The sequence below is a fragment of the Paenirhizobium cremeum genome (genome assembly GCF_047553425.1).
In the GTDB taxonomy this organism is placed as follows: domain Bacteria; phylum Pseudomonadota; class Alphaproteobacteria; order Rhizobiales; family Rhizobiaceae; genus Allorhizobium; species Allorhizobium cremeum.
In genome coordinates, this window is the sequence record NZ_CP180217.1 from 2854057 (window position 1) to 2910710 (window position 56654).

Sequence of the window (56654 nt, forward strand, 5' to 3'; positions counted from 1 at the left end):
TCACTGTCCCCACGGCACGAAAGAGGCCCTTCTCCAAGAGCTGGCCGCGCGTGGGCTGCGCCGCCGCCCAGACCGTCATCGCCGCCCACTGCGGATGCTCAAGCCCGAGCAGCCATGCGATGAACAATGCCAGGCACGCCGCAACCGCGGTCCTGAACGCGAAATTCAACCGCGGCAGATCGAAACCGAGCCTCCCCATGCGCTGCCCCGGCGTCATCGTTCGGTGTCCCCGGTCTCATGCGCGGCCCGGATGCGGGCCTCGATCTTCTCGAAGGCGCCGAGCAGCACGGCAATCTCGGCATCGGAAAGATCCCGCAGCATTTCGTCTTCCAGGGGCAGCAGGCGCTCCAGAATGGCCGAGACGCGCTGCGTGCCCGAAGGCGTGAGGTAAAGACGCCTGGCCCTGCGGTCCTCCGCTTCCGTGCGGCGCTCCACCAGCCCCTGCCGCTCGAGAATGTCGAGAAGACGCACGAGGCTCGATCCGTCGAGGCCGATGTGCGCAGCAAGCTCCTTCTGCGTCAGACCGTCGCCGATCCTGTGCAGATGGAAGAGCGGCGACCATGTCGCATCGCTCAGCCCGACGGCGGCCACACCCTCGTCCACGTGCTGACGCCAGCGGCGCGACAGTCCGACGAGACGAAATCCGAATTCCCTGCGCAATTTTGTATCCATGCATATTGATTTGCATCAAATCTATTTTGATCGCAAGCATTTTTGCTGCGTCGCAGCAACTCTCGAGGAACATCGTCGACCCAGAGCCCGCGCAAAAAGGGTGGCGTTTACCTTCACCGTGGATAATCCGGCAGTAAGATCGCCGCTGTATTATCGTCCGCCGCAATCAACGGAGTTCCGCGATGCGCCGCGCCATGTCCCTCTTCTTCGCAACCGTCCTTCTGACAGTTGCCGCCGCCCTGCTCCCGCAAACGCTCAGCGCAGAAGAACCTCGGGTTATCCCGGCGCCGAACCTCTACTCCAACCCGTCTGACGATGCCTCCTACTGGCACGTCATGGGCCTGCGCCCCGGCGATACGCTGAACGTGCGCTCCGGCCCAGGACCCGCGTTCCGCATCATCGGCGTGCTGGAGGAAGGAACGCCGATCCGCAATCTCGGTTGCCGGGAACGCGAAGGCGGCTACTGGTGCCGGATCGCCACCTACGACCGGCCGCGCCTGAGCGGCTGGGTCAATGGCCGCTATGTGAGCGATGAAGATGAATATGTGGAACCCGACGGCGCCTATCGGCCCTACCCCGCCGATCCGTCATGGCCGGGTGCGAACGGTTACGAACGGACCGGCGCCTTCAACTGCCGCTTCGGCCGCGATCCACGGCTCTTCCGTTGCCTCTTCGGGCTGCAGCGTCGTGGCACCAGCGCCGAAATCGCCATCGAAACGCCGGATGGTGTCGTCCGCTCGCTGATCTATCGCGCCGGACGCTTTACCAGCGAGGATGGCGCGGAGGTTCGCTCCCGCAAGGAAGGCGCAAATGCAGTGGTGACGATCGAGGGAGTGGAAACCTACTTCATCCCCGACAATGTCGTGATGAACTGGTGAGCAACACCTCCCCGCCGGACAGACAGGGAGGTGAAACGGCGACCATCAGGCGGCAAGGGCCTTGGCAACCTGGCTGCGCAGCGTGCCGAGATCCTTGGCGAATGCGCGGATGCCCTCGGCAAGCTTTTCGGTCGCCATGGCGTCTTCGTTGAGCGCCCAGCGGAAGGCCTTCTCGTCGAGCGTAACGAGCGGGTCCGCCGTGACCTTGTCGGCCGACAGAACCTGGGCGAGCGGGCCTGTATCCTTGTCGAGTTCGTCGAGCAGCGCCGGGCTGATCGTCAGGCGGTCGCAACCGGCCAACGCCTCGATCTCTCCGGCATTGCGGAAGGAGGCGCCCATCACGATCGTCTTGATGCCGTTGACCTTGTAGTAATTGTAGATCGCCCGGACCGAGAGCACGCCCGGATCGGTTTCCGAAGTGTAGTTTTCGCCCGTCGACTTCTTGTACCAGTCGAGAATGCGACCGACGAAGGGCGAGATCAGGAACACATTCGCCTCGGCGCAGGCAATCGCCTGGGCCTTGGAGAAGAGAAGCGTCAGGTTGCAGTCGATACCTTCCTTCTGCAGCACTTCCGCAGCGCGGATGCCTTCCCAGGTGGAAGCGAGCTTGATGAGGATGCGGTCACGCTCGATGCCGCGTTCCTTGTAGCCGGCGATGATTTCATGCGCCTTTGCAATCGACCCCTTGGTGTCGAAGGAAAGATCGGCGTCGACTTCGGTCGAGACACGGCCCGGAACCAGTCCGGCAAGCGCGGCACCGACGGAAATCGCCAGACGGTCGGCAACCGCAGCGGTGACGGCTTCGCTCGAACCGCCCTTGGCCTTGCCCCAGGCGATCGCCTCCTTGAAGGCGTCGGCAAAGGCATCCGTTCCCAGTGCTTTGAGAACGATGGTCGGGTTGGTGGTGCAATCCACCGGCTTCAGCCGGGCAACGGCCTCGATGTCGCCGGTATCCGCGACAACCGTCGTCATGGAGCGAAGCTGTTCGAGTTTGGAAGTCATGATCGTCATCCTTGAGTTGGACCGGCCCGGCCGGAACGTGCCCGACTATCACCAGCCGAAGACGGCAAAGTCAAGAACGCTTGGGATAACGTTTCAATCGATTTATGGGTCCGGGGTTTTCCGCTCAATTTCCGAGCTGGCCGGCTTCCCAGCCCAGCATGGCGCGCTTGCGTGTCAGGCCCCAGTGATATCCGGTGAGCGCGCCGCTCTTGCCGAGCGCCCGGTGGCAGGGAACCACGAAGGAAACAGGATTGCGGCCGACAGCCGCACCTACAGCACGGCTCGCCGTCGGCTGGCCGATTCTCGCGGCAATGTCGGAATAAGTGACCGCCTTGCCGAGCGGGATCAGCAGCAGGCTTTCCCACACCCGGACCTGAAAGTCGGTACCGATCAAAACCACCCTCAGCGGCTGGTCGTCGCACCAGCGCGCGGGATCGAAAATACGGCCGGCATAGGGTTCCGTTGCCGAGTTGTCGGCAATGAAATTCGCATTCGGCCAACGCTTCGCCATATCCTCGAAACAGGCGGTCTCCTCGCCCGGATCGGCAAAGGCAAGGCCCGCAAGCCCCCTGTCCGTCACCATCACCAGAGCCTGACCGAAGGGTGACGAATGAAAACCGTAGCGGATCGTCAGCCCGCCGCCCTTCGCTTTCCATTCGCCGGGGCTCATCGCCTCATGCGTGACGAAGAGATCGTGCAGGCGGCCTGGACCGGAAAGCCCGAGCTCGATGGACGTTTCGAGAAGCGGCATGCCTTCCTGGCCGAGCAGCCGCTTGGCGTGATCGAGGGTCACGGCCTGCAGGAAAGCCTTCGGGGAAAGCCCCGCCCAGCGGGTAAAGGTCTTCTGCAACTGCGTCGGCGACTGGCCGAGCCTTGCCGCGATGGTCTCCAGCGACGGCTGGTCCTGATAATCGAGCGACAGCATCTCGATCACCTTGCGCACCGTCTCGTAATCCGAGCCCGCCGGGGTGATGTCGCTGATTTTCGAAAGGTCGATCTGCTGGGCAAGTGTCATGGCATAATCCTCATCTTGAGGAGAATTTCACCACGGGCGGAGGTCGGATACCACCCGTTTCTTGCGCGGCCATAAGGTCTTGCGCATCAGATGCGCCGCTTCACCGTCGCGAGCGCCCCCTTGAAGGCCCGCGCGAAACTCTCCCGGTCGTCGGGATTGAGGAAGGAACCGATGTCGGTACGTCGTCCCTCGCCCACCACATGCATGGAAACGATGCCGATCTCGTCATGCCGGCGCACGAAGAAACGCGCCCAGAACGGATTGAACCGATGTTCGGTCACGCGGCCTGACGGCGTGTACTTGCGGATCGACAGGCTGGTGCGCGAAACCGTGACTTCCTCGCGCGCGCGGGCCGCGCGGTAGTTAAGCCAGAAGGCGCCGTAGAGCAGCAGAAAATCCAGCCCGAAGAAGAAGGCGATCGGCCAGGCGCCGGTCACGGTGAAAAAGACCGCATGAATGCAGCAGGCCGCCCCGGTCAGAACCAGCAGGATGCGAAACCCCTTCCGGCCGAGCGAGCGATAGGGGATGAGTTCGGCAGCAAATATCGGCTGCTCGGCGGTGCTGTTCACATTGCCTTCGGTCATTCCACCTGACTATAGATTGTCCATGACGAGTCCGATCAAGAAATCCAGCACCCAAACTTTGAAAAAGTCAAATCCGGCAGTCGCGGGACGCAAGGCGCCCACGGCCCGCAGCGCCTATAGCCGCGCCGAACTGGAGGAGATTTTCCGTCGCTTTTCCGTTCAAAGGCCGGAGCCGAAGGGGGAGCTTGAACACGTCAATCCCTTCACGCTCGTCGTCGCGGTTGCCCTTTCCGCGCAGGCGACGGATGCCGGCGTCAACAAGGCGACGCGCGCCCTCTTCAAGGTGGCCGATACGCCACAGAAGATGCTCGATCTCGGCGAGGAAAGGGTCCGCGACTACATCAAGACCATTGGCCTCTACCGCAACAAGGCCAAGAACGTCATCGCCCTCTCGCGGCGGCTGGTCGACGTCTATGGCGGCGAAGTGCCGAAAACCCGCGAGGAACTGGTCACCCTGCCCGGCGTCGGCCGCAAGACCGCCAATGTCGTGATGTCAATGGCCTTCGGCATTCCGACGATCGCCGTCGACACCCATATCTTCCGCATCGCCAACCGCATCCGCCTGGCGCCGGGCAAGACCCCGGACGAGGTGGAAGATAAGCTCACCAAGGTCATCCCGAAGCACTATCTCTATCACGCCCACCACTGGCTGATCCTGCACGGGCGTTACTGTTGCAAGGCGCGGCGTCCGGAATGCGAGCGCTGCGTCATCGCCGATCTCTGCAAATCGGCGGAGAAGACATGCGACGTGCCGGCACCGCTGGCGGAACTGCCGCCACAGACAATCGGGGCGGTGGAATGACCCCGCCGGAAATCCCCGTCACAGGCGGAAACCGGCATCCTTGCGGCTCAGCATCTTGTGGAGATGCACCATCATCGAGGCGGCAAAGAGCGGCGTCAGCAGGTTGACGATGGGGATGGCGAGAAAGCCTGCAATCACCAGTCCGCCGACGAAGACGGTTGAGGCATTCTTCGCCCGGAAGAGCCGCGCCTCCTGCGGCGAGCGGAAGCGCATGGCGGCGAACTCGAAGAACTCCCGGCCGAGCAGATAGCCATTCACCAGGAAGAAGGCGACGACGTTTACGCCCGGAACGAAGAGCAGGATCAGCGCCACGATATTGCCGAGCACCACCACGCCGAAGAATTTCAGCGACGACAGGATGGCGTCGCTCAAGGGCGTGGCGATACCGGGCGGATCGGCGGGATAGTGCTGCTTCTCGATCACTTCGGCGACATCGTCGAGGAAGAGGCCGGCAATGATCGCAGTCACGGAAGAGAGAAGCAGGGCAAGCGCCAGCGCAAGCCCGATGCTCGCAAAAATGCCGAACACGAAGCCGAGCCATCCGGCCCAGCCCGGCATGCCGGGCAGAAAGCCTTCTATCCATGGCATGACATAGGCGATGAAACTCTCGCGCACCGCCACCCACAGGCCGACGAGGACGAGGACGGTAAGCCCCATCACCTTCCAGAAGACCTTGCGTGTTTCGGGAGCGAAGAGATTGTTAATGGCCAGCCGGGCCGCTTCGATAATCATGGACATCTCCGTGAAGCCACTGCCGATGTAGGAAGCAGAAAGGCAGGCCACAAGTCTGCCTCGGCACCCCACTCCGAAAATCGGATGGACATTCCGCGCATCCGGCGGAAACTGCGGTGCCTCGCTTTTACAGTCGGTAGAGTTCGGACCGCCGCTCCGCCAGATACGGATTCTGCTCGCGGCATTCGTCATAGGCCGATGGCTCGACCTCGGCGACCAGCAGGGCCTCGCGTGCGCCGGCGCGCGCAAGCACATCGCCGTCGGGGCCGACGATCACCGAGCGGCCGCAATATTCCGCTGAATTCTCCGAACCGCAGAGATCGGAATAGACGAGGAAGACGCCGTTCTCGAAAGCGCGGGCCGGTACGACGGTATCCGCCACGCGGCGGCTGATGACACCGGCCGGAAGCGCGGTCGGCACCAGCACCAGTTCGGCGCCTGCGAGCGCCACGCTGCGCACATATTCGGGAAATTCCACGTCATAGCAGATCAGCATGGAGGTCTTCATGCCGCAAAGGTCGAAGACATGCGGGACATCGTTTCCGGGGGTGAACGCGGCCCGTTCCGCATCCCCGTATAGATGTCCCTTGCGATAGAATTCGCGCGTGCCGTCGGGCCTGACCAAGACCGCGGAATTATAGACCGCGTCGTCCTCGCGCTCCGGAAAGCCGGCGCAGATCGCAAGTCCGAACGTTTCGGCGATATCGGCAAGCGCATCGATCAGCGCGCCGTCCCGTGGTTCCGCGATTTCGGCGAACAGCGCCCCCAGCGCATAGCCGCTGGTCGAAAGCTCGGGCGTCACCAGAAGCTCGGCTCCCATGTCGGAAGCCGCTTCGGCCGCCCTTGCGATCTTGACGAGATTTTCGGCGATGTCGCCGGAGACGGGTTGCATCTGGAAAAGCGAGATCAGCATGAAAGGCCCCTGAAGCGGCATTGCGACGGACGGAAGATAGGCCGGCCTGTGACGCTTTGCAAAGCGTCAGAACCGTTGCCGACAGCTTTCCCATTTCAAAACAGCGTCGTCGTCAGCAGCAGGATCAGCCCCTTGACGAGAGCAAACAGCACCCCGGCCACCACCGTCAGCGAGAAGACGAACATCGCCATGCCGAGCAGCACGCAGATACCGTCTCGTTCGAGGATGCCGAAGGAAAACAGACAGATCGCAATCGCCGGAAAGATGTTTCCAAGCGGTATGGGCAGGATGAGGATGATCGACAGGATCAGGCACAGCAAGCCCGTCAGATATTCCGCCGGCGGATAGACGAGGAAGCCGAGCCGCGGCCTCAGCATCCGCTCGCCGCGGGCAAGCCAGGGCGAAACCCGGCTGGCGATGGCGGAAAAATCCGACTGCGCGACGGATCTGTTGGCAATCAATTTCGGCAGCCAGGGCGACTGGCCGAGCATCAGCTGCGCCGACAGAAAGACCAGCGGCGCACCCGTCAGCGCCGAGGTGCCCGGCGGCGAGGGAATGACATTCGGCAGCGCAAAGATCAGAATCAGCGCGCCGAAGGCACGGTCGCCCATCGCGTGGAAGATATCGGCGACCGAGATGCGCTCCCGGCTGGTATCGTCTGCGAGGCAGGCGAGGATTTCGGACAGGCGAGCGCCGCGTTTGCGCCGGCCGCCATCTGCCGCGAGGTCGGCCTCATCCCCATCCATCTCGTCCATTCCAACTCCCTGCCGAACGACACCGGTGCCCTATGTAGTATCGCCTTAACCGCAGACAATGACGGTAGTTTGATGGAGGATGCCAGCCGGGCCGCGATCAGACCTGCACGAGATGACCGGCCGACACCTCACGATACTGCCGCTGTGGCGGAACGAAACCGACGGGCCGGACAGGGCTCTTGATCTCGTCCGTCGCAAGGTTCCTCTTCACATTGCGCCGGGCGGGGTCCGGCACCGGCACCGCCGCCATCAGCTTGCGGGTGTAGGGATGCTGCGGGTTCTCGAAGACGGCCTGCCGTGGCCCGATCTCGACGATCTCCCCGAGATACATGACGGCGACGCGATGCGACACGCGCTCCACCACGGCCATGTCGTGGGAAATGAAGAGATAGGCGAGGTTGAAGCTCTGCTGCAGGTCGAGCAGGAGATTGCACACCTGCGCCTTGATCGACACGTCGAGGGCCGACACGGCTTCGTCGGCGACGATCACTTTCGGATCGAGCATCAGCGATCGCGCAATCGCGATGCGCTGACGCTGGCCGCCGGAGAATTCGTGCGGATAACGCCGCATCATGTCGGCTTTCAGCCCCACGCGCTCCAGAAGGCTCGCCGCCTTTTCCCGCGCCTGCGCCTTGCTGCCGAGGCCATGCTCGATGAAAGGCTCCATCACCGCCGAGCCGACGCTCATGCGCGGATCGAGGCTGGCGAAGGGGTCCTGGAACACCATCTGGATGCTTCGCCGCATCTTGCGCAGCGAACTGCGGTCGAGCCGCACGACATCGTAGCCGTCGAGCGAGATCTGCCCTGCCGTGGGCTCGACCAGCCGCGTGATCGAACGCCCGGTCGTCGACTTGCCGCAGCCGGATTCCCCGACGAGAGACAATGTCTCCCCTTCCCTGAGATCGAAGGAGACGTTTTCCACGGCATGAACGGCGCCGCTCCTGCGGCCGAGAAGCCCCGAGCGGATATCGAACCGCGTCGTCAGGTTCTTGACCTCCAGCAGCGGCCGCTTGCGCTCGTCGACACCTCCAGCTTCCGTTTCCGGCGTGGTGGTCTGCCCGGTCGAGATATCGATCACCGGAAAACGCATCGGGCGCTCGCGCCCGCCCATCGATCCGAGCTTCGGCACGGCCGAAAGCAGCGCCCGCGTATAGGGATGCTTGCCGCGGTTGAAGATGTCGTCCGTCGTGCCGGTTTCCACCGCCTCGCCGCGGAACATCACGATTGTGCGGTCGGAGACCTCCGCCACGACGCCCATGTCGTGGGTGATGAAGAGAACCGACATGCCCTCCTCTTCCTGCAGCAGCTTGATGAGGTCGAGGATCTGCCCCTGGATCGTCACGTCGAGCGCGGTGGTGGGCTCGTCGGCAATCAGGAGCTTCGGTTTCGAGGCCAGAGCCATGGCGATCATCACGCGCTGGCGCATGCCGCCGGAAAACTGGTGCGGATAATCGTCGAAACGGCCTTTGGCGTTCGGTATCCGCACCTTTTCGAGCAGATGCAGCACTTCGGCCTTCGCCTCCGCCGCCGAGACGTCGCGATGGCAGGTGATCGCCTCGGCAATCTGCTTGCCGATCGGGAAGATCGGATTGAGGCTGGTCATCGGCTCCTGGAAGATCATCGAGATATCGTTGCCGCGAACCCTGCGCATGGATTCGCTGTCGAGCGTCAGCAGTTCTCGGCCGTTGAGCCGGATACTGCCCTCGATGCGGCTCGAATTCTTCGGCAGCAAACGCATGACCGAAAGCGACGTCACGCTTTTTCCCGATCCTGATTCGCCGACGATCGCCACCGTTTCCTTCGGCGCGATATCGAAGCTCATGTTGCGTACGACGGAGCGCCACTCGTCTCCGACCCTGAAGGATGTCGTAAGATCCCGCACGGAAAGGACGGGGACGGCATTTCCTGCCTGAGGATTTCCGTTATTCGTGGCATTCACCATTGCGCACTCCGTTCCACGACGATTGATATCGAAATCGAGCGACGCCTGAGGTCAGGCGGCGAGCGCATTTTCGGCGAGCGTAACCCAGTAGCTGATGCCGTAGGGGATCGCTTCATCGTTGAAATCATAGGCCGAATGGTGAAGGTTGGCGCTGTCGCCATTGCCGATGAAGACGAAGGCGCCCGGCCGTGCCTCGAGCATGTAGGAGAAATCCTCCGCCCCCATCAGCGGCGGCATGTTGCCTTCGACGGCCTTTTCGCCGGCCACCTTGCGCATCACGCCGAGCGCGAATTCGGTCTCCTCGGCATGATTGAACGTCACCGGATAGCCACGGCGATAATGCACGTCGACGCTCGCCCCAAAGCCCGCGGCAATGCCGCGCGCGATCTCGCCGAGACGCTTTTCCGCGTAGTCCCGGGTTTCCGGCAGCAGGGTGCGCACGGTCCCCGTCAACTTGACGGTGTTGGCGATCACGTTGGAGGCTTCCCCGCCATGCACGGTCGCAACCGTCACCACGACGGATTTCAGCGGGTCCACCTCGCGCGAGGCGATCGCCTGCAGCGCAATCACCACATGGGAAGAGACGAGCACGGGATCGATCGTCGTGTGGGGCTGGGCGGCATGGCCTCCGCGCCCGTGGACGATGATCTCGAATTCGTCGGCCGCCGCCATCACCGACCCGTCGCGGGTGGCGAAATGGCCGACCGGCAATCCCGGCGCATTGTGCATGCCGAACACCTGGCTGATGCCGAAGGTCTCCATCATGCCGTCGTTGACCATCTCCAGGCCGCCCCCGCCGCCTTCTTCCGCAGGCTGGAAGATCACGGCGACGGAGCCTTTGAAATTGCGGGTTTCGGCAAGATATTTGGCTGCGCCGAGCAGCATCGCGGTATGCCCGTCATGGCCGCAGGCATGCATCTTGCCGGGCGTCCTGGACGACCATTCCCGGCCGCTCGTCTCGTAGATCGGAAGGGCGTCCATGTCGGCGCGGAAACCGATGACTCGCCCTTCGCCGCGGCTGCCCTTGATGATGCCTACGACGCCGGTGCGGCCTATACCCGTCTGGACGGTGTCGCAGCCGAATTCCTTCAGTTTCTCGGCCACGAAAGCCGAGGTGTCGTAGACATCGAACAGCAGTTCCGGATTTTCATGCAAGTGGCGCCGCCAACCGGCCACCTCCTGCTGCAATTCGCTGGCGCGATTGAGCACGGGCATTGTTTTTCCTCGTTTTGTCTTCGGTTCCCATTTTTTTGCAGGCATACTGCGCTGGCTCAAAGCGCTTTTGCAAGTCGCAATTTTCCGCCTTGAACGCAAAATAGGCCTATGCTTAGATGGCCCAAATTTTGATCAGGCCCACCGGTCGCAACAACCGTCAGGTGTGCTAACAGTAATCGAGTGGAGGCCGAAGAATCAAAATTACCGAACAAGGTCAGGAACATAAAAAGCAGCTGACCTTGGCGTCCCGGAGAGCAGGGAACTCTCCGTCGGATCAACATTTCATACAGCTCCAACAAAAAAATAGGGGAACAAGCATATGAACAGACTTCGTATTGCATTGGCGGCTTCGGTAGCGGCAGTTGCCTTTTCGACGGCGCCGGCAATGGCCGAGCGAGGCACGGACGGCGACCTGAAGATCATCTTCTGGCAAGCCGTATCGACGATGAATCCTTACCTCTCCGGCGGCACCAAGGAAGTCTACGCCGCCTCGATGGTCATCGAACCGCTGGCACGTTATGACGAAACCGGCGCGCTCGTTCCGATGCTGGCCGCAGAAATCCCGACCGTCGAAAACGGCGGCGTCGCGGCCGACCTGAAAAGCATCACCTGGAAGCTAAAGCCCGATCTCAAATGGTCCGACGGCACCCCGGTGACCGCCGACGACGCTATTTTCACCTGGAAATACTGCACCGCGCCGGATGGTGGCTGCGCCCAGGCCGCCTACTATGAAGGCGTCTCGAATGTCGAGGCCGTCGACGCCTCCACCATCAAGGTCTCCTTCGCCGAGCCGAAGCCCTATCCGTACAGCGCCTTCGTCGGCGCCCAGTCGCCGATCATCCAGGCGGCGCAGTTCAAGGATTGCCTTGGCGTCAAGGCCCCGGAATGCACCTCGGCGAACTTCGGCCCGATCGGCACCGGCCCCTTCGTCGTGAAGGAATTCAAGCCGAACGACGTCGTCACCTTCACCGCCAATCCGAACTATCGCGATCCGGCCAAGCCGGCCTTCGCCTCCGTGACCCTGAAGGGCGGTGGTGACGCCGCCTCCGCGGCCCGCTCCGTGCTGGAGACCGGCGAATTCGACTATGCCTGGAACATGCAGGTCGAACCCGAAGTTCTCGCCGCCATGATGCAGGCCGGCAAGGGCAAGATTGAAGTTGCTTTCGGCACCCAGGTCGAGCGCATCGACGTGAACCCCTATGCCGTCGACCCGTCGCTCGGCGACAAGCGCTCCACCAAGGAAGCAGGCCCGCATCCGGCTCTTTCCGATCCGGCCGTGCGCAAGGCGCTGTCGCTCGCCATCGACCGCGACATCATCGACGAAGCCGGCTACGGCGACAACGGCAAGCCGACCTGCAACATTCTCCCGGCCCCGGATATCTATGTCTCGACCGCTGTCGACTGGTGCTTGAAGCAGGATCTCGATACGGCCAACAAGCTGCTCGACGATGCCGGCTGGAAGATGGGCTCCGACGGCATTCGCGAGAAGAACGGCGTCAAGCTCTCCTTCCTCTACCAGACCTCCACCAACTCGGTCCGCCAGGCGACCCAGGCGCTCGTCAAGGACATGTGGGCCCAGATCGGCGTCTCGGTCGAACTGCGCAACATCTCGGCAAACGTCTTCTTCGGCGGCGACCCGGCATCTCCGGACACCTTCCAGAAGTTCTATGCCGACGTGCAGATGTACACCAACAACTTCGACGGCACCGACCCCGAGAAGTACATGGCCGGCTGGATGTGCGACAAGATCCCGAGCCCGGCGACCGGCTGGCAGGGTGAAAACATCGTCCGCTACTGCAATCCGGAATATGACGCCCTCGTCAAGGAACTGGGCAAGACCGGCAAGCTCGAGGACCGGGCCGCCATCGCCAAGAAGCTCAACGACATGCTGAGCAACGACGTCGCCCAGATCCCGCTCATCCATCGCGGCCAGCCTTCGGCCGTCAATGCGACGCTCGCGGGCGTCAAGATGAATGCCTGGGATAGCGAACTCTGGAACGTCGCCGACTGGTCGCGCAAGAAGTAAGTGCCACAGCATCAGGCCCGCGCCGTCCGCGCGGGCCTGATCGTCGCATTTCACTTCGTGACAGTCTGGAGAGCCTCCGATGTTCACCTTCACGCTGCGGCGATTGCTCTTTGCAATCCCGACACTGCTGGTCATCAGCTTCATCATCTTCGCCTTGCTCGACCTTGCTCCGAGCGATCCCCTAAGCGACCTGCCGCTGACCATTCCTCCCGAGGTTCGCGAACAGATCCGTGCCGCCATGGGTGCCGACCAGCCCTTCGTCATCCGCTACCTGCGCTGGCTTCAGCAGTTCTTCGTCAATGAACCGCTCAACATCTTCGAACAGATCACCGGCATGACCGTCGGCGACGGCAATCGCCTGCGCGTGCTTTCATGGGCGACCCGCAGCCCGGTCGTCGACCTGATCGTCCAGCGCCTGCCGCAGACCCTCTGGGTCGTCGGGCTTTCCTATCTCTTCGGCGTGATGCTGGCGATCCCGATCGGCGTCGTCTCGGCCTACAAGCAGTATTCGCTGTTCGACCAGATCGGCACCTTCGTCTCGATGGTTGGCTATTCGGTTCCGACCTTCTTCACCGGCGTGCTGCTGATCGTCATTTTCAGCTCCTACCTGCAATGGTTCCCGTCGATCTACGACACCAACCTCGTGGTCAACGACTGGTCGAGCTTCGTCGCCCAGGCCAGGCAGATGTTCCTGCCGGTGCTCGTGCTGACGCTCTACAACACCTCGCAGATCAGCCGCTTCGTGCGCGCCTCGATGCTCGACAACCTGCATCAGGACTACGTTCGAACCGCCCGCGCCAAGGGGGTGAAGGAAAAGGTCGTGCTTTTGGTGCATGTGCTGCGCAACAGCCTCATCCCGGTGGTAACAGTCATCGCGCTCGGCGTGCCGACGATCTTCTCCGGCGCCATCATCACCGAACAGATCTTCCGGGTGAACGGCCTCGGACAGCTTCTGATTACCGCAATCCAGGGAGCGGATATTCCGCTGGTCCAGACGCTGACCTTCATCTTCGCCTTCCTGATCGTCCTCTTCAACCTGATTGCCGACGTTCTCTACGGCATCCTTGACCCGAGGATACGCTATGACTGACACGACCGTCGCAATTGCTCCCGCAACCGAGAGGAAGAGTTCGCCGCTTGCCGATCTCTGGCGGCAGTTCCGCGCGCATCCCGGCGGCGTCGCCGGCCTCGCGGTCTTCGTCTTCATCGTCGCCGCGGTCTATCTCGGTCCCTTCATCCATACGATCGATCCGAACAAGATCGACATCCGCGCCAAGAACCAGGGGCCGTCCTTCGCCCATCCCTTTGGCACGGACAATCTCGGCCACGACATGCTGGCCCAGGTTCTCGCCGGCGGGCAGATCTCGCTCGCCGTCGGCATGACCGCCATGCTCCTGTCGCTCTTCCTCGGCACGCTGGTCGGGGTTCTCGCGGGCTATCTCAAGCGGATCGACGGGCCGCTGATGCGGCTCACCGACCTCTTTCTTGCGCTGCCGCTGCTGCCGCTACTGCTCGTCATCATCATGCTCTTCCGAGATACGTTGAGGGCAGCCTTCGGGCCTGAAACCGGCATCTTCATCCTGATCGTCTTCGTAATCGGGATTACGAGCTGGATGCACACCGCCCGCATCGTGCGCGGCGACGTGCTTGCGGTCAAAAGCCAGGAATTCATCCTCGCCGCCAAGTCGAGCGGCATGCATGAATACCGGGTGATCCTCAAACACATCCTGCCCAATGTCATGAGCTCGATCATGGTTTCGGCGACGCTTGGCATCGCCTCGGCCATCATCACGGAATCGGCGCTCTCCTTCCTCGGGCTCGGCTTCCCCTCGGACTTCCCGACCTGGGGGCGCCTTCTCTATGACGGAGCCAACTTCCTGCAGATCAACCCGTCCCGCGTGCTGTGGCCGGGGCTTGCGATCTCGCTGACGGTCCTGAGCGTCAACTATATCGGCGACGCCATCCGCGACGCGCTCGATCCGAGAATGCTGAAACGGTGAAAGCCTGTTAAACGGGAAAAAGGGCGCTTCGGCGCCCTTTCTTTTGAAGCGGTCGAAGCGAAGAACGACGTGTCAGTGATACTTGGCCTGCTCGGCATTGAGGATGCGGTCCGCGTCGAGCGAGGAGATCGGCAGGTCCGTATTGTCGGGAATGTCGCCGGAAAGCTGCAGCGAAAGGTAACGCCCGCAGCATACGCGCAGGAACGAGGTGAAATTGCCGAGGTCATGCCCGGCATCGATCGATTCGTGGTAAAGCTTGGCGATGAGCTGGATCACCGTCATGCGGTCGCGCCGGCCGATCTCCTCCAGTGTCATCCAGAAGAAGTTCTCGAGCCGCACGCTGGTGACCATGCCGTCGATGCGCATCGACTTGGTGTGGCTTTCCCAGAGACCGGGATCAGCCTGGATGAAGAGCTTGCACATGCCGTCCTCCCGATGTGCGTTACCTCCGACAACCCGAACCTATCGCATCGGCCCGACGATCGAAATCGATTTTCGAAAAGCGCGATGCGCAGCATCCATGGGCCAGACGGCGGCGAGCCTAAGCCGCCATTCGTCTGGCCGAACGATATCAGGCGGAAAGAACCGACATGAACTGCGAAAGCCACGCCGGATGCGCCGGCCAGGCGGGTGCCGTCACCAGCTTGCCGTCGGTCACGGCGGCGTCGATGGCAATCTCGGCATATTTGCCGCCGGCAAGCTCCACTTCCGGGCGGCAGGCCGGATAGGCCGAGCAGGTGCGGCCGGACAGGACACCGGCAGCCGCAAGGATCTGCGCGCCATGGCAGACGGCGGCAACGGGCTTGTCAGCATCGAAAAAATGCTTCACGGCGGCGATGACGTCAGGGTTGAGGCGCAGATATTCCGGCGCGCGGCCGCCGGGGATCACCAGCGCATCGTAGTCGGAAGCCTTGACATCGGCGAAGGTGGCGTTGAGCGCGAAGTTGTGGCCGCGCTTTTCGCTATAGGTCTGGTCGCCCTCGAAATCGTGGATCGCGGTTGCGATCGACTGTCCGGCCTTCTTGCCGGGGCAGGCCGCATGCACCGTATGCCCGACGGCAAGCAGCGTCTGGAACGGCACCATGGTCTCGTAGTCCTCGGCGAAATCGCCGACGATCATCAGGATCTTTTTCGACATGTCATCCTCCCGTTTCGATGTGTCGGGCGGACGCTAGCAAAGATCGGAAACCGGCGGGTATTATCGCGATACTACAGGCGTGGAATTTGCCGTCGGCCCTGGCAACGGCCGCACCAGGCGTTCACAGTCCCGTCCAGAAACCCTCATGCACGACTGCGGATTCCTTCTCCAGCAGCGGCCCGACCACCTCGACGCAACGCTGGCCGGAAGCAAATACCGTTCGGCACGGCAGGTCCATGGTGAGGTTTTCCGGATCGGGACCGATCAGATCCTTCAAGGCCTTCTCGCTCATGCCATGCACCACGCGGCCGACACCGGTCCAATAGACCGATCCGGCGCACATGGCGCAGGGTTCAGCGCTCGTATACATGGTGCAGCCGCGGAGGAATTCGACATCGTATTTCTTCGAGGCCGCGGTCATCAGATTACGCTCGGCGTGTCCGGTACGGTCGCCCTCCGTGCCGCAGGTATTCATCGCTTCCAGCAATACCGCGCCATCCGGACCGACAAGGATCGCGCCGAAGGGATGATCGCCCCGCTCTCGCGAACGCCTCGCGACATCGATCGAAAGACGCAGGTAGGTTTCGTCGTTTTCCCTGATACCGGTAGCCGCGGTCACGTATCTTGCCTTTCTTTGCCGTCCGTTTCCGGAAGGCTAAAGGCGCGGAACCACGACCGCAAGACAAAAAGCCAAAATAATAAGCAATGCGCCATTTGCATATAGTTTGAGCAATATACATCATGTCGCCAGTCTTTTTGCTCAAGGAGCAGTCGCCGTTTTCGAGCCACGCGGCAAACCCCCGCAAAACGGCAGCAAATCCGATCTGGCACGGAAGATGCACGGAGAAGATGGCGAGTAGAAGCGGTCAGGGCCCTTTGCCTGGGACATTGCTCGAGTGAGAGACCTTTTGCTTTTCGCCGGAAAAATGCCGCTTCGCACCGCCTCGCCCCATTCCAACAAAGCAATAGAGCCACCTGCCGTCGCAGACCGCAGGATCGAAGGCCCCGTGAGCACAGGAGAACAATCAGGAATGACCAAAGCCCGCTTTGCCAAACGCCTTTACGTCTCGCTTTTCGCAACGCTGCTCGCCGGCTCGGCTTCCGCCGCCGACAGCGTGGTCTTCCAGCTCGACTGGCTGCCGGGCGGCGACAAGGCGCCGATCTACGTCTGTATGGACAAGGGCTTCTGCGCCGAGGAAGGCATCGAAGTAAAGGTCGAGCCCGGCCGCGGCTCCACCGAGGCGATCACCCGCCTTGCGGCTGGCACCTCCGACGTCGGTTCGGCCGATATCGGCGCGCTGATGGCCGCCCAAGTCACCGAGAAGGTTGCCGTCACCGGCATCATGTCGATCTTCAACAAGGGCCCGCACGCCTTCTTCGCCCTGAAGGGCTCCGGCATTTCCAAGATCGAGGACGTCAAGGGCAAGAAGGTCGCCACCTCGCCGTTTACCTCCTCCAACGTCTTCCTGCCGCTCGTCCTCGCCGACAAGGGCCTCTCCGAATCCGACATCACGCTGACCAAGGCCGATCCCGGTGCCCTCGGCCCGATGCTGATGACCGGCGCGACCGACGTCATCATCGCCTGGATGACCAATGTTTCGATCTTCAACGGCCAGGCAGCGCAAGCCGGCAAGGAACTGGAAATCATGCCGTGGTACGCCGCCGGCCTCGACCTCTATTCCGCCTCGCTGCTTGCCTCCGACAAGTTCATCACCGAGCGCCCGGACGTTGCAAAACGCTTCGTCAAGGCCTTCAAGAAGTCGTTGGAATACGTGAAGGCCAATCCGGATGACGCCGCCGTTTCGGTCAACAAGCTCGTGCCGGAACTGCCTGTCGACGTGGTCAAGGGCGCGATCATGGACACCATGGTCCTCGAATTCAACGAGGTGACCGACAAGGATGGCCTCGGCACCTTCGAAACCGCACGCCTCGCCGAGACCTGGAAGCGCGTTGCCGCCTCCCAGAAGCTCGATCCGGCAGCACTTGACCCGGAAAAGAGCGTCAACCGCAGCTTCCTCGCCGAGTAAGCCTCGCGCATGGCCGGTTCCATTTCTCCCCCCGCATTGTCGTTCAAGGCCATGGGGCAGGTCTACCAGACCTCCTCGGGTCCGCTCGAGGCATTGCGGGCGGTGAGCTTCGACGTGAGCCGCCACCAGTTCGTGGCGGTTCTCGGCCCCTCGGGCTGCGGCAAGTCCACACTGCTGCGCTCGATTGCCGGCTTGCTTCCGCCGACCTCCGGTTCGGTCGATGTGTTCGGTCATCCCGTCACCGAACCGCGTGACGATGTCGGCATCGTCTTCCAGAAGCCGACGCTCCTGCCCTGGGCATCCATCGAGGACAATGTCGTCTTCCCGATACGTCACAAGACCGGGCGCGTTTCGGCCGAAGATCGCGTCCGCGCCCGCGAACTCTTGGCCAAGGTCGGCCTTGCCGGCTTCGAGAAGCGCCTCCCCTCGGAACTTTCCGGCGGCATGCAGCAGCGTGTCGGCATTGCGCGCGCCCTGCATCTCAACCCCGATATCCTGCTGATGGACGAACCCTTCTCCGCGCTCGATGCGCTGACCCGCGAGGAAATGGGGTTCGAACTCCTGCGCATCTGGGAATCCCAGCCCAAGACCGTTCTTTTCATCACCCACTCGATCAGCGAGGCCGTGCTTCTTGCAGACCGGGTTCTGGTGATGAGCGGCCGGCCCGGCACGGTCGCGGAAGATCTCGCCATCGATATCCCGCGTCCCCGCGGTGTCGAGACCACGGGATCGAAGGCAATGCAGGATTACTCGGGCTATCTCCGCAATCTCCTCTTGAAGCGGGAGGCCTGACCATGAACAACCGGACCGCCTTCCGTCGCTTCCTGGACACCCCCGGCATATTGCCGGCCGCAACCTTCCTGCTGATCCTGATCCTCTGGGAAGCCTCGACCCGCGTCTTCGCCATACCGTCCTTCATCCTGCCCGCCCCCTCGCGCATCGTCATGGAGGGCTTCGGCGACATCGAGGTCAAGCGCTGGATCGAACATGTCTGGGCGACCCTGCGCGTCGCGCTGATCGGCTATTTCCTGTCGATCGCCATCGCGCTCCCCATCGCCGTCATGCTCACCCGCTCGAAGATGCTGTCGGACGCGCTCTATCCGATCCTCGTGGTCGTCCAGTCCACCCCGATTGTCGCCGTCGCGCCGATCATCATCGTGGTTCTGGGCTCGGGCGATGCCCCGCGCATCGTCATCACCTGTCTCATCACCTTCTTCCCGCTGGTCGTCTCGACCGCCACCGGTCTGATGGCGACGCCGTCGGAACTGATCGAGCTTTCGAAGAGCCTCAAGGCGCCGGCGCACAGGGAGATCACCCAGATCCGGCTGCCCTATGCGATCCCCTACATCTTCTCCGCGCTGAAGATTTCGGTGACGCTCGCCGTCATCGGCGCGGTGGTGGCCGAGTTCGTCGCAGCCGAGAAGGGCATCGGCTACTTCATCCAGTTCTCGACATCATTCTTCAAGCTTCCTCAGGCCTGGGCGGGGCTCTCCGTGCTGGTGCTGATGTCGCTGCTGCTCTTCCAGCTCGTCTCGCTGGTGCAGCGCCTCTTCTTCCCCTGGAGCATTCCCAGGGGGCAGTAAGCCGGCGGATGCCGGTCCCGAAATTCCGTCCCCGGCCGTGCGGCCGGAGGCGGAGGCAGGAGTAGAAGCAGTCAAGCGCCCCACGGGTTTCTGTGGGCGCCGGGTCATTGCTCCTTTTGGAAGGCGCCGGACGGTCCGGCGCCCAAACCTCTATGGAGACTGAAATGAGTGCTAATTCCTATGGCCTTGCAGAACTGAACAAGGAAACGACCGTCGGCGGCGAAGGCCTCGAGGCCGAGCGCGAAATCCGCCAGATCGACATGAGCGATTTCGAAAACCGCAAGGCCGAGATCGCCGACCAGCTCTGGGAAGCCGCAACCACGGTCGGCTTCTTCCAACTCGTCAACCATGGCATTCCGCAGGAACAGATCGACGAGGCCTTCGAATACGAAGCCCGCTTCTTCGACCTGCCGGCCGAGGTGAAGGGCAAATATCCGCTGCTGAAAGGCACCAATTCCGGCTGGGAATACAAGGCGCAAGTGCGCCCCTCGACCGGCGCGGCCGACCAGAAGGAAAGCTACCAGATCACTCTTCCCCGCATGGCCGTGCTGTGGCCGAGCGAGGAGGAACTGCCGGATTTCAAGGAAAAGATGCTGGCCTTCGAGCGGGTCAACTGGGAACTCGGCATGAAGGTTCTCTCCTGCTTTGCCCTGAAGCTCGGCTTCCCGGAGAATTTCTTCACCACGCTGCATGATCCGTCCTCGAAGGAATATCAGAGCACGCTGCGGCTCCTGCATTACCTGCCGCTCGTCGATCCGAAGCCGGAGGACTACAAGGCATGGCGCGCCGGCGCCCACACCGATTACGATTGCCTGACGCTGCTGCACCAGCGTCCCGGCCAGGGCGGCCTGCAGGTCTGCCCGGGCCATGAATACGAGAGCCAGACCTGGACCTCGATCCCGCCGCTTCCGGGCGTCGTCACCTGCAACATCGGCGATATGCTGATGCGCTGGAGCGACGACAAGCTGAAGTCGACGCTCCACCGGGTGCGCATGCCGCGTCCGGACGAGCCGCACGGGCCGCGCTATTCGCTCGCCTTCTTCTGCCAGGCCAATTGCGACGCCGTGATCCAGGGCCCGGAAAAGAAGTACGAACCGATGACCGCGCACGACTACCTGCAAATGCGCATCGCCGCCAACTTCGGCGGCAAGACGATGTGAGTGTTCGGGCAGCAGGACGCAGCAACCCGCCCTGTTCAAAACCCCTTCTCCCCAGCGGGGAGAAGGTGGCCAGGTGGGGCCGGATGAGGGGGTGGCGGAGCCCCCCGCCGGCCCCGAAAGAACTGCTCCCACTTGCCTGCCCCTCCTCTTCCGCCTAGCCTCCCCGCATCCGATCACAGGAAGAATCCTCCATGCCCGCCCTCACCAATCTCCTCACCGATATCGACGGCGTGTCCGTCGGTCATGCCACCGATCTTGCGCTCGGCTCCGGCGTCACGGCCATCGTCTTCGACGAACCGGCGGTTGCATCCGGCACGGTGCTCGGCGGCGCACCGGGCGGACGGGAAACCGCCCTGCTCGATCCGTCGATGGTGGTGGAGGCCGTCGATGCGCTGGTGCTTTCCGGCGGTTCCGCCTTCGGGCTCGATGCCGCAGGCGGCGTGCAGGCGGGCCTGCGCTCCATCGGACGCGGCTTTCAGGTCGGCAATGTCCGGGTGCCGATCGTGCCACAGGCGATCCTGATGGACCTTCTGAACGGCGGCAACAAGGACTGGGGGCTGCAATCGCCCTATCGCGACATGGGCTACGACGCCTTCAAGGCTGCAGCGAAAGGCCCATTCGAACTTGGAACGGTCGGCGCCGGCACGGGCGCGACGACGGCGACGTTGAAAGGCGGCCTCGGCTCGGCCAGCGCGGAAACATCGCGCGGCCACCGGATCGCTGCCATCGTCGCCGTCAACGCCATGGGCTCGGCCACCATCGGCACCGGCCCGCATTTCTGGTCGGCGCCGTTCGAACAGGAGGGCGAGTTTGGCGGCAAGGGCATGCCGCAGAATTTCACCGCATCCGACATTGCGCTGAGGGCAAAGGGCGTCAATCTCACCGCCACCACCATCGGCGCCGTCGTCACCGATGCGGTGCTCAGCAAGGCGCAGGTTCATCGCCTGTCGATCCTGGCCCATGACGGCCTTGCACGGGCGGTTCTTCCCGCCCATCTGCCGGCCGATGGCGATACCATGTTTTCCGCAGCGACGAGGGCGAAGCCGCTTGCCGATCTCGCCGATTTCATGGAACTGTGCCATCTGGCGACCATCGTCACGGCCCGCGCAATCGCCCGCGGCGTCTACGAAGCGGCCGCACTTCCGGTGGAGAATGCTCAAGCCTCTTGGCGCGACCGCTTCGGCTGACGTCCGAAAATCGCAAGCGATTTCAGCCCGGTTCGTAGGTTAAGGACGCCCTCGGTTCGTGGTTTCCCCCCCTCTGCCACCATCTTGCAGTGTCCCCGTGCAGCGGATACACGGCAAAAGCCTGCCGTCAAAGCCTGTGCCGGAACAGCCATGCGGACACTGGCTGCGTGACTGAGGCGATGGCGGCGAGCGCCAGCAGTTCATATTTCACCTCCGCCAGCCCGGCCCCCTGCAGATAGACTTGGTGCACAATGCTGATTGCATAACGCAGCGGGTTGATGAGCGTCAGATATTGCAGGACATCCGGCATGTTTTCGATCGGCGTCGTCATGCCCGAGAGCAGCGAGAACGGCATGATGGTGACGAAGGACGAGATCATCGCCTGCTGCATGGTGAGCGCGAGAGCCGACAGGAAGAGGCCGATGCCAACCACAGCCGTCAGGAACAGCACGAGCCCCATATAAAGCAGGAAATAACTGCCTTCGAAGGGAATGCGGAACCAGAACTGCGCCACGAGAAGGATGATTGTCGACTGCAGCAGGCCGACCATCATCGACGGGATCGCTTTGCCGATCATCACCTCGCCCGGCCGGAAAGGCGTCACCAGCAGCTGCTCGAACGTGCCCTCCTCGCGCTCGCGCGCCACCGACAGTGATGTCAGCACCATGGTCATCGTCATGGTAATCATCGCGACCATCGAGGTAATCATGTTCCAGCGCGTCTCCAGATTCGGGTTGAACCACGCGCGGGTCGAAAGCTTCACCTGCCCCGGCGCGGAAATGCCACGCTCCTCGCGCCAGTCTTCCGCGAACCTCTGCGCGATCTGCGAGACATAGCCTTGCGCCGTGCCGGCCGTATTCGAATTGCGCCCGTCGGCAATCGCCTGGACCGACGCCGTTTCGCCGGCGTTGAGCTTCCGCTCGAAACCATCCTCGACCACCACAACCACCAGCGCCCGCCGCGCATCGATCTGCGGCGCGATATCGGTGTCGTTGTTGAGTGTCGCCACCCTGCGGAAGACGCCGGAACCGTCGAAATGGGCGATCAGTTCGCGCGATGCGCCGCTGCGATCGAGATCGAGCACCGCATAGGGCACATCGTTCAGGTCATAGGTCGCGGCATAGCCGAAGATCAGGCTCTGCAACAACGGCGGCACCACCAGCAGGAACCGCGCCCGCGGGTCCTTGAGCATGGCGAGCAGTTCCTTGCGGATCAGGGCGAGGATGCGAAATAGCGTATCCATGCCGTTCACCTCAGGCTCTTCTGCGTCGAACGGACCGCAATCGTCATCAGAGCCAAGGCCATGCCGGCGAGCACCGCCGCATTCGGCAGCACGACGCTCCAGACATTGCCGGCCAGGAAAAGCGTCTGGAGCACGGAGACGAAATAACGCGCCGGAAAAATGTAGGAAATCAGCCGCACCGCGTCCGGCATGCTGCGAATATCGAAAATGAAGCCCGACAGGATCAAAGCCGGCAGGAAGGAGACGATCAACGTGATCTGGCTGGAGACGAACTGGTTGCGCGTCACCGAGGAGATCACCAGCCCCATGCCGAGCGCGACCATGAGATAGAGCGAGGAGACGAAAATGAGCAGCGGCAGCGAGCCGCGCATCGGCACGTCGAACAGCACCTGACTTCCGGCAATCGAAAGCCCGAGCCCGAGCATGCCGAGCACGAAATAGGGAACCGTCTTGCCGAGCAGGATCTCGACGGGCCGGACCGGCGTGACGAACAGCGCCTCGAACGTGCCGCGCTCCCATTCCCGCGCCACCACGAGGGAGGTCAGAAGCGCGCCGATCAGCGTCATCACCAGCACGATCAGGCCGGGCACGAGGAAATGCTGGCTGTTGTTGGCGGCGTTGAACCACAGGCGGCTTTCGACGACGACCTGCGGCACGCCGACTGCAAGACGGCCATCCGCCTGATGCCGCGCCGCCCAGCTTCCGACCGCCCCTTGCGCATAGGAAAGCACGATGCGGGCGGTGTTGGCGTCTGTTCCGTTGACCACCACCTGAACCTCGGCCTTGCCGAGCGCCAGATCGCGGGCAAAATCGGCCGGGATACGCGCGATGCCGTCGATCTTCGCCGTCTTCAGCAATCGTTCGGCATCCACCATGGTCTTCACGTCGATGGTCGAGAAATATTCCGACAGGCTGAAACCGGCAGCAAGCTCGCGCGCCTCGTCGCTCGATTCCTCCATCACCACCGCAAGCGGCACCCGCTTGACGTCGAAGCTCAGGCCGTAGCCGAAGAGAATGAGCAACACCATCGGCATGACGATGCCGACGATGATGCTGCTCGGATCGCGCAGCACCTGATAGCTTTCCTTGCGGATCAGGGCCGCGATCCGCGCAAGGCTCGCAAGAGTTCCTCCAGTGCCGGACGTCGTGCCGCTCATGCCGCCTGCTCCCGTTTGTCGCCGTCGCGGCCGTTGCGCGCCGCCTCGATGATGGCAATGAAGGCGTCCTCCATGGTCGGCTCGCGTCCATCAACCGCCGGCGCATGCGCCCGGATTTCGGCCGGCGTTCCCTGCGCCAGATCCCGGCCGCCATCCATGATGACGATGCGGTCGCAGTATTCGGCCTCCTCCATGAAGTGGGTGGTGACGATGACGGTCACGCCCTGCTCCGACAGCGCCGAGATCCGCGCCCAGAATTCCCGCCGTGCCCTGGGGTCAGCGCCGCTGGTCGCTTCGTCGAGAAACAGGATATCGGGCTCGTGCAGCAGCGCGGCCGCCATCGCCAGCCGCTGCTTGTAACCGCCCGGCAACTGCCCGCTCGGCATGCCCGCGTGATCGGAAAGCTCGAATTCGGCCTTTGCCCACGCCACCCTTTCCCGCCGCAGCCTGCCGGAAAGGCCATAGGCGCGCGCAAAGAAGTCGAGGTTTTCATCGGCGTTGAGGCTGCCGTAGAGGGAAAACTTCTGCGCCACATAGCCAAGACGTCGACGGGCCTCCGCCCGCGCGGTGAAGAGATCGGCGCCCGCCACATTCAGCTTGCCGTCGCTCGCGGGAAGAAGGCCGCAGAGCATGCGGAACGTGGTGCTCTTACCCGCGCCGTTCGGCCCGAGCAGGCCGAAGATTTCACCACGCCGAACCGAGAAACTGACATTGTCGACGGCGGTGAAATCGCCGAACCGCCGCGTCAGGTGTTCGGCGGCAACCGTGACGTCGCCATCCTTGCCCGTACGCGGGGTGAAGGACACCTTCGCCTCTTTCCGCTCCCCGGCAACTTCCGAGAAGATCGCCATGAACCCGTCTTCGAAACGCGGCGCGACGGCTGTGGCCTCCAGAGGTTCGCCTGAAAGACGCGGCACCGGCCTCTCCGGCTTGTCCATGACGAGCCGCACTTGTCCGGCCTCCGGCACGGCATCGATGACATCTGCCTCGCGCGCAAGCGTCACCTGCAGGCTACGGGCATTCATGCCCGCGGGCGGCGCGACAAGATGAACCCGCCCCGTCGCCCTAGCGGTGATCTCGTCGGGCGTTCCCTGCGCCAGCATCGCGCCCTCATGCATGACGACGGCGCGGTCGCAGAACTGGGCCTCGTCGAGATAGGAGGTGGCGACGATCACCGACAGCCTGTCTTCACGCACCAGCTTGAGCACGATTTCCCAAAGCTCGCGGCGCGACAGGGGATCGACGCCGACGGTCGGCTCGTCCAGAAGCAGCAGGTCCGGGGCGCGCACCAGCGTGCAGGCAAGGCCGAGCTTCTGCTTCATGCCGCCGGAGAGCTTTCCCGCCGGTCTCTCGGTAAAGCGGCCGAGCGCGGTCATTTCCATCAATCGCGCATAGATATCCTTGCGGGCCGCCCGCTCGACGCCATGGAGATCGGCATAAAGATCGAGGTTCTCCTGAACGGTCAGGTCTTCATAGAGACCGAATTTCTGCGGCATGTAGCCGATGCGGTTCTGCACGACCTGAGGATCGTCGGCGACCGGCCGGCCGAAGACATCGAGCCGCCCGCTATCGGCCGGCATCAGGCCGGCCACCAGACGGATCAGCGTCGTCTTGCCGGCACCGTCAGGCCCGACCAGCGCCGTCAGCGTTCCCTCTTCGACCGCAAACGAGATCCCGGCAAGCGCCTGGGTCACCTTGCCGGCCTTGTGGCGGAAGGCTTTGCGAAGATCCTCGACGAGAACGAGGCTCGCCCGGCCGTCGTTCGTCATGATCCCGCCCCCTCGACCGGTTTGCCGTCACCACCCGGGAAAGTCACGGTCGCCGGCATGCCGAGCCGGAGCTGGTCGTGGGGATCTTCGACATGCACCCGCACTTCATAGACGAGGCTGGAACGCAGTTCCTCGGTCTGCACCGTCTTCGGCGTGAATTCGGCGACCGGCGAGATGAAGCCGACCCGCCCGACAAAGGTCTTGTCGGGCGCACTGTCGACGGAGACTTGCGCCGCCATGCCCTCGCGGATCAGGCCGAGTTCACTCTCCGAGACATAGGCCCGGACCCGCTTGTCGCCGGTCATCGCAAGCGACAGCACCGCACGACTGGGCGTCGCGATCTCGCCCGGCTCCATCAGCTTAGAGCGGATGACGCCATCCGCCGACGCCTTGAGTTCCATGTCGGCCAGTTGCTCCTTCAGAACCGCAAGCTGCGCCCTGGCGCCGTCGAGCTGCGCCTCCGCCTGGGCGATCTTCTCCGCGCGCGGGCCGGCGAGAACCAGATCGAGCGTCCGGCGGCTGACGATCACTTTCGCAGCCGAAATTTCGGAAGCCGCCTTCGCCTCGTCGAGCGACTGCTGGCTCGCCGTGCTGGTGCTGACGAGCTGGCGAACGCGATCATATTGCTGCTTGAGATTGGCGGCATCGGTCTCCGAGGCGACCAGGTTCGCCCGCGCCTGGGCAATCTCCTCCGGACGGCTGCCGTTGCGCAGTTCGGCGACCACCGCCTCGTTATAGGCAATCGTCGCTTCGGCCTGCGCGATCTGCGGCTCGAGATTGCCGGTGTCCTGCCGGGCGAGCACCTGCCCGGCATGAACGGCAGATCCTTCGTCCACCAGGATTTCTGCGACACGACGGCTAGCATGGAAGGCAAGGTCGGCCTGATCGAACTCCACATTGCCATAGAGCGCAAAGCCCGCCGCAGCGCTCTGGCTTTCACGATAATACCAGGCAGCAGCTCCGGCCAAAGCAAGCAAAACCACTACAACAAGCGCTTTTCGCATCGTAAGTCTCCCGGTGCACCCCTTCAGCTAACGCCGTCTCGCGCCATAAGTCAAATTCAAATTTGAATTTTACTTTTTTGTCGCAATCCGCTAGCCTGCCAGGCATGAAGGAAAGCATGCACGAAACAGAAAAGCGGCGCAGACGCGACGACGGGATCACAACCCGCCGGCTGCTGCTCGACGAGGCCGCGAGGATATTCTCGGAAAAGGGCGTCGGCCGCACCACGAGCAAGGAGATCACGGCCGCGGCCGGTACGAACACGGCGGCGGTGAATTACTATTTCGGCAGTATCGGCAAGCTCTACGAGGAACTGCTCGTCGATGCCCATGATAGGCTGGTCAGCCTCGACAGGCTGACCGCGGTCGCGAGCCTCGACATTCCCCCGCAGCAGCGGCTGGCGCGCCTGATCGAGATGGTCTCCACCATTCTGCTCGCCTCTCCGGGAGAGACGGCGTCCATCCGGCTGCTGATGCGGGAGATCTTCTCTCCCTCCCCCGCCTTCGAGGTCCTGAGGCAGAGGGCCATCCTGCCAAAGAAACGGGTTGTGACCAACCTCGTTGCCGAAACGCTCGACCTGCCCCCCGAACATCCCGCCGTGGCCTCGGCCACCATCGCCTGCATCGGTCCCTTCCTGATGCTGCTGATCGGCGAAAAGACCGTCATTCCCACGCTCTTTCCCAATCTCGGCCTTTCGCGGGACGAACTGCCGCAATTGACCCGCAGTATCACCACCTTCATGCTGGGTGGACTGAAGGCGCTAGCAGATGAGACGCATACTACGTCTGGTTGACCGTCATTTGCGTGGGTGACTATAGTGCCGGCAGCGGCGCATGGTCGGCCGCGTCGCGGAATGCGGGTGTTTCGGCTTCGCGAATTCGTCATGAAGACGTTCTATCGCTTCATGACATGGAGTGAGTTGCCTCCTGTCGGAAGAGAGGAAAAGCATGTCGACTGCCAGCATGATCCGGGCCGGAGACCCGTCCCTTTCCAATTTCGAAACGGCCATCGCGGCCTTCGGACCCGATGAAGGCTCCGAGGCGGAAGCCTTCGAGGCCCTGACCCGCATGAACGAGGCGATGATCGCGCCCCTGACCGGCGGCCTTTCGCCGGCGGCGATTTCGCTTGCGATCTATGACTGGGCGATCCATCTCGGCATGGCTCCGGGCAAGCGCCTCGAACTCGTTCAGAAGGCACTCCGCAAGAGCAACCGTCTGCTGACGCATCTCGCGGCAACGGCGGTCGATCCGAAAACACCGCCCTGCATAGAACCGCTGCCGGGCGACGATCGCTTCACGGCGGAAGAGTGGCGGCATTTCCCCTATAACGCCATGGCCCAGTGCTTCCTGTTGAACCAGCAATGGTGGCACAATGTCACCACTGACGTTCCCGGCGTCACGCCCCATCATGAGGACGTGATCTCCTTTGCCACTCGCCAGATCCTCGACATCTTCTCGCCCTCGAACTTTGCGCTGACCAACCCCGTTGTCATGAAACGCGCGTTTGAGACCGGCGGCATGAACTTCTTCGACGGCTTCAAGAACTTCATCGAGGACGCCAATCGCGAACTGACGAAACAGCCGGTTGCCGGCACCGAGGATTTCGTGCCCGGCGAAACGGTCGCGACAACACCCGGCCGCGTTGTCTATCGCAACCGCCTGATTGAACTGATCCAGTATTCGCCTGTGACGGATGCGGTCCATGCCGAGCCCGTCCTGATCGTGCCGGCCTGGATCATGAAATATTACATTCTCGATCTGTCGCCGCAGAACTCGTTGGTCCGTTACCTTGTCGAGCAGGGCCACACCGTCTTCTGCATTTCCTGGCACAACCCGACCGCTGCCGACCGAGAACTCGGCATGGACGATTATCGCCGCCTCGGCGTGATGGCCGCGCTCGATGCGATCAACGCCATCGTGCCGGAGCGAAAGGTGCATGCGACCGGCTATTGCCTCGGCGGAACCCTGCTTTCGATTGCCGCTGCCGCCATGGCGCGCGCAAAGGACGACCGGCTCGCCTCCGTCACGCTGTTTGCCGCGCAGACTGATTTTTCCGAACCGGGAGAACTGGCGCTTTTCATCGACCACAGCCAGTTGCATTTTCTCGAAAGCGTGATGTGGAACCGGGGCTTCCTCTCCGCCGACCAGATGGCCGGCGCCTTCCAGCTCCTGCGCTCCAACGACCTGATCTGGTCGCGCGTGGTGCGCGACTACATGATGGGTGAGCGCACCCCCATGATCGACCTCATGGCGTGGAATGCGGACACGACCCGCATGCCATTCCGCATGCATGCGGAATATCTGCAGCGCCTCTATCTCGACAACGAACTCGCAGCCGGCCGCTTCATGGTCGACGACCATCCGGCGGCATTGCAGAACATCCGCGTTCCCGTCTTTGCCGTCGGCACCGAACGCGACCATGTCGCACCGTGGAAATCCGTCTACAAGATCCACTACCTGACCGACACCGACGTCACCTTCGTGCTGACCAGCGGCGGCCACAATGCCGGCATCGTCAGCGAACCGGGCCATCCGCACCGGCACTATCGCATCACCACCAAGCTTGCCTCCGACCCTTGCGTCAGCGCCGAGGAATGGGCGGCCGATACCCCCGTGCAGGAAGGCTCCTGGTGGACGAAATGGTCGCAATGGCTTGCCGGACATTCCACGCCGGAAAAGGTGGCCCCGCCGCCGATGGGATCGAGCGAAAACGGCTATAGCGCCAAGGAGGCGGCTCCCGGAACCTATGTCCACCAGAAGTGAGACCGAGATGCACCAGACCCTCCTGACGAACCGGATCTTCGAGGAGATCGAGATCGGCGACAGCGCCAGCCTTGAACGCACCATCGGACGCGACGACATCGACCTCTTCGCCAGCGTCTCCGGTGATTACAACCCGGCGCATGTCGATCCCGAATTCGCCGCCAAGGATTTCTTCGGCCACATCGTCGCCCACGGCATGTGGACGGCGGCCCTCGTCTCCGCCGTTCTCGGCACCAGACTGCCCGGCCCCGGCACCATCTATCTCGGGCAGGACCTGCACTTCCGCAAACCGGTCTCCCCGGGAGACACCATCACCGCAAAGGTAACGGTCAAGGAAAAGCGGCCCGACAAGAACATCGTCCTGCTCGACACCCGCTGCACCAACCAGCATGGCGAAGAAGTCCTGCTCGGCACAGCCACCGTCATCGCCCCGTCGGAACGCATCGCCTGGCCGCAAAGCGCGCCCACCGCCATCGCCGTGCAGCGGCACAACCGTTTCGATCCGATCGTTGAAGAGGCCCGCGCCCTTCCTCTTGCGAAAACGGCCTTCGTTCACCCCTGCTCGCCGGAATCCATTCAGGCCGCCGTCGAGATGCGTGAAGAAGGTCTGCTGGACCCCATTCTTATCGGCCCCGAAGCAAAGATCCGCGCTGCGGCGGAAAAGGCTGGCCTTTCTCTCAACGGCTTCGAGATCATATCCGTCGAGCACAGCCACGCTGCCGCTGCCAAGGGCGCGGAACTGGCCGCCACCTGCAAGGTATCGACCCTGATGAAGGGCAGCCTCCACTCGGACGAACTGCTGGGCGCCGTCGTCGCGGCCGGCTCGGGTCTCAGGACCGACCGGCGCATCAGCCATGTCTACATGATGGACGTGCCCGCCTACTCCAAGCTTCTGGCCGTCACCGACGCCGCGATCAACATCGCCCCCTCGCTCGAGCAGAAGCGCGACATCTGCCAGAACGCCGTCGACCTCATGCATATGCTCGGCCTCGTCGAACCCAAGGTCGCCGTTCTCGCCGCCGTCGAAACGGTCAACGACAAGATGCAGGCGACGCTCGATGCGGCCGCGCTCACCGTCATGTCGTCGCGCGGGCAGATCACCGGCGCAAAGGTCGACGGACCGCTTGCCTTCGACAATGCCATCAATCTCGACGCCGCCCGCACCAAGGGGATCGTTTCGCCGGTCGCCGGGCAGGCCGACATCCTGCTGGTGCCCGACCTCGAAGCCGGCAACATGCTCGCCAAGCAGCTGATCTATTTCGCCGGCGCCGATGCGGCAGGCATCGTGCTCGGCGCGCGCGTGCCCATCGTCCTGACAAGCCGCGCCGACAGCGTGAAGGCCCGCATCGCCTCCGCCGCCCTCGCTAAACTGGTCGCCGCACGGCGCGCCCAGTTCGGACGAGCCCCCCTATGAACGAACAGCTCCTGCTGACCTTCAATGCCGGTTCATCGACGGTGAAGATCGGCCTCTTCCGGCGCGAGGATGGCCACGCCCGCCGCATCGGCAAGGGCATGATCGATTTCCGCCACAAGCCGCTGACCTTCCATCTCGTCGAGGGCCCGGAAACCTTCGACGTCCCGCTGGAGGCCGAAGGCGGGGACGTGCTGCATGAGGTGCTCGACGAAACCTTCGGCTGGCTCGCCAATCACTTCGACCTGAATGCCGTGACTGCCGTCGGCCATCGCGTCGTCCACGGCGGCGATATCTTCCCCGGACCAGTGCCGATCGATGACGAGGTGATCGCGAAGATCGCCTCTCTGACGTCGCTCGCCCCCCTGCACCAGCCGCAGAACCTGCGGCTGATCGAGGCGATCCGGCATCTCAAGCCCCACTTGCCGCAAACGGCCTCCTTCGACACCGCTTTCCACCGCAGCCAGTCGCCAACTATCAGGCGCTTCGCCATTCCCCGTGGATTCCATGACAGGGGCATCAAGCGCTACGGCTTTCACGGCCTGTCCTACAAGTTCATCGCGAGCGCCTTGGCCAAAGCCCATCCGGAACACGCCGCGGGACGCATCGTGGTCGCTCATCTCGGCAGCGGCGCAAGCATCTGCGCCATCGAGGGTGGGCTGAGCCGTGACACTTCCATGGGCTTTTCCACCATCGACGGTATCCCCATGGCGACCCGCTCCGGCGCGCTCGATCCCGGCGTCATCTTCCACTGGATGGGAGAACTCGGCCTTTCCCGCGAAGAGGTCGAGGACATCGTCTACCACAAGTCCGGCCTTATCGGCCTTTCCGGCATCAGCGCCGACAGCCGGGTGCTGCTGGAAACCGATGCGGATGCCGCGCGGGAAGCCATCGACGTCTTCACCTTCCGCATAGCAGGCGAAATCGCGAGGCTGACCGCCACCATCGGCGGGCTCGACACGCTGGTCTTCACGGCCGGCATCGGCGAAAACCAGCCGCTCATCCGCCAGTCCGTCTGCGACCGCCTCGCCTTCCTCGGCGTCGAAATCGACGACGCTGCCAATGCCACGAATGCGGAAACGATCTCCTCGCCCTATTCCCCCGTCGCTGTCATGGTGATCGCCACCGACGAGGAACAGGTCATTGCCGACGAAGCCCTTTCGGTTCTTTGACATAGAAGCGTCACGCAGCACGGCTAAGGACGGGCGCGCGGTCGGGTTGGTGAGTCGCCCTTCCTTGCATGCCCCGTGATAAGAAACAGGAGAGATGAGCCGTGCTGATGGACATGACTTCCGACAACGGCGCTGCCGGCGAAACCTCCACCCTCGTTCTCACCAACGCCCGCATCGTGCTTGCCGATGAAATCCTCCATGGAACCGTGGTCGCGGAAAACGGCCGCATCGTCTCGGTCGATGTCGGACGGACCGCCACGGATGCCATCGACCTCGGCGGCGACTATCTTGTGCCGGGCCTTGTCGACATCCATACCGACCATTTCGAAAAGCACGTATATCCGCGCGCCCATGTTCGCTGGGATTTCATGCGCGCAGCCCTTGCCCATGACGCCCAGATCATCGGCGGCGGCGTCACCACCGTCTTCGACAGTCTTTGCGTCGGCGCCACGACCGACAATCCGGAACGCGCCCAGATCCTCGCCCCGATGATCGACGCGCTGGAACGGGCGCAGGCCGGCGGCATGCTGCGCTCGGAACACCTCATCCATCTCCGCTGCGAGATCACCGACCCGGAAACCCCGGCCCTTACGGCCGCCAATATCGACCGCCCCATCGTGCGCGTCGTCTCGGTGATGGAACATCTGCCGGGCATCCGCCAGAGCCGGGACCTCGACGCCTATGTCTCCCGCGCCGTCAAGTCGACCGGCGAAAGCCACGATCTGGTGCGCGAGAAGATCAAGGTGCTCCTCGCCGAGAAGAGCCATATCGGTGAGACGGTACGCCCGAAGGTGGTGGAACTCGCCCGCTCGCGCGGCCTGCCGCTGCTCAGCCACGACGACACCGATATCGAGCACGTCGATCTCGCTGCCGACGAAGGTGTCGCAATCTCCGAATTCCCCTGCACCATGGAAGCGGCCCGCGAAGCGCGCGCCCGTGCCATGCTGATCGTCGCCGGAGCCCCCAACATCCTGCGCGGCGGCTCGCAGTCCGGCAATATCGCGGTACGCGACCTGCTCAACGAGAAGCTGGTCGATATCCTCGCATCGGATTACGTGCCGCGTTCGCTGCTGGACGCCGCCTTCATGATCGCCGCCGACCCCGCCCTCGACTACGACCTGCCGGCAGCACTGCGCATGGTGACAAAGACGCCGGCGGAAGCAGCCGGCCTTGGCGACCGCGGCGAAATCGCCGCCGGCAGGCGCGCGGACCTGCTGCATGTCGGCCTGCATGACGGCCATCCCTTCCTGAAGGCGGTCTGGCGTCAGGGCGTGCGGGTCGCCTGAGGCGTCCCGCTAAACTAGGCTTCGTGACGGACAAAGCCTTCGCTCGCCACCATCAGCTTGCGGGTGTAATCGGTCGCGACATCGTGGCGGCGCAGTTGCTCGACGCTCAGCGTCTCCACCACCTTGCCGGACTTCATCACGGCGAGACGCTCGCACATATGGCTGATGACCGCGAGGTCGTGGCTGACCATGACGAAGGTCAGGCCGCGATCCCTGCGGGCCTGTTCCAGGAGGTTCAGGATTTCCGCCTGGATCGAGGCGTCGAGCGCCGACGTCGGTTCATCGAGCAGCAGGATCTTCGGCTCGAGGATCAGCGCACGCGCAATCGCGATCCGCTGTCGCTGGCCGCCCGAAAGCTGATGCGAGAAGCGGAAGCGGAAACCGGACCCCAACCCCACCTCGTCGAGCGCACGCTCGATGCGGACTTCCGTATCGGTGAACCCGTGGATCGCCAGCGGTTCGAGCAGCAGCCGGTCGACCGTCTGGCGCGGATGCAGGGAGCCGTAGGGGTCCTGGAACACCATCTGCACCGTGCGATAGAACTCATGATCCCGCCGCCAGCCGGAATAGGCCCGGCCATTGACTTCGAGGCTGCCGCTTTCGAAGCGGTTCAGCCCCGCGACGGCCCTGAGCAAAGTCGACTTGCCCGAACCGGATTCACCGACGATGCCGAAGGACTCGCCCACCGGAATTTCGAGGCTGACCGTATCGAGCGCCCGGAATTCGTCGAAGGTGACGACCATGTTGCGAATGGAAAGTGCCGATGCCGTCATAGCTTCCACTCCGCCTGACGCTCCAGAACCGGAAGCGGATGCCGGTCGCCCTCGATCTTCGGAAGACAGTTGAGAAGCCCTCTCGTATAGGGATGCTGCGCCTCGGAAAGCCGCGACGCCGCCAGTTCCTCCACCACCCTGCCGGCATACATGACCAGCACGCGGTCGCAGAAGGAGGAGACCAGCCTCAGGTCGTGCGAAATAAAGACCAGGCCCATGCCGCGTTCGACCACCAGCTTGTCGAGAATGGCCAGCACTTCGAGCTGCACGGTCACGTCGAGCGCGGAGGTTGGTTCGTCGGCAATCAGCAGTTCCGGACCGCAGACCAGCATCATGGCGATCATGATGCGCTGGCCCATGCCGCCCGAGACCTCGTGCGGATAAAGGTTGAACACGCGCTCCGGATCGCGGATCTGCACCGCTTCAAGCATGGCGAGAGCCCGCGCCTTCGCCTCGGAGCGGGAGACCTTCTCGTGCGTCTTCAGCGTCTCCATGATCTGCCGGCCGATCGGCATGACCGGGTTCAGGGAGTATTTCGGGTCCTGCAGGATCATCGCGATCTTCTTGCCGCGCAGCCTGCGCCGCTCGGACGCCTGCATTTTGAGAAGATCGGCCTCCCCGAAGGCGAGGCGGTCGGCGGTAATGTTCGCGTGCTTCGGCGTCAGGCCCATGATCGCCCGGCCGGTCTGCGACTTGCCGGAACCGGATTCGCCGACAATGCCCAGCCGCTCGCGGCCGAGCGTGAAGTTCACCCCGCGCACGGCCTCGACCATGCCGGTCCGGGTTGGAAAGCTGACCCGGAGATTCTCGACGGTAAGCAGTGGCGTCACTGTCCCGCCTCCTTCGGATCGAGCGCATCGCGCAGGCCGTCGCCGAGCAGGTTGAAACCGAGGCTGACGACGAGAATGGCAAAACCCGGCATGCCCGCGACCCACCACTGGTCGAGGATGAAGCGACGGCCGGAAGCGATCATCGCGCCCCATTCCGGCAGCGGCGGCTGCGCGCCGAGACCGAGGAAGCCGAGACCGGCCGCCGTCAGAATGATGCCGGCCATGTCGAGCGTCACGCGCACGATCAGCGATGAGATGCAGAGCGGCATGATGTGGAAGAACACGATGCGCATCGGCGACGCGCCCATCAGCCGAACCGCGGAGATATAATCCGAATTGCGGAAGGTCATCGTCTCGGCCCGCGCGATGCGGGCGTAAGGCGGCCATGAGGTGATCGCGATGGCAAGCACCGCGTTCTCGATGCCGGGACCGAGCGCAGCGACGAGCGCCAGCGCCAGAACGAGCTTCGGAAAGGCGAGGAAGATGTCGGTGGTCCGCATCAGCACGCCATCCACCCAGCCGCCGGCATAGCCGGAAACCGTCCCGACGATAAGGCCGATCGGCGCGGCGATGATGGCGACAAGCACGACGACGAAGAGCGTCAGCCGCGAGCCGTGGATGAGGCGCGAAAGGATATCGCGTCCCTGGTCGTCGGTTCCGAGCAGATAGCCTCCCGAACCCGGCGGCAGCAGCCGCGCGCCGCGGAGGTCCCCCTGGATCGGCGAATGCGGCGCCAGCACATCGGCGAAAACGGCGACGAGCAGCAGCGCGATGATGATGCCGAGACCGAGCACGGCCAGCCGGTTAGCCGAAAACTGCCGCCAGATCACATAGAGCCGGCCGAGCCGGGCCTGACGGCGCGATTGCGGCCGGTCGGACAGCAGCCATTGCCTGAGGGTCGGTTTTGCAGTCATGTCGTTTGCCGTCATCGGCTGCGGGTCCTCGGATCGAGAATGCGATAGAGAACGTCCGACAGGATGTTGATGGCGATGAAGACGGAACCGATGATGATCGTCCCGCCGAGCACGGCATTCATGTCGGCATTCTGCAGCGAATTGGTGATGTAAAGGCCAAGCCCCGGCCAGGAGAAGATCGTTTCCGTCAGCACCGAGCCTTCGAGAAGCCCGGCATAGGAAAGCGCGATCACGGTAATCAGCGGCACCGCCGCGTTTCTGAGCGCGTGGAACCAGATGATCCGGGTCTCGGAAAGTCCCTTGGCGCGGGCGGCGACGATATATTCCTGCGACAGCTCGTTCAGCATGAAGCTGCGCGTCATGCGGCTGATATAGGCGAGCGAAAAATAGCCGAGCAACGCGCCGGGGAGGATGATGTGGCGGAACACGTCCCGAAAGACGTCCCACTGCCTCTGCATGGCGGAATCCAGCAGGAAGAAGCCGGTCACGGGCGTAAACGAATACTCGTAGACGATGTCCACGCGGCCCGGATAGGCCACCCATTTGAGCTTGGCGTAAAAGAGCACCAGAGCCAGAAGACCGAGCCAGAAGATCGGCACGGAATAGCCGATCAGCCCGATGATCCGCACGATCTGGTCGGCGAAGCTGCCACGCTTGACGGCGGCGAGAACACCGAGCGGCACGCCGAAAAAGGCGCCGATCAGTGTGCCGACCGTGGCAAGCTCGATGGTTGCCGGAAAGACGCGGCGGATATCGGTCATCACCGGATTGGTGGTCAGCACCGACGTCCCGAAGTCACCCGTCAGCGCCTGACGAATGTAAATGACGAACTGCTCGTAGAGGGGAAGGTTGAGCCCGAGCTCTTCCCGCACCCGCTCGACGACATGAGCCGGAGCCCGGTCGCCGACAATCGCCAGCGCCGGATCGATCGGCACGACGCGGCCGATGAAGAAGGTCACGGCGAGCAGGCCGAGATAGGTCGTCACCACGGTCAGCAGAAACCGCAGCAACGAGAAGATGAGCGCCGAGGCGCGGGCGCCGGAGCGCCGCGCCTCGATCTTTGTTTCCATCAGGGCCAAGGGAGCTTAGTCCTTGGAGACGGTATAGACGAAGTTGGTATCGAAGCTCGGGCCGAGCTTGAAGCCCTTGAGCTTGTCGGAATAGCCGGCGACCTCGATCTGCTGGAACAGCATGACGAATGGTCCGGTGGCGAGCACCTGCTTCTGCAGGTCTTCGTAGATCGCCGCACGCTTGGCCGAATCCTTCTCCAGAAGGGCGGCCTGCGTCTTGACGGTCAGATCCTTCGGGTCCCAGGCATTGCGCCATGCCAGCGTCTTGTTCTTGCCTTCGTCGGAATTGTCCGGATTGAAGGTGAAGGTCTCGGCGTTGGAGTTCGGGTCGAAATAGTCCGAGCCCCACTGGCCGATATAGATGTCGTGCTGGCGAGCACGGTACTTGGTCAGCGTCTGCTTACCGTCGCCCGGAATGATTTCCAGCTTGATGCCGGCCTGGGCAAGCGTCTGCTGGACGTTTTCGGCGATGCCGGTCACCGGTTGGTTGTTGCGCACATCCATGGTGACGGTGAAGCCGTCGGCAAGGCCAGCCTTCGCCAGCAGTTCCTTGGCCTTGGCAACGTCGAGCTTGTAGGGCTTGTCTTCGAGCGCACCGAGCTGGCCGGCGGGCAGGAAGGTCTGGTGAATGCTGCCAATGCCCTTGATGAGGGTTTCGCCGATCGCATCGTAGTCGACGAGATACTTGAAGGCCTCGATGACCTCGGGCTTCGCCAGCTTCTCGTTTTTCTGGTTGAGGCTGAAATAGTAGAGCGTGCCCTTCGGTGCGGACGTCGTTGCGATGCCTTCCTTCTTGGTCACGGCGTCGAGGTCGCCGGGCTCGAGGTTGCGCGCAACGTCGATGTCGCCGTTTTCAAGGGCGAGGCGCTGGCCGGAACTTTCCTTCATGTGGCGATAGATGACGCGGGCGAGCTTCGGCTTTTCGCCGAAGAAATTGTCGTTCCGCTCCAGCACCACGACTTCGTTGGCACGCCATTCGCGGATCTTGAACGGACCGGACCCGGCATAGCCGGTCTTCAGATATTCGTTGCCGAAGTCGGTATCGTACTTGTATTCGTCGGTCGGCGTCACCGGCTTGGCGTTTTCCATCACCAGCTTCTTGTCGACGACAGAGGCAACGGTGGAGGTCAGCACGTTGAGCACGAAGCTCGGTGCATAGGCCTTATCGACTGTCAGCACGAAGGTGGTTTCGTCGGCGGCCTTCGCCTTTTCGGTGATGTTGTCGCCGGTGAGGCCGAACTGGGTCAGCAGGAAGGCCGGGGACTTGTCGAGCTTGACGGCGCGTTCGAAGGAGAAGGCGACGTCTTCGGCGGTGATCGGGTTGCCGGAGGCGAATTTCAGGCCCGGCTTGAGCTTGAAGGTATAGGTCAGGCCGTCATCGGAAATCGTCCAGCTGTCGGCCAGCTCGCCGACGACCTTCGACGTGTCGTTCATGTCGAGATTGACGAGCTTCGAATAGGTGTTGGCCGTGACCTCGGCGGTCGAAAGCTCGAAGGCCTCGCCCGGATCGAGCGTGATGATATCGTCAAAGGCAAAGCCCTCGACCAGCGTGTCGGCGGGCGTAACGGCAAAAGCCTGCGGTGCTGCCGCCAGCAGCAAGGCCATCGCCGCGCTGGTCGTCATCAGGCGCATACGCCTGCTCAGCGAATTCATCATCGTAGTATCCCCTGTTTGTTAGGTTGGTGCCCTTCGGGCAACCGCTGGCTTATTCGTGCCAGGCGGATGCCAGAACCCTCAGCCAGTTTTCCCGGCAGATTTTTTTCAACTCCTCGTCAGCGTATCCGGCGGCTTTCAGGGCCGCAACCAGTTTCTGGTTGCCGGCCGCGTCGGCGATATCGGCCGGAACGGTCGCCCCGTCGAAGTCGGAACCGAGCGCCACGCAATCGATGCCCATGCGGTTCACGAGATGGTCGATGTGACGGATCATGTCGGAAAGCGGCGTCTTGGCATCGTCGCGCGCATCGTCGCGCAGCATGGTCACGGCATAGTTCAGGCCGACGAGACCGCGGCTTTCCCTGATCGCATCGAGCTGCTTGTCGGTCAGGTTGCGCGCCACCGGCGTCAGCGCATGGGCATTCGAATGGCTGGCGATCAGCGGCTGGTCGCTGACCTTCGCCACGTCCCAGAACCCCTTTTCGGTGATGTGGGCGAGATCGACCAGGATGCCCATCCGGTTGCAGGCCTTGACCAGCTCGAAGCCGAGATCGGTGAGCCCCGGCCCTGTGTCGGGAGACATGGGAAAAGCAAACGGCACGCCGTGACCGAAGATGTTGTTGCGGCTCCAGACCGGCCCGAGCGAACGCAGGCCGGCGGCATGGAAGGTTTCCAGCGCGTCGAGATCGTCATCGATGGCCTCGCAGCCTTCCATGTGCATGACGGCAGCGAAGATACCCTCTTCCATGGCCCTGCGGATTTCCGCGGTCGAACGGCAGAGACGCCACGCACCCGCCCGGTCGAGACGCAATGCGATCGACGCCATGTCGAGCGCGATGTCGAGCGAGGGCTGGCGCTGCAGCGGCGCTTCGAGAGGGGTCGCATAATGCCCTTTCTCGTCCGGCTCCTTCAGAACGAAATCGCCACCCGTCGAGGGGATGTAGATGGCACAGAGGCCGCCGGCCAATCCGCCCGCCTTGGCGCGGGGGCCATCGATATGTCCCTCGCTGGTGCCGTTGCGGAACTCGGCGACCGGATCGGTCCCGTTTGCTCGGCTCCGCCAGAGCCTCAGCAGGACGTCATTATGTCCGTCGAACACCAGTTCCATCGAAAAGCACCTGTAATTACAAAACCTTGACGAAGCGATCGTCGTCGAACCATTTCACCGTAGCAAGCCGTCGGCGCCGCTTCAGCGATCTGATATATTAATGGTTGGACCAAAATCCCGGCGTGTTCAAGTACAAAAAAAGATTGCGAACAACACCGCCGTTCATCGACAGCCAGACGCGAAACGAGGGCTGGAGACGCACGAAACCTCATTCAAGAGAAGGTTTCCTGCAAAGCCAGTCGGTTGCCCGCTCATAGGCCTGGGCCAAATCCAGAACCGCGGCATCGGCGCGCGGCCGCCCGACGATCTGAATGCCTGCAGGCAATCCGCCCGGCCCGAAACCGGCCGGCATGGCCGCAACTGGCAAACCGGCCATGCTGGGTCCGATCACCACCTCCATCCAGCGATGATAGGTATCCATCTTCCGCCCATCGATTTCGCGCGGCCATGGGATATCCGCATCGAAGGGAAACACCTGCGCGGCCGGCAGGACCAGGTAGTCGTGACGTTCGAAAAGCCGCAGCATCGTCTGGTACCAGGCCGTCCTGACGGACGATGCCTCATAGATATCGTCGGCGGTCACCTTGAGGCCGGTGCGGATCTCGAACAGGATTTCGGGTTTGAGAAGCGCGCGTTCGGCCGGGTTCTCGTAATGGCTGCGAAGCGACCCGGCCGTCAGCCAGCCGCGCAGCGTCGTCCACGCCCACCACAGGCGTTCCATGTCGAAATCCGGGAGAACCTCGCTGACCCGGCATCCCATCCGCTCGAAAACCGGAAGTGTTGCCCGGCAAAGTTCCAGCACGCCGGGCTCGAACGGCAGGTATCCGCCGAAATCGCCGAGCCAGCCGACCCGGAGCCCCTTCGGATCGAAATCCGCGCGAAGCCGCACAGGCTCCTCGGCAAGCGACAGAGGATCACGACCGTCATGGCCGGACTGAACGTTGAGGAGCGCGGCAGCGTCAGCGACGCTGCGCGCCATCGGCCCGAGAACCGAAAGCTGGTTCATGTAGGCATCCTTGCCCGGCAGGCCGGGAATGCGCCCGAAACTCGGCCTGAAGCCGACGACGTTGTTGAACGCCGCAGGATTGCGCAGCGACCCCATCATGTCGCTGCCGTCGGCCACCGGCACGAGCCTTGCGGCAAGCGCCGCCCCTGCCCCGCCGCTCGAACCGCCGGCGCTCCTCGCGGTGTCATAGGGATTGCGCGTCACGCCGAAGACCGGATTGTAGGAGTGCGATCCAAAGCCCCATTCCGGCGTATTGGTCTTGCCGATCACGATTGCCCCGTCGCGTCTGATCCGCTCCACCTGGATATCGTCGAAATCCGGCACGAAATTCCTGTAGATCGGAGAACCGTAGGTGCAGGTTATGCCCTTCGCTTCGCTCAGATCCTTGATCGCGAACGGCATGCCATGCAGCCATCCGTGCGAGCGCCCTGCGGCAAGCTCCCGGTCCCGCTCGCGCGCATCGGCCAAGAGGTCTGCGGGCTGCCTGAGGCTGACGATGGCATTGATCTGCGGATTGATCCGCTGAATGCGCTCGAGAAACCGTTCCATCGCCTCTTCGCAGGTGATGCGCTTGTGGTGGATGGCACGGGAAAGCGACAGGGCATCGAGGTCGGCGGGATCGGTCACGTCATCATTCCAGGCTGGAGGATGCGGCCATCAGAAGCGCTTGCGCAGCATCCGTCAAGGATTGCCGATGGCAACGACCGGCGGAGTGAAGGCGACGGCGGAAAAATCTCCACAGGGCCTGAAATAAAAATGGTCAATCGACCAATTTTGAGGCAACATGCCGAAATCCTGCCCGTTCACGGCAGGATCGCCGAGACCGGAACGATGGGAGCGCTCCGCGGCGAAAAGGAGGAAAATGGCGAGAGTCCGGGCCGTGAAGGTCAAGGGACGCGCCCAAGGGGAGGATTCCGGATGCATTTCAGGGCGTGGCACGCTTATTGCGTCGATGTCTAGGGTCAGTAAGCGCAGGGCGGCAGCCTTGCCGCATGCCGGCTGAAGTGAAACAGTGCCGGAAAATTCCACCTAAAAACCGGGGATATTTCTTGAGTTCGACATCGAAGAAGGCCGCGATCGAAATCCGCGGGGTAAGCCGGCTCTACGGCGCCGGAAACGCACAGGTCACCGCCCTTGGCGGAGTCTTTCTCACCATTCAGGAAAATGAATTCTTCACGTTGCTCGGCCCCTCCGGTTGCGGCAAGACCACGCTTCTGAGGCTGATCGCCGGCTTCGATTTTCCGACCTCCGGCGAGATCCTGCTGCATGGCGAGGACATCGCGCCGCTGCCCCCCTTCAAGCGCCCGGTCAACACCGTCTTCCAGTCCTACGCGCTCTTTCCGCACATGACGGTTGCGGAAAACATCGCCTTCGGCCTGAAGATGCTCGGACGCCCTGCCGACGAGCTCAGGACGCGGGTCGCCGAAATGCTGGAACTCGTGCACATGACGCCGATGCGCGACCGCCAGGTCAGCCAGATTTCCGGCGGCCAGCAGCAGCGTGTGGCGCTCGCCCGCGCGCTTGCTCCCAAACCGAAGGTGCTGCTGCTCGACGAACCGCTTTCGGCGCTCGACTACAAGCTGCGCAAGGAAATGCAGATCGAACTGAAGCGCGTGCAGGCCGAAACCGGCATCACCTTCATCTTCGTCACCCATGACCAGGAGGAAGCGCTGACCATGTCCGACCGCATCGCGGTCATGTCGGCCGGCTCCGTCCGTCAGGTGGGTAGCCCTTGGGAGATCTACGATCATCCGGCCGAGCGTTTCGTCGCCAACTTCATCGGCGAGACGAATTTCCTCGAGGTCGAGGTGGTTTCCATCGAAGGCACGAGCGCCAGGGTACGTCTGCGTTCCGGCAAGGAGATCCCCGCGACCTTCCCCGAACAGACGAACCCGAACGGCAAGGTGACGATCGTGATACGCCCGGAACATGCGGCGCTGATGGAACCGTCAGCCGATGCGACGCTCTCCGGCGTGGTCGAAAGCATCGTCTATCTCGGCACGGATACGGCCATCAACGTCCGCCTCGACGGCGGCTCGCTGTTCACCGTGCGCCAGCAGAACAGCCGCAGCGGCCCGTGCGGCTATAGCGAAGGCCAGACCGTCGGCATCAAGCTCAGCGACGATGTCGCGCAGATCCTGAAGGACTGAGGATGAGCGGAGCACAGCAAGCAGCCGAAAATGCCAGACGGCGGGATATCCGCAACCGCTGGCTTCTCAGCGCCCCGGCGCTTCTGATTATCGGTCTGGCCGGCGTCGGCCCGCTCTTCATCGTCCTCGTCTATTCCTTCCTTGCCCCCGGCAATTACGGCGATGTGAAATGGGAATTCTCGACCGAGGCCTGGTTCAACGTGTTCCTGCAAAGGGACATCTTCGATAACACCCTGTCCCTCGCCGATGCCCATGTCAGCATCCTCTGGCGCTCGATCAAGCTGGCGTTGGCGACCACGGTCCTGTCGCTGATCCTCGGCTTCCCGACCGCCTACTTCATTGCCAGCCGGCCGGCGAGTTATCGCCAGGTCTGGCTGTTCCTGATTACCATTCCCTTCTGGACCAACATGCTGATCCGCGGTTTCGCCATTCAGGAAATGATCCGCAACGAAGGCCTGGTGAACACGGTCCTGATGAAGCTCGGGGTGATCTCCGCGCCGATCCAGATGCTCTACACCGACTTCGCCATCCTGCTCGGCATGGCCTATGTCCACCTGCCGCTGATGGTGCTGCCGCTTTACGCCAGCATGGAAAAACTGGATTTCCGTCTCGTCGAGGCCGGTTACGATCTCTATGCAACGCGCTTCCAGGTGTTGCGGCGCATCATCATTCCGCTGGTGAAGCCCGGCATCATCGCCGGTTCGATCCTCGTCTTCATCCCGGCGCTGTCGTCCTACGTCATCCCGCGCATCCTCGGCGGCGGCAAGAACCTGATGATCGGCAACCTGATCGAGCTGCAGTTCGGCCAGGGCCGCAACTGGCCGCTCGGCGCCTCGCTGTCGATCACGCTGGTCATCATCGTGCTCGCCGCCATGCTCTACTACGTGAAGAACGCCGGAAAGACGGGAGGCGGCCATGCGTAATCGCTTCGATATCCGGGTACAGCCGGGCTTCGCCACCATCGCGATGCTCTGCTTCTTCATCCTCTATCTGCCGATCGCGACACTGGTCGTCTATGCCTTCAACTCGGGCTCGTCCATCGCCCGATGGGAAGGGTTCTCGCTCCAGTGGTTCGCGGCGGCCTGGAACAATACCCAGGTGATAGAGGCCTCGATCCGCTCGGTCGAGATCGCCACCTTCGCCGCCGTGATCGCGACCGCCGTCGCCACGCTTGCAGCCATCGCCACGACCCGGACGGAGGCCTATCGCGGCCTCACCTTCAAATATTCCTTCATCAACATGCCGCTGATGGTGCCGGAAATCGTCACCGCGGTGGCGCTGCTCATCCTCTTCTCGCGCATCAAGGTCTGGACCGGCTATTCCGGCCTCGGCTATCTCATCATTGCGCATACGGCTTTCTGTGTGCCGTTCGCCTACCTTCCGATCAGGGCGCGCCTCGAAAACATGGATCTTTCGCTGGAGCGCGCCGCCGCCGATCTCTATGCGACGCCGTTCAAGGCCTTCCGCTACATCACGCTGCCCCTGCTCTGGCCGGGCATCCTGGCCGGCCTCATGCTTGCCTTCGTCATCTCCCTCGATGACGTGGTCATTACGGAATTCGTGAAATCCGGCGGTCAGGACACCCTCCCGACCTACATGCTGGGCCAACTGCGCCGGTCCATCACGCCGGAGATGAATGCCATCTCGACAGTATTTCTGCTGCTGTCGCTGGCGGTTGTCACGATCTTCTTCTTCCTCAGCAGACCCAACGAAAAAACCGAGTGAACACAGGAGTGGGAACCATGAAGCATACCCTGAAGCTTGCCGCCAGCCTGGTGGCCCTGATGGCCTCCGCGGCGATCGCCCACGCGGAAGGCGAACTCAACATCTACAACTGGGGCAACTACACCAACCCCGAACTCATCAAGAAGTTCGAGGAGACCTACAAGGTCAAGGTCACGCTCACCGACTACGACAGCAACGATACCGCGCTCGCCAAGATTCGCCAGGGCGGCCATGGCTTCGACATCGTGGTTCCCTCGGCCAGCGCCCTGCCGATCTTCATCAACGAAGGACTGCTGCTGGAATCCCGTCCCGACCAGATGGAGAACTTCAAGAACGTCGATCCGCAGTGGGTTGACGTGCCGTTCGATCCGGGCCGCCACTACTCGGTTCCGTGGCAGTGGGGCACGACCGGCATCGCCGTCGACAAGTCGGTCTATTCCGGCGACCCGAACACGTCCGCGATCTTCCTCGACCCGCCGCCGGAACTGGTCGGCAAGGTCAACGTCGTTCCGGAAATGTCCGATGTCATGCACATGGTCGTCACCTATGCCGGCGGCGAGCCCTGCACCGGCGACCTGACCGTTCTGAAGAAGGCCCGTGACCTGCTGGTCGCCGCCAAGCCGAAGTGGATCTCGATGGACTACGGCACGGTCGAAAAATACACCAAGGGCGACCTCGCCGCTTCGGTCGACTGGAATGGCGCCACCTTCCGCGGCCGCCTCGCCAATCCGAACATCGTCTACGGCTATCCCAAGGAAGGCTACCCGATCTGGATGGACAACGCCACCATCCTGAAGGACGCCAAGAACGTCGAAAACGCCAAGCTCTTCCTCAACTTCATCATGGACCCGCAGAACGCCGCCATGATCTCCGCCTTCGCGCGCTATGCAAACGGCATCAAGGGTTCTGAAGCCTATATGCCGGAAGACATGAAGACCGCGCCTGAAGTCAACATTCCGGAATCGGCCAAGGCAGCCGGCAAGTTCAACCTCGCCTGCGCTCCGGAAGTTCAGGAACTCTACACCAAGATCTGGACCGAAGTTCAGAAGTAAGCCTGTCCATATCGATGCCTGCATCAAGACGGGGGAGCCTTCACGGCTCTCCCGTTTCAGGGAAGTGTTTTTCATGACCACGGAATTCAACAGTGCCCATGGCTTCGAGCGCCGCGACGTGACGCTCGCCAACTGGCGCACCGCTCCTTTCAGCCGCTGGAGCTTCCAGAACCTGCGCGAGATCGTGCCGACCGCCGAGATCCGCGCGACGGCAGAGCAGCCGGAAACGACGCTTGAAAGCGCGCCCCTGCTGGACGCACCGCTGGACACCGGCATTGCCGACGCAAAGACGCCCCGCGCCTTTCTCGATTATGCCCATACCGATGCCTTCGTGATGATGAAGGGCGGTCGGATCGTCGCCGAACACTATGCGGCCCATTGCCATGTCAATGCCCGCCACATCGTCTTTTCCATCTCGAAATCGCTGACCGCCCTCGTCTCCGGCATCCTCGAAGGGCAAGGCGCAATCGACCCTGACCGCCCGGTGACGGATTATCTCCCCGAGGCGAAAGGCTCCGTCTATGGCGACTGCAGCTTCCGCGACGTGCTGGACATGCGCGTCAGCCTCGATTTCGAGGAGGCCTATCTCGACAGGATGGGCGCCTTTGCCCGCTATCGCCGCGCGACGCTTTGGAACCCGGCGGAACCCGGCACGCCAACCGAAACCCTTCTGGAATTCCTGCTGACGCTGAAGAAGGCCGACCGCGCCCATGGCGGACGCTTCTACTATGCCTCGCCCAATTCCGACCTGCTCGGCATCCTGATCGAGCGCGCCAGCGGCCGCCGCTATGCCGACCTTTTCTCCGATCTTTTATGGAAGCCGCTCGGTGCGAAAAACCATGCACTGGTCAGCGTCGATGCAGCAGGTTCGGCCCGCTCGGCCGGCGGCGTCTGCGTGACGGCCCGCGATCTTGCCCGTATCGGCCAGATGCTGCTCGATGGCGGCACGGCGGGTGGCCGGCAGGTCGTGCCCGCCGCATGGGTCGAAGACATGAAGACCGCCGGCGACCCGGAAGCCTGGAAACAGGCCGGCCCGACCTTCCTGCCCAACGGCCGCTACCGCAGCAAGTGGTACCAGTCCGGCGAGGCCGACGGCGCATTCTGCGCAATCGGCATCCACGGCCAATGGCTCTATGTCGATCCCTCGACCGAAACCGTGATCGTCAAGCTCTCGTCGCAACCCAACCCGCTGGACGACGAACTGAAGCACGACAACTTCGCCTTCTTCCGCGCCATGTGCCGTGCGGCGGCCTGAAGCCTCAATCTGGATAAAAGACATGACTAAAACCGCAGACATCATCATCACGAACGCCAGGGTCCTGACCATGGACAGCGACAGCCCGAAGGCGGAAGCCGTCGCGCTTTCCGGCAACAGGGTTCTCGCTGTCGGCACCGCCTCGGAAATCGAGGCCCTTGCCACCGCTTCGACGAAAATCGTTGATGCCGGCGGCGCGACGGTGATGCCGGGCTTCAACGAAGCCCACATGCACATCTTTCCCGGGTCGGTCTCTCTTCGCCAGCTCAACCTGCACGGCGTCGAAGGCTTCGAGGCGCTGAAGGCTGCCATGCTGGAATATGCCGCCGCCAATCCGGACGAGCCCCTTCTGATGGGCTTTTCCGCCGACTATTCGATCATCGGCCTAAACCAGCCGGTCACCCGCCAGCATCTCGACGCCATCATCCCCGACCGTCCCTTCATGATGTTCGCGCCGGACCATCACACCGCCTGGGCCAACACTGCCGCGCTGGAAAAGGCGGACCTGCTTAACGGCAAGGATGTCGGCGTCGGCAACGAAGTGGTGATGGGTGAAGACGGACTGGCCAGCGGCGAACTGCGCGAAGGCAACGCCTTCGGTCCCGTCGCGGCGCTGGCCTCGACCGGCGGCCGCGAAGAACTCGGCATGGTGACCGGCATGGACCCGGAAAACGTCACGCCCGAGCAATACGCGCTCGACCGCGCCATCCTGAAGAACGGTCTCGAATACTGCGCCTCCTGGGGCGTCACCTCTATCCAGAATTTCGACGGCAACCACTACCAGCTCCGCATCATGCGCGATCTGGAACAGGCCGGCGAATTGCCCGTCCGCATCCGCATTCCCTTCCACATGAAGAATTTCATGGACCTTTCGGAGCTGGACAAGGCCGCCGAATGGAAGAAGGAATTCGCCACCGACATGCTGCGTGGCGATTTCGTCAAGGTGTTCATGGATGGCGTGATCGACAGCCAGACGGCCTACATGCTCGATGGTTATGGTGATCGCCCGGGTTATACCTACGAGCCGCTGTTCACGCCTGAAGTTTTCGATGCCATCGCCATCAAGGCTGACGGGCTGGGCTTGCAGATCGCCGTGCATGCGATCGGCAGCGCCGCAATCCGCCAGACACTTGACGGCTTTGAGGCTGCGCTCAAGGCAAACGGCAAGCAGGACCATCGCCACCGCATCGAGCACATCGAGGTGATCCATCCCGACGATATCCCGCGCTTCAGGGAACTCGGCGTCGTCGCCTCGATGCAGCCCGTGCATTATCCGGGCGGCACATGCTTCCCGCCCGAACCGACCACCGCAAGGATCGGCGAGGATCGCTGGCCCTATGCCTATGCATGGCGGACGATGAAGGACGCTGGCGCGACGGTCGTTTTCGCATCCGACTGGCCGGTCTCCCCGGTCTCGCCCTTCCAGTGCATCCAGGATGCGCTAACCCGCAAGCCGTGGAAGGACGGGCTGCCCGATCAGCGCTTCACGCTGGAGGAATCGCTCGAAGCCTACACCTCCATCGGCGCATGGGTGGAATTTGCCGAAGACCGAAAGGGCAAGCTGAAACCCGACTTCCTCGCCGACGTTGTCATCCTCTCCCACGATATCGAAAGCGTCCCGGCCGACGAGATCATGGCAACCGTTCGCGCGGTGACCACGATCTGCGACGGACGCATCGTCTATCAAGCGGCCTGACCAGCTTCTGCCGCCCACCAGCCGGGCGGCAGAAACCGCCCCAACCGGAATTTCAACGGACGAGCCAATCATGACCGCGACCGCCGACCTCATCATTCACAACGCCTGCATTCTCACCATGGATGACGAAAGCCCGCGGGCCGAAGCCATCGCCATTGCGGGGAACAGGATCTTGGCTGTCGGCAGCGATGCCGGGATTCTGCCGCTCGCGAAGGCGGGGGCGCGGATCGTCGACGCCGGCGGCGCGACCGTCCTGCCCGGCTTCAACGAAGCCCACATGCATATCTTCGGCGGCTCGGTCGGGCTGGGCGAACTTTCCCTCTTCAAGGTGCAGGGTTTCGAGGCGCTGAAGAACGCCATCCAGACCTATGCCGCCGCCAATCCCGATCTTCCGCTGCTGGTCGCGCAATATGCCGACTACACCGTGATTTCGGAAGAGGAGCGCGTCACCCGCCACCATCTCGACCGCATCGTTCCCGACCGCCCCTTCCTGATGTTCTCGCCGGACCATCACACGGCCTGGGCGAACACGATTGCACTGGAAAAGGCGGGCATCCTGCACGGCCGCGATGTCGGCGTCGGCAACGAGATCGTCATGGGCGAGGATGGCCTGGCGACGGGAGAACTGCGCGAAACCAACGCCATTCGTCCGGTTTCCAGCATGAGCGCGACGGGCGGCCGTGAGGGGCTGGGCGTCGGAACCGGCGGCGATCCGGAGCACGTGACGCCGGAAGAACGCGCCGGCGACATCGCGGTCATCAAGCGCGGCCTTGCCTATTGCGCCTCTCTCGGCATCACCTCGTTCCAGAACATGGACGGCAGCCTCTACCAGCTCGAAATGCTGCAGGAGATCGAGGACACCGAGGGGCTACCGGTCCGCGTCCGCATGCCGTTCCACATGAAGAACTTCATGCCGCTCTCCCATCTGGAGGAAAAGGCGGCTGTCTGGCGCGAACGTTTCGACACCGACAAGCTGCGATGCAACTTCGTCAAGATGTTCATGGATGGCGTCACGGAAGGCGAAACCGCCGTCTTCGTCGACGACTACAGCCACAAGCCCGGCTGGAAGGGCGAGCCGCTGTTTTCCGCCGGGCATTTCAATTCCATCGCGGTCGAAGCCGACAGGCTTGGCCTGCCGGTCGCGGTGCATGCGATCGGCGACGGCGCGGTCCGCATGGTGCTCGACGGCTACGAGGCCGCCATCGAAGCGAACGGCAAACGCGACAGCCGCAACCGCATCGAGCATATCGAGGTCGTCCATCCCGACGATATCCCGCGCTTTGCCAGGCTCGGCACCGTCGCCTCGATGCAGCCGACCCATCCGCCGGGCTCGGCCGGCCTGCCGCTCGAACCCTACCTCACCTATATCGGCCGCGAACGCTGGCCCTACGCCTTCGCCTGGAAGGCGCTGGTCGACGCCGGCGCGAAGATCGTCTTCGCCACCGACTGGCCCGTCTCGCCGCTTGCGCCCCTGAGCTGCATCGGCGACGCGATGACCCGCAAGCCCTGGGCTGAGGATATGCCCGATCATCGCCTTTCCCTGATGGAAACCCTTGCCGCCTATACCCGCACAAGTGCCTGGGTAGAATTCATGGAAGACCGGAAGGGCAAGTTGAAAGAAGGCTTCCTCGCCGATATCGTCGTTCTTTCCGGCGATATCGAAGCATGCCCGGCCACAGAAATCGCAGCCCTCAAGCCGGTGGCGACCATCTGCGACGGCCGCATCACCTACGAGGCACCCTGACGAGGACATGAAAGACGACAGCAGACGATCGGCCGGAACTCCCGCGGCCGGAACTCCCGCGGCAAGAAGTCCCGGTGCGACGAAGAAGGGGATAGAAACCCGCGCACGCATCATCAGGGGCGCGATCGAGGCGGTGGAAAGCGAAGGCATGGAATCGCTGACCACCCGCAAGATCGCGGCGCGCGCCGGCGTGCAGCTCGCCACGCTGCACTACTATTTCGACAGCAAGGAAAGCCTGATGCTGGCGGTCCTCGAAGATCTCGTCACAGACATGGGCACGCGCTACACCAGTTCGGTGAACAGCACCGACATGGACGACCGTATCGCCCAGCTCATCCGGCTGATCTGGCGCTATATCGGCGAGAACCCCAACCGGGAAATTTCCCAGATCGAACTGACGATCTATGCCCTGCGGACCCAGGGTTCCGAATGGCTCGCCGCCAAGCAGTACAACACCTACATCGATTTCTACAGCCAGTTCATCTTCCGTAACAGCGACATACCGGAGCCCGAACGGACCCGCATCGCCAATGCCGTCACCCGCTTCATGCTGATCGGGATCGACGGACTGATCCTGCAGAACTTCGCGCTCGGTGACACCGCCGTTGCCGCCGAGAGCGTGGAAGCGCTGATCTTCACCACCCAGGCCTATCTGAAAAAGCTGATCGCCGAAGCGGCGGCCTGACCCCTCATGGCATCGTGCTGCAAGCCTGATCCCCGGCCGACCGGCCGGGGCGGCGCCCCTGCGCGCCGATGACGGAGGGCGCAAAATCGGGCTTGCAAGAAATACCCATATGTGAAAGATAAATTCAAATAAGAATTACGACGATATTGGGTCGTCATTCATGCGTCCGGCGTCTGGGAGGAGATTGACATGCAGGATGAAGCAGGCCCGCTGCTCGCGGGGCTGACCGTGGTCGATATGAGCCAGTTCCTGTCGGGGCCTTACTGTTCGCTCCGTCTGCTCGACCTCGGCGCGCGCGTCATCAAGATCGAACGGCCTGACGGCGGCGACCTTTCCCGTCGCCTCTATCTCTCGGATACCGAAGTCGGCGGCGACTCCACGCTGTTCCACGCCATCAACCGCGGCAAGGAAAGCCTCGGCATCGACCTGAAGAACCCTGAGGATCTTGCCTTCCTGCGCAAGCTGCTCGGCAGCGCGGATGTCATGATCCAAAACTTCCGCCCCGGTGTGATCGAACGCCTCGGGCTCGACTACCAGGCGGTGAAGGCCATCAATCCGAGGATCGTCTATGCCTCGATCAGCGGCTATGGCGAAGAGGGACCTTGGGTCATGCGTCCGGGCCAGGACCTGCTTGCGCAGGCCCGCTCCGGCGTGATGTGGCTGAACGGCGACGAGGGCCAGGGACCGGTGCCGCTTGGCCTCTCCATCGCCGACATGCTGGCCGGCGCCAATACCTGCCAGGCCATCCTCGCCGCCCTCGTGCGCCGCGGCGTTTCGGGCAAGGGCGCGTATGTGCAGACCAGCCTTCTGGAAAGCCTTGTCGACCTGCAATTCGAGCTTCTGACGACCCACCTGAACGACGGCCGGCGGCTTCCGAAGCGCGCCTCCTTCCGCAATGCCAACGCCTATCTCTCCGCGCCCTACGGCGTCTATCCGGCAAAGGATGGCTATCTCGCCATCGCCATGACCCCGATCGGCCGCCTGCAGGATCTTCTCGGCATCGATGCCTTGGCCCCCTTCCGCGACGATCCGAAATCGTGGTTCACCCGCCGCGACGAGATCAAGAGGATCATCGCCGACAGCATCGCGACCGAGACGGTGGAACACTGGCTCGCCATTCTGGAACCCGCCGATATCTGGTGCTCGAAGGTGATGGAATGGCCGGAACTGCTGGAGAGCGAGGGTTTCCGCCTGCTCGACATGCTGCAGACGGTCACACGCGAGGACGATGTCGCGATCGGCACCACCCGCTGCCCCGTTCGCATCGACGGCAAGCGGCCCCATGGCGGCCGCGCGGCGCCGCTGGTCGGGGAACACACGGCGAAGATCAGGGCGGAGTTCGCCTGATGGCCATCACCCTGAAGGGCATGACCTGGAGCCATCCCCGTGGCTACGATCCGATGGTAGCCTGCTCCGCCGACTGGCTGGCAAGAGCCGGCGTGACGGTCGAGTGGGACAAGCGGTCTCTGCAGGATTTCGAGAGCTTTCCGGTGGAGGAACTTGCCCGCAGCTACGACCTGATCGTCATCGATCACCCCCATGTCGGGCAGATCACCGCGGAGAACTGCCTCGCCCCGCTGGACCGGCCGGATCGGCTGGCCGAATTCGAGGCGTTGGCGGCAGGCTCGGTTGGCGCCTCCTTCCCGAGCTACCACTGGCAGGGCCATCAATGGGCCTTCCCCATCGACGCCGCAACGCAGGTGCTTGCCTGGCGGCCCGACCGGCTGGAAGCTCCGCCGGCCAAATGGGACGATGTGCTCCATCTCGCCCGCCGGGGTGGCGTGCACCTGCCGCTACGCCCGCCCCACTCGCTGATGAGCTTCTTCACCCTTTGTGGCCAGCTCGGCCGCCCCTGCTCCGTCGACAGGGACACGCCCTTTGTAGACCGCGAGAGCGGCAGCAAGGCGCTGGAAATGCTTCGTGAACTGGCAAACCTCATTGATCCGGCCTGCCTGACGATGGACCCCATCGCGGTGCTCGATGCCATGGGCGACACAGGCTCCCCCGTTGCCGTCTCACCGCTCATCTACGGCTATGTCAGCTATTCGCTGGACGGCTTCCGCCCCGCCCGCATCGCCTTTGCCGACATGCCGACCGTCTCAGGCAGCGACCCCAGAGGCTCCGCGCTGGGCGGCACCGGCATCGCAGTTTCGGCCTTTTCCGAGAACCGGCAGGCCGCAATCGATTTCGCCTACTGGATCGCGGGAGGTCCGGTGCAGGCGGACGGCTACTGGCGCTCGGGAGGCCAGCCCGGCCATGCCGCCGGGTGGGAAGACGATGGTGCAAATGCCGCCACGCTCGACTTCTACCGCGCCACCCGCCGCACGCTGGAGGGCGCGTGGCTCCGGCCCCGGCATGACGGCTACATGCCGTTCCAGGAAGAAGCGTCCCATATCGTCAACAACGCGGTCACCGGCGCGATGTCCATCGACACGGCGATCGGGCAACTGAATGACGGCTTCGTGAAGAGTTTCCGGGGATAGCCCGGAGCCGCACTCTGGATCGGCAACTCCATCGATGTCACCATGAACGGGTTCGTTTCATGGTGACATCAATGCATCCGATCTTGTCCACCGGCGCCATTTACGCCGCTGCCGCCTTCTGCGAAATCGCCGGCTGTTTTGCCTTCTGGGCCTGGTTGAAACTGTCGAAATCCATCGTCTGGCTGGCGCCGGGTACGGCCCTTCTCATCGCCTTCGCCTCGCTGCTGACGCTGGTGCCGAGCGAAGCCGCAGGCCGCGCCTATGCCGCCTATGGCGGCGTCTATATCCTCGCCTCGCTGGTGTGGCTGTGGCTGATCGAGGGGCAGATACCGGATCGCTGGGACGTTACCGGCTCGCTGCTGGCGCTTGCCGGCGCCGCCGTCATCCTGTTTGCCCCTCGCGCCGCCTGACCCGAATTTGGGGCGGATTTCGGCCGGATAAGGTCAGATCTTCCAGAGCGTGCGGGCATTTCCCGAGAGAACCCGTGCCTTCTCATCGGGGCTGACGCCGGAAAGCAGGGCATGGGTCGCGCCCACCCAGGTCGAGAGACCGCCACCCAGCGTGCAGACGGGCCAGTCGCTGCCCCAGACCATGCGGTCGAAGCCGAAGCTTTCCGCCACATGGGCGAAGTAAGGTTTCAGGTCTTCCAGCGTCCAGCTCTCCGCTCCATAGGCCGGCAGGCCGGACAGTTTGACGGTCACATTCGGTCGCCGGGCGATTTCCGCCATCGGCCCCTTCCACACGGCAAAGCCGCCGCCCTTGATGTCGGGCACGCCGCAATGGTCGAGCACGAAAGAGACATCCGGAGCGAGATCGGCAAGCGCCGCGGCCTTGTCCAGTTGATGCGGCAGAACGCAGATGTCGAAAACCAGCCCGGTGCCTGAGAGACGCCGGATATTCTCGCGAAACAGCGCGCCTTCAGAAAGATCGTCCGGCATCACATGCAGCACGCGGCGAAACCCTCGCACGAAGCGATTGCCGCGCACCCGCTCGAGATAGGCGGGGAAATCCACCGATTCGGGCCGACAGGCGGCAATCGCCCCGGCAAGCTGGCTTCCCTCGGTGGCGGCAAGGCGCTCGATCATCGCCGTTTCGGCCTCGATGTCCTCCTCCGCCACGTCCACTTCCATGTGCAGGCTCGCCGAAATCCCGAGACGGCGGGCCTCCTGCAGATAGGTGTCATAGGTGAAATCGGCATCGAGCGGCGGCACGCCGGCCAGCCACGGATAGGAAAGCTGCGCCCGGTAGATCAGGTGCAGATGGGTATCGACGATCATCCGGGCCTCCTCCACGAATTCACGGAAGAACCTGCCACAGAAAAATCAGCTATTCAAATACGAATTTTTAAGCCACTAACCCTCAGCCTTGAAGCCGGAACCGGTCATCTCCGAAAGCTTGCGGGTCGTCTCCAGCAGAAGGTGAATGGTGTTGGTGATATCCGGCGCGCCGGGTGTGTTTATCAGCGTGATATAGGGCACCGTCAGCGATGCGATCACCTTGCCGTCTGCCCCGAGAACGGGGGCGGAAAGGTTGATGACGCCCGCCGTCTGCGCGCTCGGCATCATCTCGTAGCCCCGCGCACGGATCTGGTCGAGCCGCGAGAGGAATTCCGGCGTGACCTTGTTGTGGTCGCCGCTGCTGCCGAGGTTTTCGGCGATCATCATCTCGCGCTCCTCCTTCGTGTGGAAGGCGAGCAGCACATGACCGGAACCGGTATCGAACAGGCTGATCCGCGAGCCGACGCGGATGGAAATGCCCCAGTAACCCGGCGCTTCCTGCTGAGCGATGACCACCGGATAGCCCCGGTCGAAGACGACGAGTTGGTTCGCCTGGCGAGACGCCTCGGCAAGCTCGCGCATCAGCGGCACGGCGAAGGAAACGAGCCGACGCACCGGCGCATGAAGCTGGGCCAGCCCGAAAAGCTTCAGCGTCAATGCAAAGCGGTCCCCGTCGATGCGGGTCACGTAACCGCGCTTCACCAGCCGGTCGAGCATGCGGTAGAACTCGTTGGGGCTGCGGTCGAGGCGTTTGGAGATTTCGGCCTGCGTCAGCCCGCCGTCGACGGCCGCCAGAAGCTCGAGAATATCCAGCCCCTTGTCCAGCGCCGGCGCGCGATAGCGGTCATTGTCGTCTTCGGTCACCACGCCCTCCCCTATGAATAGATTCATTCATATACGCAGAAACAGGCCTCTGCAACACTTTCAGCTTGACGCATCATAAATAAATGGTTTGTATATGAATGAAGCTCTCATGGGTGAGGGCTGAGGCGCAAGCCGAATGGGAGGAGAAAATGTCGAAATTTTGGACCGGCGTCGCAGCCGGCGCAATACTATGTGCGTGGGCGGGCGCAGTCTTCGCGGCCGACCTGCCTGGCAAGTTCGAAGGCGTCTCCATCGATGCCAAGCTGATCGGCGGTCAGCAGTACGAAGCCCTTTATGCCCGCATTGCCGAATGGGAGAAGGCGACGGGCGCCAAGGTCAACGTCATTTCCAAGAAGAACCATTTCGAGCTCGACAAGGAGATCAAGTCGGACATCGCCACCGGAAACATTTCCTGGTGCGTCGGTTCCAACCACTCCTCCTTCGCTCCCCAGTATCCCGATATCTACACCGATCTCTCCGCGCTCCTGCCCAAGGAAGAGATCGACGCCTTCGTTCCGGCGAATATCAAGGCCTCGACGCTCGATGGCAAGCTGGTCATGCTGCCGCGCGCCCAGTTCGACGTCTCGGCGCTTTACTACCAGAAGAGCCTCTATCAGGACGAAGCGAAGAAGAAGGCCTTCAAGGAAAAATACGGCTACGACCTCGCGCCGCCGGATACCTGGCAGCAGGTCACCGATCAGGCGATCTTCTTCGCAAGCCCGCCGGATTTCTACGGCACGCAGTTCGCCGGCAAGGAAGAGGCGATCAACGGCCGCTTCTTCGAAATGTTGGTGGCCGAAGGCGGCGAATACCTCGACAAGGACGGCAAGCCGGCTTTCAATTCCGAGGCCGGCGTTCGCGCGCTCGACTGGTTCGTCAATCTCTACAAGGCCAAGGCCGTTCCGGCCGGCACCACCAACTATCTCTGGGATGATC

At 62.8% G+C, this 56654-nt stretch carries 54 protein-coding genes (2 of these 54 only partly in view); 27 read left to right on the forward strand and 27 right to left on the reverse strand.

Going from position 1 to position 56654, the window contains the following annotated elements; genetic code table 11:
• Both ACLBKR_RS14030 and ACLBKR_RS14035 read right to left on the reverse strand, forming a co-directional pair.
• A protein-coding gene (locus ACLBKR_RS14030; protein ID WP_113447695.1) for an FUSC family protein crosses the window boundary here: on the reverse strand, positions 1–217 show its 5' end (the start). Its footprint begins 1715 nt before the window's first position; the window shows 217 of its 1932 coding nt (coding positions 1–217); it begins with the start codon at positions 215–217; its stop codon lies off the left edge, out of view.
• Positions 214–672 (reverse strand): MarR family transcriptional regulator, encoded by a 459-nt coding sequence (locus ACLBKR_RS14035; protein ID WP_113447696.1) that lies wholly within the window; start codon positions 670–672, stop codon positions 214–216. Before ACLBKR_RS14035 ends, ACLBKR_RS14030 begins: the two co-directional genes overlap by 4 nt.
• 182 nt (positions 673–854) lie before the next feature.
• On the opposite strand from ACLBKR_RS14035, the gene ACLBKR_RS14040 reads away from it, so the two are divergent.
• Positions 855–1550 carry an SH3 domain-containing protein gene (locus tag ACLBKR_RS14040; protein WP_113447697.1) on the forward strand — a complete coding sequence of 232 codons (696 nt, stop codon included), beginning with the start codon at positions 855–857 and terminating at the stop codon, positions 1548–1550.
• 45 nt (positions 1551–1595) lie between these two features.
• Here the strand turns inward: ACLBKR_RS14040 and tal are convergent, their stop codons facing one another.
• The 3 genes from tal to ACLBKR_RS14055 all read right to left on the reverse strand — a co-directional run bounded on the left by tal (position 1596) and on the right by ACLBKR_RS14055 (position 4151).
• Entirely contained in the window at positions 1596–2552 is a 957-nt protein-coding gene (gene tal, locus ACLBKR_RS14045; protein ID WP_112829333.1) for a transaldolase, read from the reverse strand.
• Between the two features lie 124 nt (positions 2553–2676).
• The gene (locus ACLBKR_RS14050) at positions 2677–3567 is read right to left on the reverse strand and encodes a bifunctional helix-turn-helix domain-containing protein/methylated-DNA--[protein]-cysteine S-methyltransferase (RefSeq protein WP_113447698.1); all 891 of its coding nucleotides are present in this window, start codon (positions 3565–3567) and stop codon (positions 2677–2679) included.
• Positions 3568–3653: 86 nt separating this feature from the next.
• Positions 3654–4151 (reverse strand): DUF2244 domain-containing protein, encoded by a 498-nt coding sequence (locus tag ACLBKR_RS14055; RefSeq protein WP_162757864.1) that lies wholly within the window; start codon positions 4149–4151, stop codon positions 3654–3656.
• Positions 4152–4173: 22 nt separating this feature from the next.
• Here ACLBKR_RS14055 and nth point away from each other — a divergent pair, with 22 nt between their 5' ends.
• Positions 4174–4953, forward strand: coding sequence for an endonuclease III (gene nth / locus ACLBKR_RS14060; protein WP_113447699.1), 780 nt, complete (start codon positions 4174–4176; stop codon positions 4951–4953).
• 18 nt (positions 4954–4971) lie between these two features.
• Here nth and ACLBKR_RS14065 read toward each other — a convergent pair whose 3' ends face one another.
• The 5 genes from ACLBKR_RS14065 to ACLBKR_RS14085 form a co-directional block, all read right to left on the reverse strand.
• Positions 4972–5685 (reverse strand): sulfate transporter family protein, encoded by a 714-nt coding sequence (locus ACLBKR_RS14065; protein WP_113447700.1) that lies wholly within the window; start codon positions 5683–5685, stop codon positions 4972–4974.
• A 127-nt stretch (positions 5686–5812) separates the two neighbouring features.
• Positions 5813–6598 (reverse strand): carbon-nitrogen hydrolase family protein, encoded by a 786-nt coding sequence (locus ACLBKR_RS14070; protein ID WP_113447832.1) that lies wholly within the window; start codon positions 6596–6598, stop codon positions 5813–5815.
• Between the two features lie 95 nt (positions 6599–6693).
• Positions 6694–7353 (reverse strand): exopolysaccharide biosynthesis protein, encoded by a 660-nt coding sequence (locus tag ACLBKR_RS14075; RefSeq protein ID WP_113447701.1) that lies wholly within the window; start codon positions 7351–7353, stop codon positions 6694–6696.
• 97 nt (positions 7354–7450) lie between these two features.
• Complete coding sequence (locus ACLBKR_RS14080; protein ID WP_113340804.1) at positions 7451–9295, reverse strand: ABC transporter ATP-binding protein; 1845 nt, start codon at positions 9293–9295, stop codon at positions 7451–7453.
• 51 nt (positions 9296–9346) lie between these two features.
• Entirely contained in the window at positions 9347–10510 is a 1164-nt protein-coding gene (locus ACLBKR_RS14085; protein ID WP_113340805.1) for a M20 aminoacylase family protein, read from the reverse strand.
• Between the two features lie 319 nt (positions 10511–10829).
• Here ACLBKR_RS14085 and ACLBKR_RS14090 point away from each other — a divergent pair, with 319 nt between their 5' ends.
• The 3 genes from ACLBKR_RS14090 to ACLBKR_RS14100 all read left to right on the forward strand — a co-directional run bounded on the left by ACLBKR_RS14090 (position 10830) and on the right by ACLBKR_RS14100 (position 14536).
• Positions 10830–12536: a peptide ABC transporter substrate-binding protein gene (locus tag ACLBKR_RS14090; RefSeq protein WP_112829327.1), complete on the forward strand. Its 1707-nt coding sequence runs from the start codon at positions 10830–10832 to the stop codon at positions 12534–12536.
• Positions 12537–12615: 79 nt separating this feature from the next.
• Positions 12616–13626, forward strand: a complete 1011-nt coding sequence (locus tag ACLBKR_RS14095) for an ABC transporter permease (protein WP_112829326.1) — start codon at positions 12616–12618, stop codon at positions 13624–13626.
• On the forward strand, positions 13619–14536 hold the full coding sequence (locus tag ACLBKR_RS14100; RefSeq protein WP_113424430.1) for an ABC transporter permease: 918 nt from the start codon (positions 13619–13621) through the stop codon (positions 14534–14536). Before ACLBKR_RS14095 ends, ACLBKR_RS14100 begins: the two co-directional genes overlap by 8 nt.
• Before the next feature lie 72 nt (positions 14537–14608).
• Here the strand turns inward: ACLBKR_RS14100 and ACLBKR_RS14105 are convergent, their stop codons facing one another.
• From ACLBKR_RS14105 to ACLBKR_RS14115, 3 genes are all read right to left on the reverse strand, one after another.
• Positions 14609–14959: a ribbon-helix-helix domain-containing protein gene (locus tag ACLBKR_RS14105; RefSeq protein WP_113447703.1), complete on the reverse strand. Its 351-nt coding sequence runs from the start codon at positions 14957–14959 to the stop codon at positions 14609–14611.
• Between the two features lie 148 nt (positions 14960–15107).
• Complete coding sequence (locus ACLBKR_RS14110; RefSeq protein ID WP_162759223.1) at positions 15108–15674, reverse strand: DJ-1/PfpI family protein; 567 nt, start codon at positions 15672–15674, stop codon at positions 15108–15110.
• 121 nt (positions 15675–15795) lie between these two features.
• Complete coding sequence (locus ACLBKR_RS14115; RefSeq protein WP_414899443.1) at positions 15796–16293, reverse strand: nucleoside deaminase; 498 nt, start codon at positions 16291–16293, stop codon at positions 15796–15798.
• Positions 16294–16705: 412 nt separating this feature from the next.
• Between ACLBKR_RS14115 and ACLBKR_RS14120 the strand changes: the two genes are divergently transcribed.
• From ACLBKR_RS14120 to ACLBKR_RS14140, 5 genes are all read left to right on the forward strand, one after another.
• Complete coding sequence (locus tag ACLBKR_RS14120) at positions 16706–17701, forward strand: ABC transporter substrate-binding protein (protein ID WP_112829323.1); 996 nt, start codon at positions 16706–16708, stop codon at positions 17699–17701.
• 21 nt (positions 17702–17722) lie between these two features.
• Positions 17723–18493 (forward strand): ABC transporter ATP-binding protein, encoded by a 771-nt coding sequence (locus ACLBKR_RS14125; protein WP_113340965.1) that lies wholly within the window; start codon positions 17723–17725, stop codon positions 18491–18493.
• 2 nt (positions 18494–18495) lie between these two features.
• Positions 18496–19284 carry an ABC transporter permease gene (locus ACLBKR_RS14130; RefSeq protein WP_113488133.1) on the forward strand — a complete coding sequence of 263 codons (789 nt, stop codon included), beginning with the start codon at positions 18496–18498 and terminating at the stop codon, positions 19282–19284.
• 164 nt (positions 19285–19448) lie between these two features.
• Positions 19449–20444: an isopenicillin N synthase family dioxygenase gene (locus ACLBKR_RS14135; protein WP_113488132.1), complete on the forward strand. Its 996-nt coding sequence runs from the start codon at positions 19449–19451 to the stop codon at positions 20442–20444.
• 191 nt (positions 20445–20635) lie between these two features.
• Positions 20636–21631 (forward strand): P1 family peptidase, encoded by a 996-nt coding sequence (locus ACLBKR_RS14140; RefSeq protein ID WP_113457343.1) that lies wholly within the window; start codon positions 20636–20638, stop codon positions 21629–21631.
• Between the two features lie 127 nt (positions 21632–21758).
• Here the strand turns inward: ACLBKR_RS14140 and ACLBKR_RS14145 are convergent, their stop codons facing one another.
• From ACLBKR_RS14145 to ACLBKR_RS14160, 4 genes are read right to left on the reverse strand one after another with little or no spacing between them, the layout of a single operon-like run.
• Positions 21759–22874, reverse strand: coding sequence for an ABC transporter permease (locus ACLBKR_RS14145; RefSeq protein ID WP_113487208.1), 1116 nt, complete (start codon positions 22872–22874; stop codon positions 21759–21761).
• Positions 22875–22879: 5 nt separating this feature from the next.
• Entirely contained in the window at positions 22880–24031 is a 1152-nt protein-coding gene (locus tag ACLBKR_RS14150; protein WP_113487118.1) for an ABC transporter permease, read from the reverse strand.
• Positions 24028–25800, reverse strand: coding sequence for an ATP-binding cassette domain-containing protein (locus ACLBKR_RS14155; protein ID WP_113487120.1), 1773 nt, complete (start codon positions 25798–25800; stop codon positions 24028–24030). The genes ACLBKR_RS14150 and ACLBKR_RS14155 overlap by 4 nt, the downstream gene beginning before the upstream one ends.
• A complete protein-coding gene (locus ACLBKR_RS14160; RefSeq protein WP_113447710.1) occupies positions 25797–26804 on the reverse strand; it encodes an efflux RND transporter periplasmic adaptor subunit in 1008 nt (335 codons plus the stop codon). Before ACLBKR_RS14160 ends, ACLBKR_RS14155 begins: the two co-directional genes overlap by 4 nt.
• 116 nt (positions 26805–26920) lie before the next feature.
• On the opposite strand from ACLBKR_RS14160, the gene ACLBKR_RS14165 reads away from it, so the two are divergent.
• The 5 genes from ACLBKR_RS14165 to ACLBKR_RS14185 all read left to right on the forward strand — a co-directional run bounded on the left by ACLBKR_RS14165 (position 26921) and on the right by ACLBKR_RS14185 (position 33433).
• Positions 26921–27595 carry a CerR family C-terminal domain-containing protein gene (locus tag ACLBKR_RS14165; protein WP_162757663.1) on the forward strand — a complete coding sequence of 225 codons (675 nt, stop codon included), beginning with the start codon at positions 26921–26923 and terminating at the stop codon, positions 27593–27595.
• A gap of 154 nt (positions 27596–27749) precedes the next feature.
• Complete coding sequence (locus tag ACLBKR_RS14170; RefSeq protein WP_414899444.1) at positions 27750–29564, forward strand: PHA/PHB synthase family protein; 1815 nt, start codon at positions 27750–27752, stop codon at positions 29562–29564.
• 7 nt (positions 29565–29571) lie between these two features.
• Complete coding sequence (locus tag ACLBKR_RS14175; protein WP_414899445.1) at positions 29572–30978, forward strand: bifunctional enoyl-CoA hydratase/phosphate acetyltransferase; 1407 nt, start codon at positions 29572–29574, stop codon at positions 30976–30978.
• Positions 30975–32147 carry an acetate/propionate family kinase gene (locus tag ACLBKR_RS14180; protein WP_414899446.1) on the forward strand — a complete coding sequence of 391 codons (1173 nt, stop codon included), beginning with the start codon at positions 30975–30977 and terminating at the stop codon, positions 32145–32147. The genes ACLBKR_RS14175 and ACLBKR_RS14180 overlap by 4 nt, the downstream gene beginning before the upstream one ends.
• A 107-nt stretch (positions 32148–32254) precedes the next feature.
• On the forward strand, positions 32255–33433 hold the full coding sequence (locus ACLBKR_RS14185; RefSeq protein ID WP_414901796.1) for an alpha-D-ribose 1-methylphosphonate 5-triphosphate diphosphatase: 1179 nt from the start codon (positions 32255–32257) through the stop codon (positions 33431–33433).
• Positions 33434–33447: 14 nt separating this feature from the next.
• Here the strand turns inward: ACLBKR_RS14185 and ACLBKR_RS14190 are convergent, their stop codons facing one another.
• From ACLBKR_RS14190 to ACLBKR_RS14225, 8 genes are all read right to left on the reverse strand, one after another.
• The gene (locus tag ACLBKR_RS14190) at positions 33448–34206 is read right to left on the reverse strand and encodes an ABC transporter ATP-binding protein (RefSeq protein ID WP_414899447.1); all 759 of its coding nucleotides are present in this window, start codon (positions 34204–34206) and stop codon (positions 33448–33450) included.
• A complete protein-coding gene (locus ACLBKR_RS14195; RefSeq protein ID WP_112829313.1) occupies positions 34203–35036 on the reverse strand; it encodes an ABC transporter ATP-binding protein in 834 nt (277 codons plus the stop codon). The genes ACLBKR_RS14190 and ACLBKR_RS14195 overlap by 4 nt, the downstream gene beginning before the upstream one ends.
• Positions 35033–35965 carry an ABC transporter permease gene (locus tag ACLBKR_RS14200; RefSeq protein WP_112829312.1) on the reverse strand — a complete coding sequence of 311 codons (933 nt, stop codon included), beginning with the start codon at positions 35963–35965 and terminating at the stop codon, positions 35033–35035. The genes ACLBKR_RS14195 and ACLBKR_RS14200 overlap by 4 nt, the downstream gene beginning before the upstream one ends.
• Positions 35962–37029, reverse strand: a complete 1068-nt coding sequence (locus tag ACLBKR_RS14205) for an ABC transporter permease (RefSeq protein WP_113340821.1) — start codon at positions 37027–37029, stop codon at positions 35962–35964. Before ACLBKR_RS14205 ends, ACLBKR_RS14200 begins: the two co-directional genes overlap by 4 nt.
• A gap of 6 nt (positions 37030–37035) precedes the next feature.
• A complete protein-coding gene (locus ACLBKR_RS14210; RefSeq protein ID WP_113340822.1) occupies positions 37036–38676 on the reverse strand; it encodes an ABC transporter substrate-binding protein in 1641 nt (546 codons plus the stop codon).
• 49 nt (positions 38677–38725) lie between these two features.
• The gene (locus ACLBKR_RS14215; protein WP_113340823.1) at positions 38726–39781 is read right to left on the reverse strand and encodes a dipeptidase; all 1056 of its coding nucleotides are present in this window, start codon (positions 39779–39781) and stop codon (positions 38726–38728) included.
• 208 nt (positions 39782–39989) lie between these two features.
• Entirely contained in the window at positions 39990–41414 is a 1425-nt protein-coding gene (locus ACLBKR_RS14220) for an amidase (RefSeq protein ID WP_414899448.1), read from the reverse strand.
• A gap of 54 nt (positions 41415–41468) precedes the next feature.
• Entirely contained in the window at positions 41469–41816 is a 348-nt protein-coding gene (locus tag ACLBKR_RS14225) for a hypothetical protein (RefSeq protein ID WP_414899449.1), read from the reverse strand.
• Between the two features lie 20 nt (positions 41817–41836).
• Between ACLBKR_RS14225 and ACLBKR_RS14230 the strand changes: the two genes are divergently transcribed.
• The 11 genes from ACLBKR_RS14230 (at position 41837) to ACLBKR_RS14280 (ending at position 53987) form a co-directional block, all read left to right on the forward strand.
• On the forward strand, positions 41837–42937 hold the full coding sequence (locus ACLBKR_RS14230) for an ABC transporter ATP-binding protein (RefSeq protein ID WP_414899450.1): 1101 nt from the start codon (positions 41837–41839) through the stop codon (positions 42935–42937).
• A 2-nt stretch (positions 42938–42939) separates the two neighbouring features.
• Complete coding sequence (locus tag ACLBKR_RS14235) at positions 42940–43860, forward strand: ABC transporter permease (protein WP_112829305.1); 921 nt, start codon at positions 42940–42942, stop codon at positions 43858–43860.
• Positions 43853–44662 carry an ABC transporter permease gene (locus tag ACLBKR_RS14240; RefSeq protein ID WP_113447718.1) on the forward strand — a complete coding sequence of 270 codons (810 nt, stop codon included), beginning with the start codon at positions 43853–43855 and terminating at the stop codon, positions 44660–44662. The genes ACLBKR_RS14235 and ACLBKR_RS14240 overlap by 8 nt, the downstream gene beginning before the upstream one ends.
• Before the next feature lie 17 nt (positions 44663–44679).
• Positions 44680–45714: an extracellular solute-binding protein gene (locus ACLBKR_RS14245; protein ID WP_112829303.1), complete on the forward strand. Its 1035-nt coding sequence runs from the start codon at positions 44680–44682 to the stop codon at positions 45712–45714.
• A 73-nt stretch (positions 45715–45787) separates the two neighbouring features.
• Complete coding sequence (locus ACLBKR_RS14250; RefSeq protein ID WP_113447719.1) at positions 45788–46969, forward strand: serine hydrolase domain-containing protein; 1182 nt, start codon at positions 45788–45790, stop codon at positions 46967–46969.
• A 22-nt stretch (positions 46970–46991) separates the two neighbouring features.
• Positions 46992–48665 carry an amidohydrolase gene (locus ACLBKR_RS14255; protein WP_113447720.1) on the forward strand — a complete coding sequence of 558 codons (1674 nt, stop codon included), beginning with the start codon at positions 46992–46994 and terminating at the stop codon, positions 48663–48665.
• Between the two features lie 70 nt (positions 48666–48735).
• Positions 48736–50409 carry an amidohydrolase gene (locus ACLBKR_RS14260; RefSeq protein WP_113447721.1) on the forward strand — a complete coding sequence of 558 codons (1674 nt, stop codon included), beginning with the start codon at positions 48736–48738 and terminating at the stop codon, positions 50407–50409.
• Between the two features lie 148 nt (positions 50410–50557).
• Positions 50558–51094 (forward strand): TetR/AcrR family transcriptional regulator, encoded by a 537-nt coding sequence (locus ACLBKR_RS14265; RefSeq protein WP_414899451.1) that lies wholly within the window; start codon positions 50558–50560, stop codon positions 51092–51094.
• A gap of 189 nt (positions 51095–51283) precedes the next feature.
• Positions 51284–52441, forward strand: coding sequence for a CaiB/BaiF CoA transferase family protein (locus ACLBKR_RS14270; protein ID WP_113424410.1), 1158 nt, complete (start codon positions 51284–51286; stop codon positions 52439–52441).
• A complete protein-coding gene (locus ACLBKR_RS14275; RefSeq protein WP_414899452.1) occupies positions 52441–53577 on the forward strand; it encodes an extracellular solute-binding protein in 1137 nt (378 codons plus the stop codon). Before ACLBKR_RS14270 ends, ACLBKR_RS14275 begins: the two co-directional genes overlap by 1 nt.
• Before the next feature lie 71 nt (positions 53578–53648).
• Positions 53649–53987 carry a YnfA family protein gene (locus ACLBKR_RS14280; protein WP_113340834.1) on the forward strand — a complete coding sequence of 113 codons (339 nt, stop codon included), beginning with the start codon at positions 53649–53651 and terminating at the stop codon, positions 53985–53987.
• Between the two features lie 33 nt (positions 53988–54020).
• On the opposite strand, the gene ACLBKR_RS14285 is transcribed toward ACLBKR_RS14280, so the two are convergent.
• Together ACLBKR_RS14285 and ACLBKR_RS14290 are read right to left on the reverse strand one after the other, a co-directional pair.
• Complete coding sequence (locus ACLBKR_RS14285) at positions 54021–54854, reverse strand: amidohydrolase family protein (RefSeq protein ID WP_414899453.1); 834 nt, start codon at positions 54852–54854, stop codon at positions 54021–54023.
• Positions 54855–54929: 75 nt separating this feature from the next.
• A complete protein-coding gene (locus ACLBKR_RS14290) occupies positions 54930–55718 on the reverse strand; it encodes an IclR family transcriptional regulator (protein WP_113340836.1) in 789 nt (262 codons plus the stop codon).
• A gap of 149 nt (positions 55719–55867) precedes the next feature.
• On the opposite strand from ACLBKR_RS14290, the gene ACLBKR_RS14295 reads away from it, so the two are divergent.
• On the forward strand, positions 55868–56654 hold the 5' portion of the coding sequence (locus tag ACLBKR_RS14295) for a sugar ABC transporter substrate-binding protein (protein ID WP_113340837.1). The gene runs 530 nt beyond the window's last position; the window shows 787 of its 1317 coding nt (coding positions 1–787); its start codon is at positions 55868–55870; its stop codon lies off the right edge, out of view.

Excerpts from the sequence above, each read along its gene's own strand:
- ACLBKR_RS14080 (WP_113340804.1), bottom strand. The coding sequence starts at position 9,295 with ATGGTGAATGCCACGAATAACGGAAATCCTCAGGCAGGAAATGCCGTC.
- ACLBKR_RS14175 (WP_414899445.1), top strand. The coding sequence starts at position 29,572 with ATGCACCAGACCCTCCTGACGAACCGGATCTTCGAGGAGATCGAGATC.
- ACLBKR_RS14130 (WP_113488133.1), top strand. The coding sequence starts at position 18,496 with ATGAACAACCGGACCGCCTTCCGTCGCTTCCTGGACACCCCCGGCATA.
- ACLBKR_RS14240 (WP_113447718.1), top strand. The coding sequence starts at position 43,853 with ATGCGTAATCGCTTCGATATCCGGGTACAGCCGGGCTTCGCCACCATC.
- ACLBKR_RS14105 (WP_113447703.1), bottom strand. The coding sequence starts at position 14,959 with ATGTGCAAGCTCTTCATCCAGGCTGATCCCGGTCTCTGGGAAAGCCAC.
- ACLBKR_RS14100 (WP_113424430.1), top strand. The coding sequence starts at position 13,619 with ATGACTGACACGACCGTCGCAATTGCTCCCGCAACCGAGAGGAAGAGT.
- ACLBKR_RS14120 (WP_112829323.1), top strand. The coding sequence starts at position 16,706 with ATGACCAAAGCCCGCTTTGCCAAACGCCTTTACGTCTCGCTTTTCGCA.
- ACLBKR_RS14075 (WP_113447701.1), bottom strand. The coding sequence starts at position 7,353 with ATGGACGAGATGGATGGGGATGAGGCCGACCTCGCGGCAGATGGCGGC.
- ACLBKR_RS14165 (WP_162757663.1), top strand. The coding sequence starts at position 26,921 with ATGCACGAAACAGAAAAGCGGCGCAGACGCGACGACGGGATCACAACC.
- ACLBKR_RS14170 (WP_414899444.1), top strand. The coding sequence starts at position 27,750 with ATGTCGACTGCCAGCATGATCCGGGCCGGAGACCCGTCCCTTTCCAAT.
- ACLBKR_RS14255 (WP_113447720.1), top strand. The coding sequence starts at position 46,992 with ATGACTAAAACCGCAGACATCATCATCACGAACGCCAGGGTCCTGACC.
- ACLBKR_RS14200 (WP_112829312.1), bottom strand. The coding sequence starts at position 35,965 with ATGACGGCAAACGACATGACTGCAAAACCGACCCTCAGGCAATGGCTG.
- ACLBKR_RS14145 (WP_113487208.1), bottom strand. The coding sequence starts at position 22,874 with ATGGATACGCTATTTCGCATCCTCGCCCTGATCCGCAAGGAACTGCTC.
- ACLBKR_RS14285 (WP_414899453.1), bottom strand. The coding sequence starts at position 54,854 with ATGATCGTCGATACCCATCTGCACCTGATCTACCGGGCGCAGCTTTCC.
- ACLBKR_RS14180 (WP_414899446.1), top strand. The coding sequence starts at position 30,975 with ATGAACGAACAGCTCCTGCTGACCTTCAATGCCGGTTCATCGACGGTG.
- ACLBKR_RS14265 (WP_414899451.1), top strand. The coding sequence starts at position 50,558 with ATGGAATCGCTGACCACCCGCAAGATCGCGGCGCGCGCCGGCGTGCAG.
- ACLBKR_RS14275 (WP_414899452.1), top strand. The coding sequence starts at position 52,441 with ATGGCCATCACCCTGAAGGGCATGACCTGGAGCCATCCCCGTGGCTAC.
- ACLBKR_RS14270 (WP_113424410.1), top strand. The coding sequence starts at position 51,284 with ATGCAGGATGAAGCAGGCCCGCTGCTCGCGGGGCTGACCGTGGTCGAT.
- ACLBKR_RS14185 (WP_414901796.1), top strand. The coding sequence starts at position 32,255 with ATGGACATGACTTCCGACAACGGCGCTGCCGGCGAAACCTCCACCCTC.
- ACLBKR_RS14155 (WP_113487120.1), bottom strand. The coding sequence starts at position 25,800 with ATGACGAACGACGGCCGGGCGAGCCTCGTTCTCGTCGAGGATCTTCGC.
- tal (WP_112829333.1), bottom strand. The coding sequence starts at position 2,552 with ATGACTTCCAAACTCGAACAGCTTCGCTCCATGACGACGGTTGTCGCG.
- ACLBKR_RS14210 (WP_113340822.1), bottom strand. The coding sequence starts at position 38,676 with ATGATGAATTCGCTGAGCAGGCGTATGCGCCTGATGACGACCAGCGCG.
- ACLBKR_RS14110 (WP_162759223.1), bottom strand. The coding sequence starts at position 15,674 with ATGTCGAAAAAGATCCTGATGATCGTCGGCGATTTCGCCGAGGACTAC.
- ACLBKR_RS14250 (WP_113447719.1), top strand. The coding sequence starts at position 45,788 with ATGACCACGGAATTCAACAGTGCCCATGGCTTCGAGCGCCGCGACGTG.
- ACLBKR_RS14065 (WP_113447700.1), bottom strand. The coding sequence starts at position 5,685 with ATGATTATCGAAGCGGCCCGGCTGGCCATTAACAATCTCTTCGCTCCC.
- ACLBKR_RS14190 (WP_414899447.1), bottom strand. The coding sequence starts at position 34,206 with ATGACGGCATCGGCACTTTCCATTCGCAACATGGTCGTCACCTTCGAC.
- ACLBKR_RS14095 (WP_112829326.1), top strand. The coding sequence starts at position 12,616 with ATGTTCACCTTCACGCTGCGGCGATTGCTCTTTGCAATCCCGACACTG.
- ACLBKR_RS14085 (WP_113340805.1), bottom strand. The coding sequence starts at position 10,510 with ATGCCCGTGCTCAATCGCGCCAGCGAATTGCAGCAGGAGGTGGCCGGT.
- ACLBKR_RS14215 (WP_113340823.1), bottom strand. The coding sequence starts at position 39,781 with ATGGAACTGGTGTTCGACGGACATAATGACGTCCTGCTGAGGCTCTGG.
- ACLBKR_RS14280 (WP_113340834.1), top strand. The coding sequence starts at position 53,649 with ATGCATCCGATCTTGTCCACCGGCGCCATTTACGCCGCTGCCGCCTTC.
- ACLBKR_RS14160 (WP_113447710.1), bottom strand. The coding sequence starts at position 26,804 with ATGCGAAAAGCGCTTGTTGTAGTGGTTTTGCTTGCTTTGGCCGGAGCT.
- ACLBKR_RS14245 (WP_112829303.1), top strand. The coding sequence starts at position 44,680 with ATGAAGCATACCCTGAAGCTTGCCGCCAGCCTGGTGGCCCTGATGGCC.
- ACLBKR_RS14050 (WP_113447698.1), bottom strand. The coding sequence starts at position 3,567 with ATGACACTTGCCCAGCAGATCGACCTTTCGAAAATCAGCGACATCACC.
- ACLBKR_RS14140 (WP_113457343.1), top strand. The coding sequence starts at position 20,636 with ATGCCCGCCCTCACCAATCTCCTCACCGATATCGACGGCGTGTCCGTC.
- ACLBKR_RS14135 (WP_113488132.1), top strand. The coding sequence starts at position 19,449 with ATGAGTGCTAATTCCTATGGCCTTGCAGAACTGAACAAGGAAACGACC.
- ACLBKR_RS14235 (WP_112829305.1), top strand. The coding sequence starts at position 42,940 with ATGAGCGGAGCACAGCAAGCAGCCGAAAATGCCAGACGGCGGGATATC.
- ACLBKR_RS14090 (WP_112829327.1), top strand. The coding sequence starts at position 10,830 with ATGAACAGACTTCGTATTGCATTGGCGGCTTCGGTAGCGGCAGTTGCC.
- ACLBKR_RS14150 (WP_113487118.1), bottom strand. The coding sequence starts at position 24,031 with ATGAGCGGCACGACGTCCGGCACTGGAGGAACTCTTGCGAGCCTTGCG.
- ACLBKR_RS14055 (WP_162757864.1), bottom strand. The coding sequence starts at position 4,151 with ATGACCGAAGGCAATGTGAACAGCACCGCCGAGCAGCCGATATTTGCT.
- nth (WP_113447699.1), top strand. The coding sequence starts at position 4,174 with ATGACGAGTCCGATCAAGAAATCCAGCACCCAAACTTTGAAAAAGTCA.
- ACLBKR_RS14070 (WP_113447832.1), bottom strand. The coding sequence starts at position 6,598 with ATGCTGATCTCGCTTTTCCAGATGCAACCCGTCTCCGGCGACATCGCC.
- ACLBKR_RS14260 (WP_113447721.1), top strand. The coding sequence starts at position 48,736 with ATGACCGCGACCGCCGACCTCATCATTCACAACGCCTGCATTCTCACC.
- ACLBKR_RS14035 (WP_113447696.1), bottom strand. The coding sequence starts at position 672 with ATGGATACAAAATTGCGCAGGGAATTCGGATTTCGTCTCGTCGGACTG.
- ACLBKR_RS14040 (WP_113447697.1), top strand. The coding sequence starts at position 855 with ATGCGCCGCGCCATGTCCCTCTTCTTCGCAACCGTCCTTCTGACAGTT.